The sequence below is a fragment of the Serratia sp. N21D137 genome (genome assembly GCF_047530005.1).
Lineage (GTDB): Bacteria > Pseudomonadota > Gammaproteobacteria > Enterobacterales > Enterobacteriaceae > Chania > Chania fonticola_B.
Window position 1 is genome coordinate 1 of record NZ_JBLJAJ010000004.1, and the last position, 57,671, is coordinate 57,671.

The following is a 57,671-nucleotide window of genomic DNA, read 5'->3' on the forward strand; positions in this document are numbered from 1 at the left end:
GAAGGACAAGTTAAAAAGTGGTCAGTTGAAGAAGCCGGCAACCGCCGACATTTCTGGCTAACCGCTAACAGGGGTGGGTCAGATTTACTTTGGCAGCCTGGGTCACTATTCGATTGGCATTGACAGGAAGGACTTGGTTCGAAGCTGATATTGGCCTAAATAATCACATGTCTAGAGCAAAACAACCAGGGACGAGGTTATTATATTCTAGTGATGGATTAACTTATCTAACATCAAATCATTATGATACAGCAGAGCAATTGGGTAGTTGGAAATGTAATGGGAGGTAATTAATTATGAGAAAAATAATATTAGATGGTAATAAGCAGACAACCCCAATGGACGTGTATCGTTTTTTTTCTAATGAATTTGATTTTGGACCATATTTTGGAAATAACCCTGATGCACTATATGACTTTATGGTTCCTATTGATGCGGAGGATAGGCCTTTAATTATATCGTGGTCTAATAGTGATGTATTTAAGGAAAAGTATGCTAAAGAGTTCGAGCAAATCGTATCTGTTTTTAATAGAATAGATGCGTTTGGAAAATTTAATGAAAATATTTTTCAATTTAAAATACTCTGAAAAATAAAGCGAATGTGTTGTATGGAATAAATGTGCTTTAATAATAGATGATTAAATATGGAAAGATCCTCCTTGGATCTTTCCGGCTATTTTAATTGGTTGCTATGCTAACATAGCACCCTGCTGAACCTGAATCATCACCTTGCCGAGCATCACGCTCATCGCCAAGGGGGGCCCGGTAGGCCATACTGTGTCAACCAGTCTCCCGCCAGATACAGCTCACCGTTATCCCGTACCCAGTCCGCATCAATATGGGGATGAGTGCCTACATCCAATAATAACCGCTCAATCTCAACCTCATCAGAAATCAATGTTATTACCAGCCCGTCCTGGTACGGTTCTATCTTAAATACCGCACCCGCCACAAATCCCGCCTTGGTGATGCCCTAAAGCAGATAGGAAGAGAAGACATCATTCAAGTTCTGCTGAGTATGATAAACATACGAAAGCCAAAACACAGGCTGAAGAAATTAAATTATCTAGTAATAAAGGGCCTGCTCAATACTGGAATGAAAAGGTTCAAGGTAGTATGAACTCAAAAGAGGCCACTAGTTTTAGAAATCAACTAGAAAAAGAAGCTCTCCGACATGGAAATTATGCTCCGCAGAGTGGCGGGTCTGACTGTTATATATAAGATACTGGAAGAACTATTGGCTCTAACAATGGGAAGCCGACACAGTATATGAGGGTTGAGGTTACAAAGAGCACAAACGAATTCCATGGACATCCAATTGCTTCTGAGAAATATTTCGATTACTTGAGTAAGGTATGAGATGTGATGAATAAAATAAATGTATTCAATGAATATCCTCCACTGGCTGGATTTTATGTGCCATCTTCTTGGTTTGTGCAAAAAAACAATATGTTTGATGTGGATCCGTCAGACTTTAAGAATATAGAGTCCACAGATGAGTTGTTTCTGGTTAAAGATCATTTCTTTGGCGAAGACTTGTTTATTTCACGAGCAGAGTATCCATTATCAACTAGCGAAAATATTATTGCGGTTGTATCAATAGGGTGTCGGATTTTTGATGAAGACGCTTTAGATGAAATTCCTGTATGCTTTTATGATGTAGACTTCTATTTTAAGAAAAGTGGGAAAGGACAGCCTGTTTTGTATCGCAATGAAAGTATAGTTACCAACAGGTTCGATGCAATAAAAAAAGCATCTTTCTATATGAAGATTTTCTCTCATTACATTGCTCCAGCATTATCCAATAAGGAAGTGAATTTAACTAGCAATCTTGAAGAGTTTATAAATAGTATAAAGTATAATAAAATATAATTTTGAAATTAATTTCAGAATGGTCTGGTATGTATCAGACCATTTTTGATTAATGTTTTTAGTTAAGAATCTTATAGGGATATTAATATTCGTGCTTCTAGGTTGGAAATAACAAAAGCAGCTTGTACATTTTGCAATTTTCTAAGCGTATTCAAATCACCACCCTGCCGGACACCACGTTGATCATCAGTAGTTGCCCAGTCAGATAGGGCTATCCCATATCTAGTCTATGCCCTATTGGAGGAGCACGCTTCAATCAGTCAGTGTTTACTTTACTATTTGATATAAAATACTTTTGTACAGATAAAAACTATCAAGGTAGGGCGGTAGCGTGATTAAGATCCTTGAGTATGATGCATTTCTGGCGGAGGTGTACCACCTGAACCGGTAGTATGACTCGCGCGAGGGGGATTACCTGTGTCCAGACCCGATAGGGCTGGCGGGGGGGCTGAATTTATACAGTTACGTTCCGAATCCTCTTACATGGATCGATCCTCTCGGATTGTCAGCTTGTTCGCTATCTGGTAATACGATTAAGAAATCAGATGGTACAGATCTTATTACAATTCCTGAAACTGCTACAGTTCGTAAGTTAACGCCACCTGAAGGCTATATTGGTGACTATGGTTATGAGTACAAATGGGTTAACTCAACAGGAAGCAAAACTACTGTTCGTATTCATGGCATAGACAATACCGCTCCAGTTGGCTCAAATGCTAGTAAAGGATGGGTTGTTAGAATAATGGATGGGAAGAAAAGTATGGACGTTAATGGTAATTATCATCCGCCAGGAATATTTAAAGAAAATAGCCCTAGCTATAGTCAAACTATCATAAATGATGTCCATATACCTATAAATCAACCATCAACTTTCCCTTGGGTGAAATAAATGAATAGTAAAAATATTTTTATAAAAAATAAGATAACTGAAATTTATAGTGCCTTGAATAATAATAGCTCGAACATGAGCGAGCTAATTGGTGAGATTGATGATTTATTTTCATCTTCTTATAAGAGAGAAATTGTTGCTGATAGAGATATTATTGAAAATTTGTGGGGTGCTTTATTTGATGTGTTTATTCAAAGTGAGGACAATGACGCAAAATTTGATGCAATCAGCACAATGTGCGATATGTATATATATCAATCAAATATAGGGGTTGAGATAAATTTAAATAAAATAAGGCAGTGGAGGGAAAGTTCGCAGGTAGATGAGTCCACTCCTGAGATACTTGATTGTATTGACGATATTTTATCGATGTAATTATTGCTTTGTATAATATTTAGTGTAGGGAAAGCCAGAAAAATATTTCTGGCTACCTCAATTAGTTGTTATGCAAATATATTACTTTGTTGTACTCGAATCACCACCTGACCAGGCATTACGCTGATCGCCAGCGGTTGCCCGGTCAGGCCGCACTCCGCCAGCCAGTCTCCCGCCAGATACAACTCGCCATTATCCCGTATCCAGTCCGCACCAATATGGGGATGAGCGTTCTCCTCCAATAATAACCGCTCAATCTCTCCCTCATTAGAAACTAGCGTTATTACCAGCCCGTCCTGGTACGGTTCTATCTTAAATACAGTCCCCGCCACAAATCCCGCCTTGATAATATCCTCGCCATCGATAATCAGCTCAGGAATAAACCCACCTGTGGTTGCCTGCATAATATGAGTCCCGTTCATACGCTTCCCTCTGCTTGAATAATCAATCTTCCCTGTTCAATATTTACCGTGACCTGCTGGCCGGTTAAGAAGCCCAGTTCTTCCAGCCAATAGCCCTTGATAAGCAGCTGGGGCGCGGGCTTCTTGATACCTCGGTTGGGCGAATAGCCCACGGTGTAGCGGCGTGTTGTCTTGGGTGCTTTATTTACGGGGGTGCCTGACTTAGAATCGCTCTTAGCCATAATCAACTCCTGCTTAGTTGCTTGTGGTGAGCGGCGATAGTGGGCTGCAACCCGTTATCGCCGCGTTACTTATCAGTTAGTTACGCGCCTGTGCAATCATGGCGCTTAACATCTCTGAAATTATCTGCTGTTTTTCCTGCGGCAAATTAGCAATCGCTTCTATCTGCTGCTGCCACTTCGGGGTCGGGGCACTCTCGCGGAGGGAAGACTCCGTCGTTGCTCCAAACAATTCCTCTAGTGAAACCGAAAAAATGTTTGCTACGGCAGGGAGTGAAGACACCTTGATACGACGGCGGCCAGCCTCCCATGCTTGCACTGTCTGTTGAGAAACGCCCAACTGCTCAGCCAATTCGGTCTGAGTAATGGTACGTTCTTTGCGCAGGCTGGTAATGCGTTTGCCCAACGCAATGAAAAAATCACGTTCTTCGCTACTGATCGCCATAGTTACCTTGGTTCCTGAATGTCACAAGACAACCATAACATACCGAACATTTTACTACGATGTGATGTAAATACTACAATATGTAGTTTTATTGGGTCCAGTTGTTTTCATATGTAAATTGAGGTTTTTTGGAGCAAAAATAATGCGATGCATTTCGCAGATTGAGATAAGGGCGCTAATACGCCTTAAAAAGAGATATTGATAGCAGAACACAAGCAGACTACTGGAACGTCCTAGGGCTAGCCAGCTAAACGCGCCAGCCCGGCACACAATTAATCTCCCCCCTCAATGAGAAGACAGCTCATACTTCTTTATCTTGCGATACAGCGTCGCGATACCAATCCCCAGTTTCTCTGCCACCACCTTCTTGTTCGCATGCTGGCTCAGTGCCTCCTCAATCATCAGCTTCTCCATACTCTCCAAGCCCGCCATATCGTGGTTTTCGCAACTCTTTGTGGCTTTATAGGTAGATACGCTGGCGCGAGCCTCCAGATGTTGCCCACGGGTCAGATTGGGCGGCAGCAGATAGGTATCAATGATCTCACCGCTCGGCACTACGTTAACCAGATATTCCATCAAATTACTCAGTTCGCGCACGTTGCCTGGCCAGCGGTGTCGGCGTAGCAGCTCGAGTACCTCTGCCGAGATGCCGGGGTAGATAATGCCGATCCGCTTGGTGTGCAAACTGAGGAAATAGTGCACCAGCAGTTCGATATCGCCTTCGCGCTCACGCAGCGGTGGCAGGGTGATGGGGATAACGTTCAGGCGGTAATAAAGGTCTTCACGGAACTTGCCTTCGGCAATGTACTGTTCCAGATTCTGGTTGGTGGCGGAGATAATGCGGATATCGACCGGGATCGGCTTGCTGGAGCCGATCGGTAACACTTCACGGGATTCCACCGTGCGCAGCAGCTTGGCCTGTAACATTAACGGCATATCACCGATCTCATCCAGGAATAACGTCCCCTGATTGGCCGCCTGGATCAGCCCCACCTTGCCATTGGCCGAAGCGCCGGTAAATGCGCCCTTCAGGTAACCAAACAGTTCACTCTCCAACAGCTGATCCGGAATGGCAGCGCAGTTAATGGCGATAAAAGGTTTATCGCTGCGGTTACTCAGCCGGTGGATCGCCCGCGCCACCACTTCTTTGCCGGTGCCGCTTTCGCCAACCACCAATACGCTGGAGGGGCTGGGGGCAATACGGGTGATTAAGCTCTTCAGCAGACGCATCGGTTTGCTTTCCCCCGCCAGTTGCTCAATACGCGGGTCTTGCAGGCTCAGCGTTTCGTCAAATGAGGAGTGTGACTGATGGAAAGCCATTAAAAATAATTGATGATCCTGAACCTGATGCAGCTGGCCAATCATAATCTCCTGGTTATCGTCGAAGGAGAGAATATGTTGCAGATGTCCGCTGGTGTAATTTTGCTGGAAGGTGAGGGCGCGAATAGTAAAGGTTTTGCCGATAATATTTTCCTGCGGCATATTGAGCTGTTTTAAGGCCATCATATTGGCGAACTTCACCTGGCTCTTTTCATTGAGTATTAACACCCCCTGATCCATATTTTCAATCAGGCTGAAAAGCACTTTATTTAAACCACTGCTGCCGCCTTGCGTCTCCAATAAGTTGGAAACGAAAACGTTGGAAATATTGCGCACGTAGCCCGAGAACTCTTGCAGGTTATCCCGTAACCTTTGCTGCTGCTCCAGAGTGAAGGCCACCAGGCTGATCACGCCGATGCAGGCATCCTGGAACAGGATAGGAATGCCGAGGAAGGCCTTTTCCTGGCACGCATCTTTGCTGGTGCAGCCTTCGCATACCGGGTCGTAACGGGAGTGGGTGACTATTTTTTCATTTTTAGTATCAAGCACATATTTCAACAACCAGGAGTTGCTGCCGAGCTTGATGCCAAATTGTTTGCCATACGGGCCAGTGCCTGCCACGCGTACCAGGTTGGCATCGACAATCTCTACCTCCAGCAGCAACACGCTGGAGAGCATCTTGGTAAAGCGCAAAATTGTCGGTTGGATCTGCATAAGAGCCGACTGGGCAGTGGCCGGTGCTATCATCACGCGTCTCCCGTTATCGTCATTGAAAAAGAAACGATAATACACTACGGCCAGCTATAATTTGATAGTCATCAAGCTAATCCCATAGAGAATAGAGATTCTGCTGTTAGCATCACATTTTATTATCAAAATGATACTGCGCGCTAATTGCTATCATTTTGGGTTGCGAGAAAGGCTGATAATTATAAATGGCAGATTCACGCTGCAGGGAATTATCCCTTGCCAGCAACACCCTGACTGTAAATTTCACATTAACCGCCCCGAAAGTCCCGTTTTATGTGATCGCCATCATAATACTCCGCAGTTTTATGTTACGCAGCTTAACTTTCCCCTTGTTGGCACGCTTATTGATTGTCCTGTAGCCAGACGCTGAAAAAGCGTATTGGTTATTCCGAGGTTAGGCACTTGTTTTAACGGATCACCACCACACTCTCTATTTAGGGGCAAAGATGAGAACAGTTAACCAGTTAATTAAGGAAATAAGCGCGTTAAAGTCCAATTTACATCAAAAGGACTTTTTACTGACGTGGGAACAGAGCCGTGACGAGCTGGAACTGGTGCTCAAGCTGGCGGAATCGCTGAAAATCATGCGCTCAGAAAACATTGCCACCAAGATTTTCAACAGTGGCTTAGGCATCTCCATCTTCCGTGATAACTCCACGCGTACCCGTTTTTCTTATGCCTCGGCGCTCAACCTGCTGGGGTTGGCGCAGCAAGATCTGGATGAAGGTAAATCGCAGATCGCCCACGGGGAAACGGTGCGTGAAACGGCCAATATGATCTCCTTCTGCGCGGATGCCATCGGTATCCGTGACGACATGTATCTGGGGGCAGGCAACGCCTACATGCGTGAGGTGGGGGCCGCGCTGGATGAAGGATTTGAGAAGGGCGTGCTGCCACAGCGCCCGGCACTGGTCAACTTGCAGTGCGATATCGATCACCCAACCCAGGCCATGGCGGATCTGGCCTGGTTGCAGGAGCACTTCGGCAGCCTGGAAAACCTGAAAGGCAAGAAGATCGCCATGACCTGGGCCTATTCACCCAGCTATGGCAAACCGCTGTCGGTGCCGCAGGGCATCATTGGGCTGATGACCCGCTTTGGCATGAAGGTGACGCTGGCCCATCCGGAAGGTTACGACTTGATCCCGGACGTGATCGAAGTGGCGAAGAACAACGCTGCTGCTTCCGGTGGTAGCTTCCAACAGGTGACCTCGATGGCCGAAGCCTTCCAGGGCGCGGACATCGTTTATCCGAAATCCTGGGCGCCATACAAGGTCATGGAGCAGCGTACCGATCTGTTGCGTGCCAACGATCACGCGGGCCTCAAGGCGCTGGAGCAACAGTGCCTGGCGCAAAACGCCTACTACAAAAACTGGCACTGCACCGAAGAGATGATGAAGCTGACCAAAGGCGGCGAAGCGCTCTATATGCACTGTCTGCCAGCGGACATCACCGACGTCTCCTGCAGTGAAGGGGAAGTCTGTGCCAGCGTATTCGAGAAGTACCGTATTGCCACCTATAAGGAAGCCAGCTGGAAGCCTTATATCATCGCGGCGATGATCATGGCGCGCAAATTCTCCAACCCGGGTCTGGTGTTGGATCAATTACTGAAAGAAGCAGAAAAACGCATTAAATAAATTTACCTGGTCAGGGATACCGGGCGGTGTCCCTGCACGGTGAAAGTTAATGCGACCAGAAGAGGTAGCGGTTATGTCGGTTTTTTCATTGAAAGTGGCGATAGAGGATAACCGTTATTTTAACGGCGAAACCTCCTCTCTGTTCTCTAAGGCGCAAGCGCAGAAAGCGCGCGAGTTTCATAAGAAGATCGCGGGTTATCAGCCAACGCCGTTATGCGCGTTGGACGATCTCGCGCAGCTGTTTGGCGTGCGGAAAATCCTGGTCAAAGACGAGTCCAAACGCTTTGGTTTAAACGCCTTCAAGATGCTCGGCGGTGCGTACGCCATTGCCCAGCTTTTGTGTGAAAAGTACCAGATTGATATCAATGCGTTTTCTTTCGAAAAGTTTAAAGCCACGGCGACCGAGAAGATGACCTTCGCCACCACCACCGACGGCAACCATGGCAGGGGGGTTGCCTGGGCGGCGCAACAGCTAGGCCAGCATGCGGTGGTGTATATGCCTAAAGGCTCGGCGCAGGAGAGGGTGGATCACATTCTCAACCTGGGTGCCGAGTGCATCGTCACCGATATGAACTACGACGATACCGTGCGCCTGACCATGAAAACGGCCCAGGAACGCGGCTGGCAGGTGGTACAGGACACCGCCTGGGAAGGCTACACCAAGATCCCAACCTGGATCATGCAGGGTTACGCCACGCTGGCAGACGAAGCGGCCGAACAGATGCGGCAGATGCAGATCGAGCGGCCAACCCATGTGCTGTTACAGGCCGGTGTCGGCGCGATGGCCGCGGGCGTGCTGGGCTATCTGGTAGACGTGTTTGGCGCGGATAAGCTGCATTCGGTGATTGTCGAACCCGAGCTGGCCGACTGCGTTTATCGCTCCGGGGTAAAAGGGGAAATCGTCAACGTGGGCGGCGATATGGCCACCATCATGGCCGGTCTGGCCTGTGGTGAACCTAACCCCTTGGGCTGGCCGTTGCTGCGTAACTGCGCCACGCAATTTATTTCCTGCCAGGACAGCGTGGCGGCGTTAGGAATGCGAGTCTTGGGTAATCCGCTGGGTAACGACCCGCGCATTATCTCCGGCGAGTCCGGTGCCGTGGGGTTGGGCGTGCTGGCTGCGGTACATCACAGCCCGCAACGTGCGCAGCTGATGCAAAAACTCGGTCTGGATAGCCAGTCGGTAGTGCTGTTAATCAGCTCCGAAGGCGATACCGACGTGAAGCACTATCGCGAAGTGGTGTGGGAAGGGAAGCTTCCGGTTTAACCACCGCCGTCAGATTACTCAACCTCTCGCAGCAGAGAGGGGTAATAAAAAATTGGAGAAAGAACACAATGGCAAAGCAAATTCCTTTCGAATTGGTATTAGAGAAAGCCTACCAATACAAAGATGAGATGACGCGCTTCCTGCGGGACATGATCGCCATCCCGAGTGAAAGCTGTGACGAAAAACGGGTGGTGCTGTGTATCAAGAAAGAGATGGAGAAGGTCGGGTTCGACAAGGTCGAGATTGACCCGATGGGCAACATCCTGGGCTATATCGGCCACGGCCCACACCTGATTGCGATGGACGCGCATATTGATACCGTCGGCATCGGCAACATCAAGAACTGGACCTTTGACCCGTATCAGGGCATGGAAAACGACGAGATCATCGGTGGCCGTGGCGCATCGGATCAGGAAGGTGGCATGGCTTCCATGGTCTACGCGGGCAAAATCATCAAGGATCTGGGGCTGGAAGATCAGTATACGCTGCTGGTGACCGGCACCGTGCAGGAAGAAGACTGCGATGGCCTGTGCTGGCAGTACATTATTGAGCAATCCAACATCCGCCCAGAGTTTGTGATCAGCACCGAACCGACCGACTGCCAGATCTACCGCGGCCAGCGTGGCCGTATGGAAATCCGCGTGGATGTGCAAGGCATCAGCTGCCACGGCTCGGCACCGGAGCGTGGTGACAACGCCATTTTCAAAATGGGCCCAATCCTCAACGAGTTGCAACAGCTGTCCGGCAACTTGGGCAACGACGATTTCCTGGGTAAAGGCACGCTCACCGTTTCAGAGATTTTCTTCACCTCACCTAGCCGCTGTGCGGTAGCAGACAGCTGTGCGGTATCCATCGACCGCCGCCTGACCTGGGGCGAAACCTGGGAAGGGGCGTTGGACGAGATCCGTGCGTTACCAGCGGTACAGGCGGCCAAGGCAGTTGTGTCGATGTATGACTATAGCCGTCCGTCCTACACCGGTCTGGTGTACCCAACCGAATGCTACTTCCCAACCTGGAAGGTCGAAGAAGATCACATCACGGTGAAAACCCTGAGCAAGGCCTATCAGGGCCTGTTCAAGAAGCAGCCAGTGGTGGATAAGTGGACCTTCTCAACCAACGGGGTTTCCATCATGGGGCGTCACGGTATTCCGGTGATCGGTTTCGGTCCGGGCAAGGAGCCTGAAGCCCACGCGCCGAACGAGAAAACCTGGAAAGACCATCTGGTGACCTGCGCGGCTATGTATGCCGCCGTGCCTTTGGCTTACCTGGACGAGTTGGAGAAATAAGCACCTTCTCACCCTCTCCCAGCGGGAGAGGGTGAGAAGCCCAAATAGCACCTCATCCAGCGAGCATCACACGGTTAAATACCCGGCACCCTCCGCCGGATTTTTTTATGGAGTGCCAGCAATGAAGCAGTTGATTAAGAACGGCATTCTGGTTGATAGCGACGGGCAGTATCCTCAGGATTTGTTGATTGAAAACGGGGTGATCTGCCAGCGCGACACGGCGATCGAAGTTGATAGCCATTGTGAGGTGATTGATGCTTCCGGCTGTTATGTCATGCCCGGCGGCATCGATGTCCATACCCATTTCAATATTGATGTCGGCATCGCCCGCAGCTGCGACGATTTTTTCAGCGGCACCCGCGCGGCGGCCTGTGGCGGCACTACCACCATTATCGATCATATGGGATTTGGCCCGGCGGGCTGCAATCTCCATCATCAGCTCAACGTCTACCACCAGTATGCGGCCGGCAATGCGGCGATCGATTACGGCTTTCACGGCGTGATCCAACATATTGACGACGGCATTCTCGAAGAGATGGCCAGCATGGTGCATGACGAAGGGATCAGCAGCTTTAAGCTGTATCTGACCTACCTCTACAAGATCAATGATACCGACGTGCTGCGAGCCTTGGGGCAGTTGCGGCAGGCTGGGGCATTGACTACCGTCCACCCAGAAAACGATGCCGCGATTGCTCTGCGCCGAGCTGCGCTGGTGGCCGCCGGTAAAACAGCGCCGATCCATCACGCATTAAGCCGCCCGTTGGAATGTGAGGCTGAAGCAATTGGCCGGATGATCAATCTGGCCCATCTGGCAGACAACGCGCCGCTGTACATCGTCCATTTATCCAATGGGCTGGGGCTGGATTATTTACGTCTGGCACACCAACAGCGCCAACCGGTGTGGGTAGAAACCTGCCCGCAGTATCTGCTGCTCAACGAACAATGTTACCTGCGTGAAGATGGGGCGAAATACATCCTCAGCCCGCCGCTGCGTGACCAACGGGAATTGGATCGCCTATGGGTAGGCATTGCCGACGGTTCGATCGATACCGTCGCTACCGATCACTGTACTTTCCCTTACCACCAAAGGCAGGCAATGGCGGCAGGGGACTTTACCCGCTGCCCGAACGGCCTGCCTGGGGTCGAGAATCGCATGATGCTGCTGTTCTCTCACGGGGTAATGAGCGGACGGATTTCCCCTTCACGCTTTGTGGCGCTCACCAGCAGCAACCCGGCGCGGTTGTTCGGCCTGTGGCCGCGTAAAGGCAATCTAAACCCCGGTGCAGATGCCGACGTGGTGATCTTTGATCCGCGCCAATCCACGGCTATCAGCCATGCTCGGCTTCATGACAAGGCGGATTATTCCCCTTATGAAGGTTTTCAGTGCCAGGGCGTGCCGGTGCTGACGATGTGCCGGGGCGAGGTCGTAGCGCGTAATGGCGAATTTACCGGGCGGCAAGGGTACGGGCAGTTCTTGCGTCGTCGGCCTTTCAATGCCCAGATCGCGGCAAAAATGGGGTAACACCTCACTAAACAACAAGGATCAACATGAACAAGAAAATAGTGCTGGCATTGGGCGGTAACGCATTGGGTGAAGGCCTGGCGGAACAGATGCAGGCGGTCAAAACCACCGCGCGGGCGATTGTCGATTTAATCGAGCACGGTCACCAGGTAGTGGTCACCCACGGCAATGGCCCGCAGGTGGGCATGATCAACCTGGCGTTTGAGGCGGCGGCAAAAAGTGAAGCCCATACCCCGATGCTGCCGATGTCAGTATGCGTCGCGTTGAGCCAGGGGTATATAGGTTACGATCTGCAAAACGCCCTGCGTGAAGAGTTGCTCGATCGCAATATCGTTAAACCGGTTGCTACTTTGATCACCCAGGTGATCGTTAACGGCAGCGATCCGGCGTTTCTCAATCCCACCAAGCCGATTGGTTCGTTCTTTACCAAGGCCGAAGCCAACCAGCTGACCAAGAACGGTTACAACATGGTAGAAGATGCGGGCCGTGGCTACCGCCGGGTCGTTGCCTCGCCCAAGCCGATCGACATCGTCGAGAAAGAAACGGTACGCGCCATGATGGAGGCCGGGCAGGTGGTGATCACCGTGGGTGGCGGGGGTATTCCGGTGATCCGCGAAGGTAACCATCTGCGGGGAGCCAGCGCGGTGATCGACAAAGACTGGGCCAGTGCCAAACTGGCAGAGATGATCGATGCCGATATGCTGATCATCCTCACCGCAGTGGAAAAGGTAGCGATCAACTTTGGCAAACCGAATGAGCAATGGCTGGAGCAGTTGAGCATTGCCGATGCCCAGCGCTTTATCGAAGAAGGGCACTTTGCCAAAGGCTCAATGCTGCCGAAGGTAGAAGCGGCGGTGGCATTTGCCGAATCCAAGCCAGGGCGTCAGGCGTTGATCACGGTATTGAGCAAGGCTCAGCAGGGCATTGAAGGCAAAACCGGTACGGTGATTAGCCATTAATCACAGACACCAGGCTCACTTGTAGGGGCGCTGGATGCTGCGCTCATTCGCGCCCCTTGTGAGTCAGCAGTCTCTATCTGCGCCCAAGTTTCATCATGGCTTCAAGCACCGCCCCGGCGACGGCCCGCGCCTTATCTGACACCGTGGTGTAATCTGCCAGCGTACCGCGCGGATCGATATCACCGATTTTAGTGCCGGTTTTGACCTCCAGCCCATCATGCAGCAAACCGCGCACCATACCGGAAAGCGGCGAAATCACCGGCACCTCGCCGCAGTGGGCCACCACATCCCCCTCCTGCACCAAATCCCCCAAAGCGACGCGACATTGCATAATGCCATCGGCGGGTGCACGGATCACCCGGCGGGTGGTGTGGCCAGCGATATTGCCGGGAATACCGGTATTGGGATGGGTGTAACCTTGATAAATCACCCGCCCCAGCGCGTGGCCGCGATTGGTTTCGATCACCGCATCGCAATCCTGTCCGGCGTTGAAGCCAGGGCCAAGAGCCACGGTAATCGGGGCCATATTGCGGTGGGTTCCCAGGTTTTGCTTGGCTAGGATGGCATCCACCAGAAAACGGGGTTTGAGCTGCTCCAGGCTGCGGGTCTCTGGGTCAACCAGCAGCGGGATCTCGCCACGGTTGATGATGTTGAAAGCTTCGTTGACGTCGTTGGCCAGGCAGGCGGTGACGCCCTCTACGCAGGTTTTGCCGTCAAACATCGCCTGAGCAAATGCCACCGTCCGGCGAATGGCGGTCGGTTGGGCAATGTCCAGCATGATGACCTGAAAACCGGCATGATACAGCCGCAGCGCCACGCCGGTGGCGATATCGCCTGCGCCACGGATCACCACCAGTTTGTCGCGCGTTAAGCGGATGTCATTTTTCATCAGCCCGCCAGCAGATTGGTTGCGCACTTGCAGCAGTTCAGCCAGCACGCTAATGGCGATTTCTTCCGGCGTTTCTGCGCCGATGTTGTAGCCGACCGGGGCATGGAGTTTGGCAAGCTTCTCATCATCTACGCCGCGCTGGCGCAATTGTTGGGTAAAGGTCTGCACCTTGCGGCGGCTGGCCCGCAATCCCAGATAGCGCAGTGGCTGCTCGATCAGCACGTTGAGTGCCTCGCAATCCTGATTGTTGGTGGCGATAATCACAAAGTTGGCCGGATCAATATTCATCTTGTCGATGGCTTCTGGGAAGGTCTCGCCATGAACCAGAGTGGTGTCCACCGGAAATAGCGCCGGGTCGAGGCTGGCCGGGTAGATATCGGCAACGTGAATATCAAAGCCCAACGGCTTGGCGGCGCTGGCGATGGCGCGGTTGACGTGCCCGGCCCCGATCAATATCAGGCGCGGGCGTAGACCATGCACGTCGATATACACCGACATCGCGCCCCCACAGTCCGAGCCTACCGCGTCCTGCCCGGTGCGTGCCATGCGGCCATGAAATACCCTGGCCTTGCGCTCCGAAATGGCGGCAATTGCCTGTTCAATCACCAGGCGTTCGATCATGCCGCCACCGATGGTGCCAATACAGCCACCGTCGGCCATCACCAGCATCTGCCCTGAATGGCGCGGTGTAGATCCACGGCTTTCGATAATCTGGGCGAGCGCAAAGGGCTGGTTTTGCTCTTCTAAACGTGCAGCTTCGGCGAAGATATTCATGATGACCTCGTCAATAACCTCAGAAATATTATCGTGTTAAGCGCCGTATCAGGTGGTGGATCGCCGGGGTCTCCTGCACTGCGCCAAACCAGATGGCGCTGAGCGTCAGCTCTGGCCGCAGCAGGGTTTGCCACCTGGCTGCCAGTTGATTATCACAATGAGAAACCTGATTGATCAGCCAGACCCGCCGCGCCTGAGAGGGTGTACCTTTGAACATCCCTTCAGGGTGCGAGATCAGGGTGTCGAATACCCGGTGATCCAGTATTTCACCGGCCGTGACCCCCGTCAGCGCGGAGAAAATCGCCCAACGGTGAATTTGCTGTGGGTCTGCGGGACGATCGATCACCTGGCCTCCGGTTAGCGCGATAACACAATCACTGCGGGAGGGGATGCAAGGTTCATGCCTTGCCGGGGCTTTCAGGGGTAACCCTCGGGAGCCGTCCGCCTCGGCCAGGATCACATCGAAGGCACCATGCTGTCTGATTACGTCGATTTGCTCGGGGGTTAACCCGATAACCTTGTTATCCTGCGGCTGATAATGACTGAAGCAGGCGGTAATGGCCGGGGCGCTGCTGGCGTTGGGCGGTTGGCCTATCAACAGGTGGTGGTAGTCGGCAGCGGTGGGCAAGTACATCTTGGTGGTGGTAGTGAACAGCACGCGTTTGCCCTGGTGATAAAAGGCCTGCGCCAGCCAGTGCAGGGTACTGGTTTTCCCCCCGGCGCCAATCAGGGCGATCAGCAGCGGCTGGCCCCGATCGAGGCGGTGATATTCCTCACTGAATAATTCTCTGAAGCTGGGCGTCATAAATAGCCTGTTTTGTGAGTCAGAAAACGGGGTAAATAACGGTGATTTAACCGATAACCAATATGCAGTTTTTTCAGGATAGAGTGCCGATTTAATCGCAAACAACCTTGATGTAATCGATATTTGGCAAACATTCATACTTTATCGATTGCGGTCTCGTTTTTAACCGAAGTGCTATTTGGCCGTATCAAAGTGATAGCTGGCGATGTTTTTTTGATAATTGATTCTATTAGCGTAGCCGTGATGATTAAGCGACTACCTGCACTGATTGTTATTCTCAGTTGCGATAGTGAGCCCGTTCACAAATAAAATTAACAATTAGAACTACCTCACGAATTTAACCGCTGGCCAACCACGTTGGGAGATTTGGCCTGATTGTTGCTGCGTTATGCCTATCCGCTGTGGAAAACCGCCCTCAGGTTTTTACAGACTCATCATTCAGGCATTTCGCCGCAAGGAGATAAAGCTATGGGAGATTTAATGCGTCCCGTTCCGTTCAAGGCGCTGTTAACCCGGATTTTTGATGAATATCATGAGAGCCGGTCTATTTTTGGTATTCCAGAAAAGCAGTTTTATCGCAAACATGACGATCGGCGGATTAACGTCTTCAATGAAAGTTGTGAAACGCCACTTGGCCCGGCCGCAGGCCCGCATACTCAGTTGGCGCAGAATATCATCGTTTCCTGGTTGACCGGCGGACGCTTTATCGAATTGAAAACCGTGCAGATCCTCGATAGGTTGGAGTTGGAAAAGCCCTGTATCGATGCCGAAGACGAATGCTTCAACACCGAATGGTCAACCGAGTTCACGCTGCTCAAAGCCTATGATGAATATTTAAAAGCCTGGTTTGCCCTGCACCTGCTGGAAGAAATGTTTGATCCACGGGCCAAGGGGGAAAGTAAATCCTTCATTTTCAATATGAGCGTGGGTTATAACCTCGACGGGATTAAACAGCCGCCGATGCAGGACTTTATCCATAACATGATGGACTCTGCACAGCACCCGAAATATGCCGAGTATCAACATATTCTTGCCGCATGGGTTAAGGCCGAGGGCTTTATTAGCCAGTTCGCCTTATCCGCCCAACGCGGGGCATTGGCACAGTTGCCAGAGCATATTCCAGCGCAACTGGTCAGCGGTATTACCCTTTCGACCATGCACGGTTGCCCGCCAGATGAAATTGAAGCCATCTGCCGCTATATGCTGGCAGAGAAACGGCTCAATACCTTTGTCAAATTAAACCCGACGCTGCTGGGTTATCCGCGCGTGCGTGCCATTCTGGATAGCTGCGGGTTTGATTATGTCGGGCTGAAAGAGGAATCTTTCGAGCACGATCTCAAACTGGAGCAGGCGATCGCGATGTTGCACCGCCTGACCGCCCTGGGGAAACAGCAGAAGTTGGGTTTCGGGGTCAAACTGACCAATACCCTGGGGGCGATCAACCATAAAGGCGCCTTGCCGGGCGAAGAGATGTATATGTCCGGGCGCGCTCTGTTCCCGCTTTCCATCAACGTGGCGGCGGTTCTCTCCCGCGAGTTCAACGGGGAGCTGCCGATTTCCTATTCCGGTGGAGCAAGCAAGTTTAATGTACGCGAGATTTTTGACACTGGCATCCGGCCAATCACCATGGCCACCGATCTGCTCAAGCCCGGTGGCTATTTACGCCTGACGGAGTGCATGCAAGAGCTGGACGCTTCCGATAGCTGGCAGATGACGCGCATCGATGTCGATAAGCTGCAAGCGCTGGCAGACAAGGCCGTCAGCATGGAATACACCCAGAAACACTGGAAATCAACGGATCGCATCGACGCGGGTGGCCCATTACCGATGATTGACTGCTATGTGGCTCCTTGCGTCACCGCCTGCGCCATTAAACAGGATATCCCGGAATATATCCGGCTGCTGGGCGAACAGCGCTATGCCGATGCGTTGGAGCTGATTTATCAGCGTAACGCCTTGCCAGCCATTACCGGGCATATCTGCGATCACCAGTGTCAGTACAACTGCACCCGTCTTGATTACGACAGCGCGCTGAACATCCGCGAACTGAAAAAAGTGGCGTTGGAGAAGGGCTGGGATGAGTATCAGCGCCGCTGGCATAAACCGGCAGGCTCTGGCAGCAAACGCCCAGTTGCCATTTTGGGAGCTGGCCCGGCGGGTCTGTCAGCCGGGTACTTCCTGGCGCGGGCCGGGTATCAGGTTACGCTGTTTGAGCGTGAGGCGAATGCGGGTGGGGTGGTGAAAAACATCATTCCACAGTTCCGCATCCCGGCGGAGCTTATCGAGCACGATATCGACTTTGTGGCCGCCCACGGCGTGAAGATGGTTTATGGCTGCGATCCCGATCTGACCGTCGACAAACTGCAACAGCAGGGCTTTGACTACGTGTTTATCGGTATCGGCACCGATAAAAACAGCGGCGTGAAGCTGGCGGGCAATAACCGCAACGTCCACAAATCTTTGCCGTTCCTGCGCGATTTCAACCTCGGTAAGCCGATGAACCTGGGCAAACACGTGGCCGTGGTCGGTGCCGGTAACACGGCAATGGACTGTGCCAGGGCCGCGTTGAAGGTGCCTGGCGTGCAGGACGTCACCGTGCTGTACCGCCGCACGCTCAATGAGATGCCAGCCTACCGTGAAGAGTATCAGGAGGCGGTAGAGGACAACGTGCAGTTTATGTTCCTCACCAACCCGGAACACTTTGATGCCAACGGTACGTTGACGGCCAGAGTGATGGCGCTGGGAGAGCCGGACGAGAAGGGGCGCCGCCGCCCGGTCGCCACCGAACAGACCCTGACGCTGCAGATGGATTCCTTGATCACCGCCATTGGCGAGCAGGCTGACGAGGAAGTGCTGCATAAGCTCGGCGTACCGCTGGATGACGCAGGCTATCCACAGGTCAACACCGCCACCGGCGAAACTACCCGGCCTAATGTCTTCCTGATCGGCGACGTGCAGCGTGGCCCGTCATCCATTGTTGCTGCCATCGGTAGCGCCCGCAACGCCGCTGAAACGGTGCTGGCACGGGAGAACGTCAAAACCCATCACGCCGACAAATACTGGTCGAACGTCGATCCGGCGGAAATCTATCGCCGCAAAGGCGCTATTTCGGTAGCGCTGGTGGATAAAACCGAGCGCGAGGCCTTCGTGGCCCAAGAGGCCCAGCGCTGCCTGGAATGTAACTACGTGTGCAGCAAATGCGTCGACGTTTGCCCGAACCGCGCCAACGTGTCGATTGCCATACCGGGCTTCCAGGATCGTTTCCAGACCCTGCATCTGGATGCCTACTGCAATGAATGCGGCAACTGCGCCCAGTTCTGCCCGTGGCAGGGTAAGCCTTACCAAGACAAAGTGACGATCTACAGCCTGCCGCAGGACTTTGCCAACAGCACCAATCCAGGGTTCCTGGTGGATGGGGCACAGGTGAGCGTACGGCAGGACGGCAAGCTTTACCAACTGCAGATCGATAACGACGGCCAGCTTGAGCAAGTGCCGCCGGAACTGGAGGAGATGTGCCGCATTATCAGCCATGTGCACACTCATCATCATTATCTCCTTGGCCAGGTGGAGGTGTAGTCATGCTGATATTAACCAATGCAACCGGCGTGCAGCTCGACCCCGCCAGCGTACAGCACGGTATCGATATCGCCATTGAAGGGGCGTTGATCAAAGAGGTGGGGCAAGGGTTGGCGGCCAAATATCCCCAGGCGGAAGTGCGCAATATGCACGGCAAATGGGTGATGCCAGGGATTGTGTGCGCCCACAACCATTTCTACTCCGGGTTATCACGCGGGATTATGGCCAACATCGCGCCCAGCCCGGACTTTATCTCCACGCTGAAGAACCTGTGGTGGCGGTTGGATCGGGCGCTGGATGAGGAATCGCTGTATTACAGCGGTCTGATCTGCTCGTTGGAAGCCATCAAGAGCGGCTGTACGGCGGTGATCGATCACCACGCCTCGCCCAACTTTATCGCCGGTTCGCTGAAAACCCTGCGCGCAGGCTTTATCGAGACCGGGCTGCGTGGCATGACCTGTTTTGAAACCACCGATCGCAACGGCGGGGAGCGCGAACTACGGGCTGGCGTGGAGGAGAATATTGCCTTTGCCCAGTTGATCGACGTCGCCAAAAAAGCCGGTAAGGAGCCTTACCTGGTGGAGGCGCATATTGGCGCTCACGCACCGTTCACGGTTTCTGATGCCGGGTTGGAGATGCTGCAAGCGGCGGTTAAAAGTACCGGCCGTGGTCTGCATATCCACGCCGCCGAGGACAGCTATGACGTATCCCATAGCCACGACAAATATGGCAAGGATCTGATCGAGCGCCTGGCGCAATACGATCTGATCGGGTCAAAAACGTTGGTCGCCCACGGTCTGTATCTGTCTGCAGCGGACATCGAACTGATCAACCAGCAGGATGCCTTCCTGGTGCACAACGCCCGCTCCAATATGAACAACCACGTGGGCTATAACCATCAGCTGGCGCAGTACCGCAACCTGGCGCTCGGCACCGACGGCATCGGCTCAGACATGTTTGAAGAGCTGAAGTTTGCCTTCTTTAAACACCGTGATGCGGGCGGGCCGTTGTGGCCGGATAGCTTTGCCCGCTTCCTGGCCAAGGGGAATCAACTGCTGGCGCGCAACTTTGGCGCCAACTTCGGCAGCCTGGCCGCCGGTTACAAAGCGGATCTGACCATCTGCGACTACTCGTCACCCACGCCGCTGGCGGCGCAAAATATCGGCGGACATCTGGCCTTCGGCATGGGGGCTGGCAGCGTCAACAGCGTAATGGTGGAAGGCCGTATGGTCTATCAGGATCGCCAGTTCCCGTTCGATGTAGAACCGATCTACGCCCAGGCGCGCAAGGTAGCGGCCAAGCTGTGGCAGCGTATGGATACCTTGAAGTAAACCGGTCGCCGCCCTGCGAACACCGGGGCGGCTGACATTGATGAGGGTGCAACATGATTGAGCAATTCTATCGGCCAGGATCGGTACAGCAGGCGCTAGAGCTAAAACGCCAGTTCCAGCAGGATGCCGTCTATTTCGCTGGCGGCAGCAAACTAAACGCCACACCCACTAAAACACGGCAAAAGATTGCCATCGGGCTGTCGCAGCTGGGGCTGGATCAGGTGAGCTGGCAGCAGGGGGCATTGCATATCGGTGCCACCATTACCTTACAGCGTTTAATGGATACCCAGCTTATCCCACAGGCCCTGCGTGAGGCGCTGGGTTTTGTCTATTCCCGCCATATTCGCAATCAGGCCACGCTGGGTGGTGAAGTCGTTTCGGCAACGAAAGATTCGGTGCTGCTGCCGGTGTTGCTGGCATTGAGTGCCCAGGTGGTGGTGGGCAGCGGCAAGACGATGGCGCTGGAAGACTATCCGCTGTGCGGCGGCAGTGAATTACTGCTGGCGGTGATACTGCCGGAGCCTTACCGTACCTGCGCTACCCGTAAAATTGCCCGTTCAGCGGCGGGGTTGCCGGTGGTGACTGCGGCCGTATCCCGCGATGCGCAGGCGAAAATTCGTATCGCCCTGAGCGGTGTGATGGCTCCTGGCCGCCTGCGTGATGCAGAGAACAGTGGTCTGAGTGGCCCGGCATTGGAGCAGGCAGTGGCGCAGATGATATCTCCGCCAGACGACATCTGTGGCAGCCGCGCCTATAAGCGCTATATCACCGGTGTGGTGGTGGCAGACCTGTTGGCGGCTTGCCAGGCATCAGGGGAGAAAGCATGATGAATATTCGCTTTACGCTTAACGACATCCCGCAGGAGATGCAGTGCCAACCCGGCGAAAACGTCCAGCAACTGCTGTTTACGTTGGGAATGCATTCGGTCCGCAATAGCGATGACGGCTTCGGCTTTGCAGGTTCGGACGCGATCCTGCTCAACGGTGTGGTGGTCAACGCCTCGTTGCTGATCGCCGCCCAGTTGGATAATGGCGCGGTGACCACGGCCGAAGCGCTGGGGAGCTGGAACCAGCTCAGCCTGGTGCAACAGGCAATGGTGGACGTGGGGATCGTCCAGTCCGGCTATAACGATGCGGCGGCGGCGCTGATCCTGACGGATCTGTTGGCCCGCATTGAGGAACCAACGCGCGCGCAAATAGACGATGCGCTGTCAGGCTTGTTCAGCCGTGATGCCGGTTATCAGCAGTTCTATCAGGTCGTAGCGCTGGCGGTGGCTCGCCGTAACGATCCTGAATTCCAGTCGCTCGCGGCTCCCGAATTCCGCAGCGATCTGAACGTGGTCGGTAAGCTGTGTCCTAAGGTGGACGCGGCGAAAATGGTACAGGCCAAGCCTTGTTATGTGGAAGACCGCGTGGCCCGCAATGCCTGCATCATCAAGATGCTGCGCAGCCCGCATCCTCATGCCTTGATCACACATCTGGACGTCAGCAAAGCCGAAGCGTTGCCTGGGGTGGTGCATGTGATCACCTATCGCAATTGCCCGGATATCTATTACACCCCCGGTGGGCAGAGCGCGCCAGAACCTTCACCTCTAGATCGTCGGATGTTTGGCCAAAAGCTGCGCCACGTGGGTGACCGGGTGGCGGCGGTTGTGGCCGAGAGCGAAGAGATTGCGTTGGCCGCGCTGGCGTTGATCGATGTCGAATATCAAGTGCTTAAACCGGTGATGTCGATCGATGAGGCGATGGCGGAAGGGGCACCGCTGGTACACGACGAACCGATTGTTTACGTCCACGGCGCACCGGAGGACCTGGCCGAGCAGAACCAGGGTAGCGCAGAGCGTGGCACCGAGCATGTGACGATCAATTTCCCGATTGGTGCCAAACCCCACAGCAATATTGCCGCCGCGGTACATGGACGCATTGGCAACGTGGATCAAGGCTTTGCCGAGGCGGACGTGGTGCTGGAGCGCACCTACGAATCCAAACAGGTGCAGCAGTGCCCGGCGGAAATGCACGTCTGTTACACCTACATGGACGGCGATCGGCTGGTGATCCACGCGTCAACCCAGGTGCCTTGGCACCTGCGCCGCCAGGTCGCCAGGATCGTCGGGCTCAAGCAGCATAAAGTGCACGTGATCAAAGAGCGGGTCGGCGGCGGTTTTGGCTCCAAGCAGGATATCCTGTTGGAAGAAGTGTGTGCCTGGGCAACCTGCGTGACCGGCCGTGCGGTTTATTTCCACTATACCCGCGAAGAAGAGTTCATCAGCAACACCTCACGCCACGTGGCCAAGGTGCGGGTGAAGATTGGCGCGAAAAAAGATGGCCGCCTGACGGCAATCGATATGAACTTCCTGGCCAATACCGGCCCTTATGGCAACCATGCGCTGACGGTGCCCAGCAACGGCCCGGCGCTGTCGCTGCCGCTTTATCCCTGCGATAACGTCAATTTCCAGGTGACCACCTATTACAGCAACATCTGCCCAAACGGGGCTTATCAGGGGTACGGTGCGCCAAAAGGCAACTTCGCCCTGACCATGATCCTTGCGGAAATGGCGGAAAAACTGCAGATGGATCCGCTGGAAATCATCGAGCGTAATCGGGTAGTTGAAGGGCAAGAGTTGAAAATCCTCGGGGCGATTGGCGAAGGCAAAATGCCGACTTCGGTGCCAAGTGCCGCCAGCTGTGCGCTGGAGCCGATCTTGCGCAAAGGGCGTGAGCTGATCCAGTGGAACTCACCGAAAGTCAGTCAGGGAGACTGGCAGATTGGCCGTGGCGTGGCCATTATCATGCAAAAATCCGGTATTCCGGATATCGATCAGGCCAACTGCATGATCAAGCTGGAATCGGACGGTACCTTTATCGTGCATTCCGGCGGGGCGGATATTGGCACTGGGCTGGATACGGTCGTGGGCAAACTGGCAGCGGAAGTGCTGTGCTGCCCGTTCTCCGAGGTACATGTGATCTCCGGCGATACCGACCATGCCCTGTTTGATAAAGGGGCCTACGCTTCTTCCGGAACCTGCTTCTCCGGCAATGCGGCGAAGAATGCGGCGGAAAATCTCAGGAAAAAAATCCTGTTCCACGGCGCGCAGATGCTGGGTGAGCCAGAAAGCGACGTCACGCTGGTGGTTCCAGGCGTGGTGCGCGGTAAACAGGGCGAAGTGACGTTCGCCCAGATTGCCCATAAGGCAGAAACGGGCACCGGCTTTGGCACCCTGGTGGCCACCGCCAGCTATATCTCTTCTAACTTTGCCTTCCCGTTTGGCGCCAACTTTGCCGAGGTGGCAGTCAACGTGCGCAGCGGGGAGATCCGGTTGGATAAGTTTTATGCCTTGCTCGATTGCGGCACCCCGGTTAACCCGGAGCTGGCGCTGGGGCAAATCTACGGGGCTTCAATGCGCGCCATCGGCCACAGCATGACGGAAGAGATTATCTATGACAGCCAAGGCTCGCCGATCACTCGTGATTTGCAAAGCTATGGCGCACCGAAGATTGGTGATATCCCGTTGGATTTCCAGGCGTTCCTGGTGCCCAGCGACGATCGGGTGGGGCCATATGGGGCCAAGTCGATCTCCGAGATTGGCGTCAACGGAGCGGCCCCGGCCATCGCTATGGCAATCCACGATGCCTGTGGCGTTTGGCTGCGCGAATGGCATTTCACCCCTGAGAAGATTTTGAGGGGGTTAAATAAGCTGTCAGCGTAGACTCTGTAATAAGTCGTACCGGGATAGTGGCCAATTACGGTCATTATCCCGCTATACCTGCCGAGTTAAACCGGCGGCGGGTATAAACGATTCAATATATTAGCCAAAGGCTAATCTGTTATTGCCGCCATATATGAGCTCATCGCTCAGGCTAGCCCGTGGGATCAACATGGCGAAAGTGCAGGGCGTGGAGCTTATTGAATCAGATGATCAAATTTACTGGAATGGAGTAAAGAGATGTCTGATATGCCTACTTCAAATAACGACCTTATTTATCGGGTGGAAGATAAACCACCTTTCGACCAATGCATCGTGGGGGCAATCACCCATTTACTGGCTATTTTTGTGCCGATGGTGGCACCTGCACTGATCGTCGGCACCGCGCTGGGGTTGCCGCCGGACGTCACGGCCTATCTGGTATCGATGGCAATGATAGCCTCAGGGATTGGCACCTGGTTGCAGGTGAATCGCTATGGCCGCGTAGGCTCCGGCTTATTGTCCATTCAATCGGTCAACTTTTCCTTTGTGACGGTGATGATCGCCTTGGGCAGCACGATGAAAGCCGATGGCCTGCATGTGGAAGCGATCATGTCCACGCTGCTGGGCATCTCTTTTGTTGGTGCATTCCTGGTGGTGGGCTCCTCGTTTATTTTGCCCTATCTGAAACGGGTGATCACGCCCACCGTGAGCGGCATTGTGGTGCTGATGATTGGCTTGAGCCTGATCAAGGTGGGCATTATCGATTTTGGCGGCGGTTATTCAGCGAAAAGCAGCGGCACCTTTGGCAACTACGAAAATATCGGTATCGGCCTGTTGGTGTTGCTGGTGGTGATCGGGTTTAACTGTTGCCAGAACGCATTATTGCGCATGGGGGGCATCGCCATCGGCTTGATTGTCGGTTATGTCGTGGCGTTGTGCCTGGGCATGGTGGATTTTTCGGTGATGCAAAACCTGCCGGTAATGACCGTTCCCGTTCCCTTTAAATACGGTTTCTCTTTCGATCTGCATGCCTTCCTGGTGGCTGGCATCATCTATCTGCTCAGCGTGTTGGAGGCGGTCGGCAGTATCACCGCTACCGCAATAGTGTCCGAGCAGCCCATCAAGGGGGATGAATATACCGCACGCCTGAGCGGTGGAGTGCTGGCCGATGGGCTGGTCTCGGTGATTGCCGCCATGCTGGGCTCGTTGCCGCTGACGACATTTTCCCAGAATAACGGCGTGATCCAGATGACCGGCGTCGCCTCGCGCCATATCGGCAAATATATCGCCGTGATCCTGGTGGTGCTGGGGCTGTTTCCCGTCATTGGCCGCTTCTTTACCACTATCCCCGCACCAGTGCTGGGCGGCGCCATGACACTGATGTTCTCGATGATCGCCATCGCCGGGATACGCATCATTATCTCCGACGGTTTAAACCGTCGCGAAACCATCATCGTCGCCACCTCGCTGGGGCTGGGCCTTGGCGTCTCTTACGATCCGGAAGTGTTTCGTATTTTGCCCGAGTCGATTTATGTGCTGGTGGAAAACCCGATCTGCGCCGGTGGGCTCACGGCCATTTTCCTCAATTTGCTGATACCGCAAAACCCGCGTGAGAAACCTGACGCCGAGGAGGCCGAATTCGAGGTGGTTACAGCGGAAAAAAACACCGATTGAGATTGCTGACAAAGGTTACTTAGGGGGGCTGTATGCGGCGCCCGCCTGGCAACATCCGTTTTATGGCGACAAGGAATTTCAGTATGGAGCGTGAACAATCAATCAAGGCCGTGCGGGGCAGTTTTCTCGATATCACCCGCACCGTACAGCATCCGGAAGAAATCGAGGGCCATCTGCGCTTTATTAAAGACGGGCTACTGATCATTCGTGATGGGCGGGTGGAGTGGTTTGGCGACTGGGAGGTGGGTCACCACCAGATCCCCGACAGCATCCGGGTGCGTGACTACAGCGGTAAAATGATCGTGCCAGGGTTTGTCGACACCCATATTCACTATCCGCAGTGTGAAATGGTAGGAGCCTATGGTGAACAATTGCTGGACTGGCTGAACAAGCACACCTTCCCGGCGGAGAAGCGCTATAACGATCTGGAATACGCCCGCGAGATGTCGGCGTTTTTCATCAAGCAGCTGCTGCGTAATGGCACCACCACCGCGCTGGTGTTCGGCACCGTGCATCCCGAATCGGTAGAGGCGCTGTTTGAGTCGGCGCGCCATATCAATATGCGGATGATCGCCGGTAAGGTGATGATGGATCGCAACGCGCCCGATTACCTGCTGGATACCCCAGAAAGCAGCTATAGCCAAACCAAGGCGCTGATTGAGCGCTGGCATAACAATGGCCGCCTGTTATACGCCATCACCCCGCGTTTTGCGCCAACCTCCTCACCGGCACAACTGGAGATGGTGCAACGCCTGCGCCAGGAATACCCGGATGTTTACCTGCATACCCACCTGTCGGAAAACAAGGATGAAGTGGCTTGGGTGAAAGCCTTGTTCCCAGAGCGCAAAAGTTATCTCGATGTTTACCATCACTACGGCATGACCGGCAGAAAAAGCGTATTTGCCCACTGTGTGCATCTGGAAGACGCCGAGTGGGATTGTCTGCACCAAACCCAATCATCCATCGCCTTTTGCCCGACCTCCAACCTGTATCTCGGCAGCGGCCTGTTTAATTTGCCCAACGCCTGGCGGAAAAAGGTGCGGGTGGGGATGGGCACCGACATCGGCGCGGGCACCACCTTCAACATGCTGCAAACGTTGAACGAGGCATACAAAATCATGCAGCTGCAGGGCTACCGGCTCTCAGCGTATGAGGCGTTTTATCTGGCGACGTTGGGCGGGGCCGATGCCCTGGGGCTGGCGGACACCATTGGTAACTTCAACCTGGGGAAAGAGGCAGACTTTGTGGTGCTGGAGCCGACGGCCACGCCGCTGCAACAGTTGCGCTACGACAACTCAAAAACCTTGATGGATAAGCTGTTTGTCATGATGACGCTAGGGGATGACCGGTCGATCTATCGCACCTATGTCGATGGCCGGCTGGTGTATGAACGTACTTAAAACCACCGCACTGCAATTTGCCAGGATTGGCGTTACCCCCAGCGAGTGCCGTAACGGCAAGCCCGTGGGGTAGGTGAGTGTAAACTTTCAGAGGGCATTGATATGTCTAATAATTTATCGCAGGCGACGTCAGGAAAAGCGGCCAGCTCGCTAGACAGCTATTTCAAGATTAGCGAGCGGGGTAGCAGCGTTCGGCAGGAAGTATTGGCAGGGTTGACCACCTTTTTGGCAATGGTCTATTCGGTGATCGTGGTGCCCGGCATGCTGGGCAAGGCCGGTTTCCCTCCTGCTGCGGTATTTGTCGCCACTTGCCTGGTTGCCGGTGTGGGGTCACTGGTAATGGGCCTGTGGGCTAACTTGCCGATGGCTATTGGCTGCGCCATCTCATTGACGGCGTTTACCGCGTTCAGCCTGGTGCTTGGCCAGCATATCAGCATCCCCGTTGCCCTGGGGGCGATCTTCCTGATGGGGCTGATATTCACCGCCATTTCGGTAACCGGGGTGCGCTCATGGATCCTGCGTAACCTGCCGATGGGCATAGCGCATGGCACCGGGATTGGTATCGGCCTGTTCCTGCTGCTGATTGCTGCCAACGGTGTCGGTATGGTGATCAAAAACCCGCTGGACGGTTTGCCGGTGGCGCTGGGGTCGTTTGTGTCTTTCCCGGTGATGATGTCGCTGCTCGGCCTGGCGATGATCCTCGGGCTGGAGAAATTACGTGTGCCGGGCGGGATCTTATTGGTGATCATCGGTATTTCCGTTATCGGTCTAATTTTTGACCCTAATGTGAAATATCAGGGGTTGTTTGCGTTGCCCAGCCTCTCCGGGCCGGATGGTAGCTCGCTGATTTTTAGTCTGGATATCAAAGGGGCGTTGAATCCGGCGATACTGCCGAGCGTATTGGCGTTAGTCATGACGGCGGTATTTGATGCCACGGGCACCATCCGGGCGGTCGCCGGGCAAGCTAACCTGTTGGACGAGGATGGGCAGATTATCAACGGTGGCCGGGCATTAACCGCCGACTCCATGAGCAGCATGTTCTCTGCGTTGGTTGGGGCCTCACCGGCTGCGGTGTATATCGAGTCTGCTGCGGGAACGGCTGCTGGCGGTAAAACTGGCATGACGGCGGCGGTGGTGGGTGTACTGTTCTTGCTGATCCTGTTCTTGTCACCGCTGTCTTATCTGGTCCCCGGCTATGCGACGGCACCGGCGCTGATGTATGTGGGCCTGCTGATGCTGAGCAACGTGGCCAAGCTGGATTTTGACGACTTTGTCGATGCCATGTCTGGCCTGGTGTGCGCGGTATTTATCGTGCTGACCTGTAACATTGTCACCGGCATTATGCTGGGCTTCAGCACGCTGGTGATTGGCCGCGTGTTCTCTAACGAGTGGCGCAAGCTGAATATTGGTACGGTGATAATCGCAGTGGCGCTAGTGGCATTCTATGCTGGCGGCTGGGCGATTTGATGGCAAGAAAAAGGTTAGCCGCTTACTGACCAATCTGCACTCAATTCTTCATGTAGGAGCGCTGCATGCCACGCTCCTACACAGTTCAATACATCAATTCAGTTCGAATATGTCTATGAATGCCCGATGCATTACAGATAAGAACAAGGCTGGCAGGTAATAATCTAAGTTTTTATTTAAATCAATGAATTGAGATGTTTTTATTTGAATGGCTTACTGTTTCCTCTGATGATCTTGAATAATATCGTTGATAAATTATCTGCTGCGGGGAGTACGACCAAACCGGAGAGACTGCTCCGTGAATTGGCCAGACGCGCGCCGCAGCATGAGGAGGAATTGATGACTATTGCAGAATATCTCGAGCAGAAAGGTTTCGATAAAGGTATAGAGAAAGGTATTGAGGAAGGGCGAAAGGAAGGGCGAGAAGCCATCTTGAAGATAGCGCTCTCCATGCTGGCTAAGGGCTTCGATCACGCTATGGTCATACAGCTGACCGGTCTTTCAGAAGAAGAGCTGGCGCAAATCCGCCACTAGCGTTTCTCAACGCGGTATCTCCTCATCCAGCTGCTGCGCCTGCTCCACTGCCTTGACGATCGAGGTATAGCCGGTGCAGCGGCATAAATTCCCAGCCAGGCCGCGGCGGATCTCCTGCTCGGTAAGGCGGTGGCCGCGAAAACGTTCCACCATCGAGGTACTGGTCATCACCAGTCCCGGCGTACAAAAGCCACACTGCACCGCTCCCACATTCACATAAGCCTGCTGTACGGCAGACAGTTTGCCCTGTTTCACCTCGCCCTCGGTAGTGCGGATGGTTTTGCCATCGGCCCAGAGCGCCAGATAAATACAGGTGTCCGTAGCAACATCGTCGATCAGTACGGTACAGGCACCACACTCGCCCACGCTGCACCCTTGTTTGACGCTGTTAAGCCCTTGCTGGCGCAGTAACTCCATCAGCGACAGGCGGGGATCGACCTCGAACTGATAGGGGCGGCCATTGATGGTGCAATTGATCAACATGATAACTCTCCTCCAGCACGTTGGGCCGCCTGGGCCAGCACGCGCTCTGCCAGCGTACGGATGATTTGCATACGAAACTCTTTGCTGGCGCGCCAGGATGAACGTGGCAGCACGTCACCTATGACCGTCTCACGCACGGCGGCGAGCGTTTGTGCATTGAATGGCTGACCCAGAGCTGCGGCCTCGGCATTTGGGGCACGGATCGGTGTTGGGGCCGCTACGCCAAAGGCGATTTTCACCGCGCTAAAGTGGCCATTTTCAATTTTGCAGGCCGCCGCGCAGCCGATGGTGGCAATATCCATCGCACCACGCATGGCGTATTTGTAATAGCTGGCACCAAAGTGCTGATAGTGCTGTGGCCTGAACAGCAACGCTACGGTGACCTCATTTTGCCCTAACGCGACTTTGCCTGGACCGGTGTGGAAACCTTGGAGCGGCGTGCGGCGCAGCCCTGTGGGGGTAGCGATTTCCAGCTCGGCTTCCATCACCACACAGGGTGAGGCGGAATCGGCACTGGTGGCACCGTTGCAGATATTCCCACCCAGCGTGGCGATATTCCGCACCTGTGGCCCGGCGATTGTCGTGGCTGCCTCTGCCAGGATCGGGATATGGCGTTGCACCAACGGTGAATCGATAATCTGGCTAAAGGTGGTGCCACTGCCGATGTGCAGCGTGCCATCCGGCAGCAGCTCGATACCGTTCAGCTCGTTCAGGCCGTGAATATCCACCAGATGGCGATATTTGCCGTTCATATGATGGAGCTGGATCAGCACGTCGGTACCTCCAGCAATCAACCGGGCCTGCGGATCGGCGGCTAATTGCCGCACGGCATCGTCTATGCTGGTCGCCCGATAATAATGCGCAATATCGTACATAATTTTCTCCAGTTACTCGATCAGGCCCGCTTGCGAAAAATAGCGATACAGCGTTTTGGGCGTTAGTGGTAACTCATCTATCTTCACGCCGGTTGCCATCCAGATGGCGTTGCGGATCGCCGGGGCGGGAGAGATCAGCGGCGGCTCACCCAGCGCCTTGTGCCCATAAGCAGATTGCGGCTCATAGGTTTCGACAAACGCACAGCCCAACTCTGGCAGATCGAGAATGGTAGGGAACTTGTAATCCAGTAGATTGTTATTGCGTACGATGCCGCTTTGCTCGTCGATGATCATCTCTTCGAACAGCGTCCAGCCGATGCCCATCCCCATTCCGCCATGCACCTGGCCCTCGGCCAGCAGTGGGTTAAGGATCTGGCCGGAATCGTGCAGGTTAATGATCTTGTTGATGGTGACCTTACACAGCTCAATATCGACGGTGAGGTCAACAAAGGTGCAGCCAAAGGCGGGCGGATTGCTGCGGGTTTTGCAGGACACCTCGGCCATAATCTGCCCGCCGACCTCCTGATCGTAATGGGCGCTCATGGAGACCTCTTGCACCGAGCACAACACTTTTTCCGGCATCTCCTTCAGCACCACCTCGCCGCTGATCACATCCAACGCCCATTCGGGCTGGCTATACATATAGGCTGCATGGGTCAGGATCTTGGCGCGCAACTCTGTAGCGGCCTGGCGGATGGCAGGGGCTGCGACATAGCTTTGCCGCGAGGCGAAGGCACCGGGATCGTAGGCGGTAATATCGGTGTCTTGGGTGGAGATAACGCGGATGGAAGAAAAAGGAACGCCGATGGTTTGCGCCGCCATTTGTGCAAACACGGTATCCGATCCCTGGCCAATTTCCGTCGCGCCGACTTGCAGATGGACGGTGCCATCCTGGTTCAGTAACAGCCGGGCGCTGGCAATCTCGACGCCAACTGGATAGGTATTGGACGCATAGCTAAGGCAGGCCACGCCAACGCCGCGGCGGATGGGGCCACTTTGGTTCAGGCAGGCGGCACGACGGGCATCCCACTCAAACAGTTCCCGGCCTTTTTGCAGGCACTCGATAATCCCGGCGCTTTTGATCTCCTTGTGATTGAGCGGATTGATATCCCCTTGGCGGGCGACGTTTTTGAGCCGCAGTTCCAGCGGATCCATCCCCAGTTGGGCGGCGGCTTCGTCAATCATGCATTCCAGGGCAAAGGTCACCTGAGGTGCACCGTAGCCGCGCATGGCGCCGGCGTTCGGCAGGTTGGAATAAAAGGTGGTGGCTTGGTAGCCGAAGGCGATACGCGGATACAAATAGGCGATTTTATTGGCTCCGGCGGAGGCAATGGAGTGGCCGTGAGAAGCATACCCTCCGGTATTGGAGAGCACATCCAGGCTATAGGTTTGCAGGATGCCGTCGCGGTTAATGCCCATCTTACCGCTGATGGCGAACGAGTGACGGGTACGAGATGCCAAAAAACACTCTTCGCGGCTCAGTTCAACCTTGACCGGCACGCCGCTGAGTTTCCAGGTCAGGAATGCGGCCATCGGCTCTTCCAAGACGTCCTGCTTATTGCCGAATCCGCCGCCGATATAGGGCTTGATCACCCGGATGGACGACCATGGCCGATCTAGCGCCTGGCCTACCACACGGCGAACCAGATGGGGAATTTGGGTGCTGGAGACGATCACTATGCGATCCATCTCGTCCATGTAAGCGTAGGAAATCACCCCTTCCAGATGACAATGTTGCACTACCTGCGTGCTGTAATTGCCTTCGATCACGATCTCTGATGCAGCCAATGCCGCCACGGGATCGCCGCTGCTGAGCTGGTGTTGTTTCAGTAGATTACTTTTACCGCCGTGTAACAGCGGCGCATCGGCAGCCAGCGCGGTTTTTGCTGTGGTCATCACTGGCAGTGCCTGATATTCCACTTCAACCAGCATGGAGGCTTTCTCTGCCGTTAACGCGTCGCAGGCGACAACGATCGCCACGCCATCGCCGTGATGGCGTACATGCTGGGTCAGCAACTGTTTATCCGCTACGTCACGCTTATTGGCATCCAATGACCAGGCATGGCCTGCCGTCGGAAAACCGTGCTGCGGCACATCCTGATAAGTGAATATGGCTTCAACCCCCGGCAATTGCAGGGCTTTGCTGGTGTCGATATGCGTAACCAGACCATGGGCAATCGGGCTACGAACATATTTGGCATGACGCATACCCGGCATGGTCATATCGTCGGTATAACGTGCCCGACCGGTGACTTTGGCTTGCGCATCGACGCGTTCGGGCGAGGTTCCTACAGGCATCCTGCTCTCCTCGGTGAGAGAAAAAGTCGCGATAGCCAACAGCAGCAACTTACAGGCCATAATGGCTTGAGAAATCAGCCGGATGTGGGATTTGTGAAGTGAATCTGGTTTATGGCGTAAGGGGGGAGTATTTGGTGGTCTAAGAGGGGGAGGCCGCACCAAGGTCGGTATGGCAAAGACGGTGTGCGACGATAATTTATCATATTGATAAGCAGAAGATTATCAAGTTGATACAAGCTATATCAGTTTGGGGCCAATCTTGTCGTGGTTTTGATGGTTAAATCGCAGTCATACCGCACCTTGCGTTGTATGCCAGTACGGTAGCGAGTCGCTACCGTCGCTCACCTCCACCGTCAGCATTAATTCTCCGCGCCGCAGTTGAATACGCAGACCACCGTTATCCCGGCAGACATGCATATCGGTTATTGGTTACCGATCGTCAAAATCCCCTACGTCAATAAGCGCCGCCTGTGCCTGATGGCTGCGCAAAGTCAGATAACTTAGATGGGGCGCTGCCGGGTTGACCGATGCATAGCCTTGCCACAGCATCGCCATGTAGTCACAACGGTATTGAAGGGGGTGGCCTAGTTCAGCCAGCCCCAAACCACCTACAGCTTCACAATCTGCACCAGATTGGTGTGTTGCGGATTGCCCTTGGCCAGCGGGGAAGGGCGATGGTGGGTCAGAATATTCACGCTGCCGCCGTGATCGACCTTATCACCAAACATATCCGCCGCCAGCCAGGCACCTTGGCCCATTGCCGTGACGCCGGGCATAATGCGTGGCGTTACCTTCGCCTGGATCTGCGTCTCGCCCCGGCCGTTAAAGACCTTCACCCGATCGCCGTTGTTGATGCCGCGCGCCTGCGCATCCAGCGTGTTGATCCACACCTCCTGCGGGCAAGCCTGCTGCAACACGTCAATGTTACCGTAGCTGGAATGGGTTCTGGCCTTGTAGTGGTAACCAAACAGCTGCAACGGGTATTGGCTGCTCAGCGGATCTTCCCAACCTTCGAACCCGGCGGCATAGACAGGTAACGGGTGGATCACATCTTCTGGTGCTAGCTCCCAGGTAGCAGCGATCTCCGCCAGCCGTTCGGAATAAATTTCAATCTTGCCCGATGGCGTTTTCAGTGGGTTGGCCTGCGGATCTTCTCTGAACGCCTTGAAGGCTACCACGTGCTCTTCCGGGCATTTGCGTTTATAAATGCCTGCGCTCTTCATCTATTGATAACTTGGCATTTCCGGGTTGCGTTCGCGGGTTTTCTCACACAGGTATTCGATCCACTGCTGCTGGTTGCGCCCCTCGGTGAAGGTCGCTTCGGCCTGTGGCCCAACCCGTTTGGCCACCTCGGAAAGGATCTCGTAAATCGGGCGGCGTTCAAACTTGCGCGTGGTGGCGGGCTGGCCCAGTATCACGTAGCCCATATTGCCCGCGGACTCATGAGAGATCAGGTCTTCCTGCTCGGTTGGCATCAGGTCGGGCAGCAGAATGTCGCAATATTTGGCCGATGAGGTCATAAAGTGCTCGATGCCAACGATCATTTCACACTTGCTGTCGTCTTGCAGGATCTGGTGGGTACGGCTGATATCACCATGCTGATTGATCAGCGTATTACTGGCATAGCACCAGATAAATTTGATCGGTACGTCCAGCTTATCTTTGCCACGGATGCCGTCACGCTTGGCGGTCATTTCCGGGCCGCGCATGATGGCATCGGTCCAGGTAAACACCGAAATCTTGGTCTGTACCGGGTTGGTCAGCATATCGAACCATTCTACGCCCAGATCGAAGCTGCCTTCGCGGCAGCCGGTATTTCCGCCGTTGATACCGACGTTACCGGTCAGGATCGGTAACATGGCAATGGCCCTGGCGGTTTGTTCACCGTTGGCGTGACGCTGTGGCCCCCAGCCCTGGCAGATATAGGCCGGTTTGGTCATGCCGATTTCGCGGGCCAGTTGGATAATGGTGTTGGCCGGTATCCCGGTGATACGAGCCGCCCACTCTGGCGTTTTGGCGATGCCATCGTCACCCTGGCCGAGAATATAGGCTTTGTAATGGCCGTTTTTTGGCGCGCTGCTGGGCAGGGTGGTTTCATCATAGCCTACGCAGTATTTATCCAGGAACGGCTGGTCCACCAGGTTTTCGCTGATCAACACATGGGCTATGCCTGCAACCAACGCCGCATCGGTGCCCGGGCGAATCGGCACCCACTGATCTTCACGGCCACCGGCGGTATCGGTATAGCGCGGATCGATGACAATCATCTTGGCGTTAGAGATTGCCCTGGCTTGCTCCAGATAATAGGTTACCCCGCCACCGCTCATGCGGGTTTCCGCCGGGTTATTGCCAAACAGCACCACCAGCTTGCTGTTGGCGATATCATCCGGGCTGTTGCCCTGCTGTGCGCCGTACAGATAGGGCATGGCGGCGGTGATCTGCGCTGTGCTGTAGCTGCCATAGCGGCTGAGGAAGCCACCGCAGGAGTTCATCAGGCGATAAGGCACGTTGGAGTTGGTGATATTGCCGCCGTCGACCCCGGTACCGTACAGCACGTGCACCGCCTCATTACCGTATTCCGCCAGCGTGTGCTTCAACTGGCCGCTGATGGTATCCAGCGCTTCTTCCCAACTGATGCGTTTGAATTTGCCTTCGCCGCGTTTGCCGACGCGTTTCATCGGGTACTTCAGCCGGTCCGGGTGGTTCATGCGGCGGCGGATAGAGCGCCCGCGCAGGCAGGCCCGCACCTGATGGTTGCCATAGTGATCGTTGCCGGTGTTGTCGGTTTCCACCCAGTATACTTCGTCATCCCGCACGTGCAGGCGCAGCGCACAGCGGCTGCCGCAGTTTACGGTGCAAGAACTCCAGACCACTTTGTCTTCCGGCTGTTGGGCATTTGGCAATGGTTCGGCGGCGGCGGTTTTACGGAAGGGCAGCACCAGCCCCGAAGTGGCGGCCAGTAAACAGCCGGTAGCCGAGCCGGTTTTGATTAGCTTACGGCGGCTGAACGGGTGATGAAGCAGGTCCGGGTTGTGGTTATCGTTCATGATAGTGCTCCCTGTGCTGGCCTATTTCGCTGCCGATAACGCCTGATGTCTGGTTTGCTATTAACCCATGATGTCTCTTGGCAAGACGTTTTAAGCCAGGCAACCGTGGTGTGATATATTAAAAGTGCTAACCTGTAGCGAATAAAGCCGTCTACATTAATGAAGTTGCATTGGTAATATTAGCCATGCAAAGTTATCTCTCAGCTTGATAATTAGATCACCTCTTAATAAGTATACTCGTGCGCGGGGTAGATGAAGTTTGCTTGAGGTCAAGTTTTAGCTTTTCGCAAGAGAATAAAGCGGGTTGGTTGCTTTTTTTTTCAAAACAGCAAGCGCTATGTTCAGTCCAAGGACTCAATCTATAGCATATTTGGTTGGTATGATTAGGGGAGGTTGGTGATTTAAATCCAGCGTCGATACAATATTGTTATGGCCTCGTGCAACATAAGCCCCCCGGCACGCGCGAGTCAGAGGGATTAGCAAAGTCATTCATTGACTAATTCACGATGGATTGCATGATGACCAATCCCCGCCAGCCGTCGCAGTAGTAGGAAAAACCCGGTAAAAGGTCGACATCCTGCAACACCGTTAGCAAGCAAGGCCCCGCTGATGACTCTGCAATAAAATTATAAACTAAAACGGCATATTACGTGTTTTCCTGCCCCGGGCTTTCCTATACTCATCACGCTTGATTGTGTCGTAAAGCTTATGCTGAAGCAGGGGGGATATTAATTGTTACAAAACGACGCATGTGAATACATTATTATTCTTGTTGTTTGCTTGGCGACTTATTTAACGGGCTTAGGATTTTTAATTTAAAAGGTAATGAGAGTTATTGTTATTTAAATACGTGCGCGAATAAATCCAGCCAGATAAATATGCAAGAAAAATATTTTTTGCTGAAGCGATTTTTCTCATGTTACGCAAATATTAACTGTTACCTCAGCAAAGGTTGATAAAGATCAACTCAGGGTAGCCAGAAAATAACAATATATTAACCACCCGCATACTGTGTTTACGGGCTTGCATGTCGGTCATCAACAGGGGATAGATAATAATGATAAGGGAAAATCAAACATTTTTCCGGGATGGCGTGAATCGCCGCGATTTTATGAAGTTATGTGCGGCACTGGCCGCCACCATGGGGCTCAGCACCAAAGCCGCCGCCGAAATAGCCGACTCGGTAGGTTCGCCACAGCGGCCACCGGTTATCTGGATCGGGGCTCAGGAATGTACCGGCTGTACGGAGTCCTTGTTACGGGCCACTCACCCAACGATCGAGAACCTGTTGCTTGACGTGATTTCCATGGAATACCACGAAGTCCTCTCTGCTGCATTCGGTGAACAGGCGGAAGAAAACAAGCACCGCGCGATTGAGCAATACAAAGGGAAATACGTGCTGGTGGTCGATGGCTCCATTCCGATGAAGGATGGCGGCGTCTACTGCATGGTGGCCGGTAAGCCGATCGTTGAGCATATCCGTAATGCGGCGGAGCACGCCGCTGCGGTGATCGCCATCGGTTCCTGTGCCGCCTGGGGCGGCGTCGCGGCCAGCGGACCTAACCCGACCGGCGCGGTCAGCCTGCAGGATATTTTACCCGGCAAAACCGTCATCAATATCCCCGGCTGCCCGCCCAACCCGCACAACTTCCTGGCGACGGTGGCCCATATCATCACCTACCAACGGCCACCGGCGCTGGATGCGAAAAATCGCCCCGAATTCGCCTATGCCCGTCTGATCCATGAAAACTGCGAGCGTCGTCCGCACTTTGACGCCGGGCGTTTTGCCAAACAGTTTGGTGATGAAGGTCATCGGCAGGGCTGGTGCCTGTATCACCTTGGCTGCAAGGGGCCAGAAACCTACGGTAACTGCTCAACGCTGGAGTTCTGCGACGTGGGCGGTGGCATCTGGCCGGTCGGGATCGGCCATCCATGCTACGGCTGTAACGAGGAGGGCATCGGTTTTACTAAAGGGATCGCCCAGTTGGCCAGCGTCGAAAATCCTACCCCACGAAACGCCAAACCCGGGGTGCTCAGTCCGGAAGGGGGCCACGTCAGCCCAACGGCGATGGGATTGCTTGGCGGCGTGGTCGGCCTGGTTGCCGGTGTCAGCCTGATGGCGGTGAAAGAGCTGGGGCGGCAGCAGAAAACGCAGCGTAAAGACGACGAGCAGCCGCCAAGCAAGGAGTAAGCCGTGAATCGACGTAACTTTCTAAAACTGACCTGCGGTGGCGCGATGCTGGCAGGGGTTGCCCCTGCGGCGCAGGCCGGGCCGGAGAACAAGCTGCCCATCCCCAACTCGCTGGGCATGCTGTATGACTCAACCCTGTGCGTGGGTTGCCAGGCCTGTGTCAGCAAATGCCAACGTATCAACCATACCGATGAACCGCATGGCGAAACCTATGCCTACGCGGGTACCGAAGCGACCTGGTCGAACAACGATAAGCTCAGCCCTTACACCAACAACATTATTCAGGTGTGGACCAGCGGAGACGGCAAGCACAAAGATCAGGTGGACAACGGCTACGCCTATATCAAAAAGCAGTGCATGCACTGTGTCGATCCCAACTGCGTTTCTGTCTGCCCGGTTCAGGCGCTGCATAAAGATGCCAAAACCGGCATCGTGCATTACAACCCGGATGTCTGTACCGGCTGCCGCTACTGCATGGTGGGCTGCCCGTTCAACGTGCCGAAATACGACTACGACAACCCGTTCGGCAAGATCCACAAATGCGAACTCTGTAACCAGAAAGGCGTGGCCCGGCTGGATCAGGGCGGGTTGCCAGGCTGTGTCGAGGTTTGCCCAACCGGGGCGGTGATCTTTGGCACCCGCGAGCAGTTAATGGCCGAAGCCAAGCAGCGTCTGGCCAGCAAGCCCGGTGAGAATTACCGTTACCCGCGCCAAACCCTACAGGGTAACGACCATTACGAACATCCGCTGCCGCATTACCAACCGCATCTGTATGGCGAGCATGAGGGCGGCGGAACGCAGGTGCTAGTGCTGACCGGTGTGCCTTTCGAGGATCTCGGTTTGCCAGCGCTGGAGGCGTTGTCAACCGGTGCGCGTTCCGAGCATATCCAGCACACGCTGTACAAAGGTATGGTGTTGCCGTTTGCCGCTCTGGCCGGGATCACCTTCCTGGTGCAGCGCAACCAGCGAAACGAGCGTCAGGACAAGAAGGACGATAAACATGACGACGCATAAAACGCAGCCACTCGGCGGGCGGCTGGTGAGCTGGCCGGTGATGATGCTGGCACCCTTTGTGGTGCTGTGCCTGTTGCTGATCCTCAAACGTCTGGTGTTGGGGTTGGGCGATGTCTCCGATCTGAACGGCGGCTACCCCTGGGGTATCTGGATTGCATTCGATCTGCTGGTGGGCACCGGTTTGGCCTGCGGCGGCTGGGCGTTAGCCTGGGCGGTGTATGTGTTCAACCGGGGGGAATATCACCCGCTGGTGAGGCCTGCGCTGTTAGCCAGCCTGTTCGGCTATTCGCTGGGCGGGCTGTCGATCACCATCGATGTCGGCCGTTACTGGAACCTGCCTTACTTTTATATTCCCGGCCATTTCAACACCTCGTCGGTGCTGTTTGAAACCGCGGTCTGTATGACGATCTACGTGGGCATCGTGGCGCTGGAATTTGCCCCGGCGCTGCTGGAGCGGCTGGGCTGGAAGGTGTCGCTCAAACGGCTCAACAAGGTGATGTTCCTGGTGATCGCCCTTGGCGCATTGCTGCCAACCATGCACCAGTCCTCCATGGGGTCGCTGATGATTGCTGCGGGGATCAAAATCCACCCGCTGTGGCAAAGCTACGAAATGCTGCCGCTGTTCTCGCTGTTGACGGCGGGGATACTGGGCTTCTCGATAGTGATATTTGAAGGCTCGCTGGTGCAGGCCGGGCTGCGGGGCAAAGGGCCGGAGGAAACGCCGCTGTTTGCCCGCATGACCTACATCATCGATGGGTTCTTACTGCTGTTTATTGTGCTGCGCTTTGGGGAACTGATCTGGCGCGGCAAAACGGACTATCTGTGGCATCTCGATCGCTTTGCCATCTCGTTCTGGGTGGAAACGCTGTTGATGCTGGTGCCGCTGGTGATGTTCCGCTGGAAGCGTAACCGCCGCAACTCACGCCTGCTGTTTCTCGGCGCGCTGAGCATGGTCTGCGGGGCGTCGTTCTGGCGGCTGAATTACGCGTTGCTGGCCTACGACCCTGGCAATGGCTACCACTATTTCCCGACGGCCAGCGAACTGCTGATCTCCATCGGCTTTGTGGCAATTGAAGTTTGTGCGTACATCCTGTTGATCCGGTTGTTACCGGTGCTGCCTGCGCATCAACACAAGAATGAAAACAACCAGTTAGAGGTAGAGCATGAGCCAACGCATCACCATTGATCCCGTCACCCGTATTGAGGGCCACCTGCGCATCGACTGTGAAATCGAAGACGGCAAGGTGGTTAAAGCCTGGTCCTCCGGCACCATGTGGCGCGGAATGGAAGAGATCCTGCAAGGTAACGACCCGCGTGACGCGTGGATGATCGTCCAACGGATCTGCGGCGTGTGCACCACCATTCACGCGTTAGCCTCCGTGCGGACGGTGGAAAATGCGCTGGGGATGGAGATCCCGGTCAATGCCCAATACATCCGCAATATCATTGCGGCCGCCCACAGCATTCACGACCATATCGTGCATTTCTACCAGCTCTCGGCGCTGGACTGGGTGGACGTGACCTCTGCGCTGAAGGCCGATCCGCAGAAGGCTGCCGATTTGCTCAGTGGCCTGTCCAGCTGGCCGTTGAACAGCGCTGCAGAGTTCACCCGGGTGCAGCAGAAGATCAAGGATCTGGTCGCCAGCGGCCAGCTTGGCATCTTTGCCAATGGCTACTGGGGGCACCCGGCCATGGCGTTACCGCCGGAGATTAACCTGATCGCCGTTGCCCACTATTTGCAGGCGCTGGAATGCCAGCGTGATGCCAACCGCGTGGTAGCAATACTGGGCGGTAAAACGCCGCACATTCAGAACCTGGCGGTGGGCGGGGTGGCTAACCCGATCAACCTCGATGCCCCTAGCGTGTTGAACCTCGAGCGGCTGATGTACCTGAAAACCTTTATCGATCGCCTGGGCGACTTTATCGAGCAGGTTTATCTGGTGGACAGCGCGGTGATCGCGGCGCATTACCCTGAGTGGCTAACCCTCGGCAAAGGCTCAGACTGCTATCTCTGCGTGCCGGAGCTGCCGATCGATCGTAAAGGCGACCAGTTCCTGATGCCGGGTGGCTATCTGGAGAACGGCAAGTTCCGTCCGATCGCCAACCAGCGCGATGAGTATCTGATCAAGGGCATTCAGGAGAGCGGTAAACACGCCTGGTATCAGGACGATGAACCGCTGGCACCGTGGGAAGGGCTGACCCGGCCTAACTACACCGGCTGGCAGGAAGATGGCAAATACTCCTGGGTAAAAGCGCCAACCTTCTACGGCAAAGCGGTAGAGATGGGGCCGTTGGCCTGGCTGCTGTGTACCCTGCAAGCCGAGCATCCACCAACCCAGAAATATTTTGCCAAGGTCAACAGTCACTACCAGGCCCTGACTGGCAAAGCGCTAACCGCCGATCAACTGCCGTCGACCCTGGGCCGCATTGTAGGGCGTACGGTGCATGCCTGCGTGCTGCATGAAACCCTGGGTCAGCAGTGGCAGGCATTGGTGAGCAATATCGGCAGTGGCGACCATGAAACCTTTATCCCACCGAATATTCCATTGACCGGTGAGATCCGGGGCGTGGGCTTTATCGAAGCTCCGCGCGGTGCATTGTCGCACTGGGTGGTGATCAAGGACGGCAAGATCGCCAACTATCAGGCGGTAGTGCCCTCAACCTGGAACGCCGGACCCCGCAACTTTAACGATGAGCCCGGTCCTTATGAACGTTCGCTGGTTGGCACGCCGGTGGCCGATCCGAGCAAACCGCTGGAGGTGGTGCGAACTATCCACTCGTTCGACCCGTGCATGTCCTGTGCGGTACATATTGTAGACACCACCGGCAATGAAGTGACCAGGGTCAAGGTGTTGTAATGAGAATCTTGGTATTAGGCATAGGTAATTTGTTGTTGGGCGATGAAGCGGTGGGCGTGCGTATCGTCGAAGCGCTTGAGCAACGCTATCGCTTACCTGCCCATGTTGAGGTGCTGGACGGCGGCACCTCGGGGATGGAACTGATGGAAATGATGGCCGATCGCGATCATTTGATTGTGGCGGATGCGGTGTTGACCGGTGCCAAACCGGGCAGCGTCGCGGTGCTGTATGACGAAGAGATCCCGGCGCTGTTTACCCGTAAGGTTTCGCCCCATCAACTGGGGCTTTCCGACGTGCTGATGGCGCTGCGGCTGACGGATGAGTTTCCCCGTCGGCTCACCTTGGTGGGCGTGGTGCCAGAATCGCTGGAGCCCGGAATTGGTCTGAGCGCCGTCGTCAGCCAGGCGATTGAGCCAGCGTTGGCCCAGGTGTTGCTGGCGTTGCAAGAGAGCGGCGTGGTGGCGGAGCCAAAAGAGGTGGCGAATGCAGACTGTGACTAACGGTTTTCAGCTCAACCCCAGCGCGCTGTTGGAAACCGCCTTTCAGGCGATCGCCGACGGTGAGATGCAGGATTTGCCGTTTTTCCAACCGCAAATCCCGGTGTGTGCCTGTGGTTTTCAACTGTTTGAACAGCAGTGGGTTGGCACCATTCTCACGCCGTGGATGCTTAGCCTGCTAGTGTTGCCCGGACCAGAACAGGTTTGGCAACCCTATGCGGTAGGGGACAAGCTGGCGCTGAATCTGCCTTGCGGCAGCGTGAGGTTTATCGTCGGTGAGATTGCGGGCTGCGGGCAATACCTGGCCTGTTCACTGATGTCTCCGTTGGATCGCCATCTGGGGGCCGAGCAGGCGCTGGCGTTAGCACAACAGAGTGCGCGGATGGCGCTTTCGCTACCGGTGGTGGATGGCAACATCCCCAGTAATCCTGGGCGCAGGGCGCTATTTGGTCTGTCACAGAGAACGGCGTAGATGCATGAAATCAGCCTGTGCCTGAGCACGATGGAATTGATAGAGCAGCAGGCTCGGCAGCACGGAGCTAAACGGGTGACGGCGGTGTGGCTGGAAATTGGGGCGCTCTCCTGTATTGAAGAGCACGCGCTGCGTTTCAGTTTCGCCTCGGCATCCCGCCATACGCTGGCAGAGGGGTGCCAGCTATTGCTGGACTACCAACCGGCCCGCGCCTGGTGCTGGAGTTGCAGCATGAGCGTGCAGATTGAACAACATGATGAAGGTTGCCCTCAGTGCGGCGGCCACCAACTGCGCGTTGAGAGCGGTGACAGCCTGCGGTTAAAGCAGCTGGAAGTGGAATAATTTTGAGGAGTGAATAACGATGTGTACGACTTGCGGTTGCGCCAGTGGCGAAAAAACCATCGAAGGTGATGAACATCATCACCATGACGACCACCATCATCACGACCATCATGATGCTCACCACCATCATCCTGATCATCATCACCACCACGACGGGGAACATCAAGCACCGGCAGGCGTGGTGATCCATCATCACCATCACTATTACCACCAGGGCGATGTGCATCACCATTACGCAGGTGTCGCTGCGGCGGAATGCTTTACGCCAGAGGTGCAACCACATTCGCAAGACCTGCACTATGGACACGGCGAGGCGGGCAGCCATGCACCGGGTATCGGGCAGCGCCGTCTGGTGCAGATTGAACAGGACGTACTGAGCAAGAACAACCATCTGGCGGCCCACAACCGCGAACACTTTTCCGCGCAGCATATTCTGGTGCTGAACCTGGTTTCCAGCCCCGGGTCGGGCAAAACGACCTTGCTGACGGCCACGCTGGAACGTTTGGCGGGCAAATTGCCCTGCGCGGTGATTGAGGGCGACCAGCAAACCAGTAACGATGCCGAGCGTATTCGCGCCACGGGCGTACCGGCCATTCAGGTTAATACCGGCAAGGGCTGTCATCTGGACGCGCAGATGGTACACGACGCGGCACACCGCCTGGATTTGCAGGATCACAGCCTGCTGTTTATCGAGAACGTCGGCAACCTGGTCTGCCCGGCCAGCTTCGATCTGGGCGAACGGCATAAGGTCGCAGTGCTGTCGGTGACGGAAGGGGAAGACAAGCCGCTGAAGTATCCTCATATGTTTGCTGCCGCAACGCTGATGATTATCAACAAGATCGATTTGCTGCCTTACGTTAATTTCTCTGTAGAGAAATGCATCGAGTTTGCCCGCCAGGTTAATCCGTCCATCCAGGTGATCGCACTGTCGGCGACTAGCGGCGAGGGGATGGATCTCTGGCTGAACTGGCTGGGGGAACAATAATGTGCCTCGGTGTGCCCGGCAAGGTGACCGCAGTGGGGGAGGATATCCACCAACTGGCCTGGGCCGACGTGTGCGGCGTGGCGGTCAGGATCAATATCGCGCTGGTCTGTGAAGGCTCACCGCAGGATCTGATCGGCCAGTGGGTGCTGGTGCACGTCGGCTTTGCCATGAGCCTGCTCGATGAACAGGAAGCGCTGGAAACGCTGGCAGCATTGCAGCATATGCGCGCCGTCGGGCTGGCACGGGATGACGAGGATGCCAATGCGCTACGTTGATGAATTCCGCGATCCGGCGTTATGCCAGGCGCTGTTACGGCGCATCGAAACGCTGATGTTAGCCATTCCCCAGTCGCAGCGCTTGCCGCTACAGGTGATGGAAGTCTGCGGTGGCCACACTCATGCGATCTTCAAGTTCGGTCTTGACCAACTGTTGCCGGACAGCCTGGAGTTTGTCCACGGCCCCGGTTGCCCGGTTTGCGTATTGCCGATGGGGCGCATTGATAGCTGCCTGGAGATTGCCGCCCATCCGGAGGTGATTTTTTGCACCTACGGTGATGCGATGCGGGTTCCTGGCCGCAATGGGTCGTTGCTGGATGCCCGCCGCCGTGGTGCCGATATCCGGGTGGTGTACTCGCCGCTGGATGCGCTACAGCTGGCGGCGGATAACCCACAGCGCGAAGTGGTGTTTTTTGGCCTGGGCTTTGAAACCACCATGCCCGCCAGCGCCTTGACCTTGCAGCAAGCCCGCCAGCGTCAGCTGCGCAATTTCACCCTGTTTTGCCAACATATCACTCTGATCCCCACCTTACGCAGCCTGTTGCAGCAGCCCGATGTGCGCATCGATGGCTTCCTGGCACCGGGCCACGTCAGCATGGTAATCGGCAACGCGCCCTATCAGTTCATTGCTGCGGATTATCATAAGCCGCTGGTGGTGACCGGCTTTGAGCCGTTAGACATTCTGCAGGGTTTGGTGATGCTGCTGGAACAGCTGCGTGATGGCCGCCGTGCGGTAGAAAATCAATACCGGCGCATCGTACCGGAACAGGGCAATCTTCTGGCCCAGCGGGCGATGGCAGAGGTGTTTGGCCTGAAAGACAGTAGCGAATGGCGCGGGCTGGGTGAGATTGCCCATTCTGGCGTGCAGATCAAACCGGAGTATGCGGATTTTGATGCAGAGCTGCGGTTTAAACCGCAGGCGCAGCGGGTAGCGGACGATCCGCGTTCTCGCTGTGGTGAAGTGTTGACCGGGCGCTGCAAACCGGATGCCTGCCCGCTGTTTGGCAAGCAATGTACGCCAGAGAACGCCTTTGGTGCCTTGATGGTGTCCTCGGAAGGGGCCTGCTCGGCTTACTATCAGTATCGCAGGGAGACCGCATAATGCGTGAAGAGAACAACGGGCGAGAAATTACTCTGGCCCATGGTAGCGGTGGCCGCGCCATGCAATCCCTGATTGAAGAACTCATGCTGCCCGCCTTTGCCAATCCGGCATTAAATACCCGGGAAGATCAGGCACGAATTTCACTGGATGAGCTTGCCACCTCGGGCGATCGTCTGGCCGTATCGACCGACAGTTATGTTATCGACCCCATTTTCTTCCCCGGTGGTGATATCGGCAAACTGGCGGTCTGCGGCACCGCTAACGACGTGGCCGTCAGTGGTGCCCAGCCGCGTTATCTGAGCTGCGCCATGATCCTGGAGGAAGGGTTGCCGTATGCCACGCTGGAACGCATCGTCCAGTCGATGGCCAGCACGGCGCAGCAGGCCGGGATCCAGATTGTGACCGGCGATACCAAAGTGGTGCCCCGTGGCGCGGCAGACAAAATCTTTATTAATACTACCGGTTTGGGAACCATCCCGGCTGGCGTCAATTGGGGGGCTGCGAACATCCGCCTTGGGGACAGCATTATTGTCAGCGGCACCTTGGGCGATCATGGCGCAACCATCCTGAACCTGCGTGAAGGGCTGGGCCTGGAGAGTGAATTAAGCAGCGATTGCGCGCTGCTGGCTCCGCTGATTGCTCCTTTGTTACCGATTGCCGGGGTGCGTGCTTTACGTGACGCGACTCGTGGCGGCGTAACGGCGGTGCTGCATGAGTTTGCCGCCGCTAGCGGTTGTGGCATGGCGATTTCCGAGGCGGCACTGCCGTTGAAACCGGCGGTGCGGGGAATTTGCGAACTGCTGGGGCTGGATGCGCTCAACTTTGCCAACGAAGGCAAGCTGGTGTTGGTGGTGGCGCCCGAGGCTGAGGCGGAAGTATTGGCTGCTCTGCATCGGCATCCGCTGGGGCGCGATGCGGCGGTGATTGGTCATACCACCGAGCGCCAGCAGGTGAGCCTCACCGGGCTGTTCGGGGTTTCCCGCCGGCTGGATCTGCCGCTGGATGAGCCTTTGCCACGGATCTGTTAGGTGTTTGGCCGTGGGGACTGACCCCTCACCCTCACCCTAACCCTCTCCCACAGGGAGAGGGGACCGACCGAGTTTGCTTCAGTTGCAGAGAGTCACCTGATCATGGCTGAGGACAACAGGTCGGTCGCGGTACTCAACCACGGCACCGAATCAGCTCTCTCTCGCAGGGAGAGGGGACCGACCGAGTTTGCTTCAGTTACAGAGAGTCACCTGATCGTGGCTGAGGACAACAGGTCGGTCGCGGTACTCAACCACGGCACCGAATCAGCTCCCTCTCCTTGGGGAGAGGGTTGGGGTGAGGGAGATACAGATTGATCGCTGGACTAACAGGAGAGTCGAGACAACATGGCAGATTTTGAGCCGGAGAATATCGCCAGCAGCAACGGCCTTCGCCTGCGGATCAAGGGCAAGGTGCAAGGGGTCGGATTTCGGCCCTACGTTTGGCTGCTGGCGCGGCGCTTTAACCTGTGCGGCGAGGTCAGCAATGATGGCGCCGGGGTGATCGTACAGCTATGGCAATCTCCCGCCATAACGGAATTTTTGCGGATACTGCCGCAAGAGTGCCCGCCCCTGGCGCGGATCGATAGCGTCATTTCTTCACCATTTAACTGGCCGCAACGGCCAGCGAGTTTCACCATTGCCACTAGCGGTGCAGGGCAAGTGGATACCCATATCGTGGCGGATGCGGCCACCTGCGATGCCTGCCTGGCAGAGCTGAACTCACCGCATAACCGGCGCTATCACTATCCGTTTATCAACTGCACCCACTGTGGCCCACGTTTCACCATCATCCGCCGGATGCCCTACGATCGGCCCAATACCTCGATGCAGCCTTTCCCGCTGTGCCCGCAGTGCCTGGCGGAGTATCAGGATCCTGCCGACCGTCGTTTTCATGCACAGCCTACCGCCTGCCCAGAGTGTGGCCCACAACTGTGGCTCAGCGATGCAGCAGGCAAAGCCACCGCCAGCGCCGACGATGCGCTGCAACTGGCCGCTGAGGCGCTGATTGCCGGGCAGATCGTCGCGGTGAAGGGGATCGGCGGTTTTCATCTTGCCTGTGATGCTACCAATTCTGCTGCGGTACAGCGCCTGCGCGCGCGCAAACATCGCCCTGCCAAGCCCCTGGCGGTGATGATGCCGGATACTCACTGGCTGCAACAATGTGCTCAGGTCGTGGAACCGACGGCACTGCTAAAACTGTTGCGTAGCCCACCCGCACCGATAGTGCTGGTGGCGGCTCACCCACAAAGCCCGTTGTGCGACGAGATTGCGCCGGGGCTCAATGAGATAGGGGTGATGTTACCGGCAAATCCGCTGCAACATCTGTTATTGCAACAGACCGCGCGGCCACTGGTGATGACCTCCGGCAACCCGGCAGGTAAACCACCAGCTCTGAGCAATCAACAGGCACTGGAAGAACTCGCTGGTGTGGCCGACGTCTGGCTGCTGCATAACCGTGAGATCGTCCAGCGAGCCGATGACTCTCTAGTTCGCTTGACCGGGCAGGGTAGCGAGATGTTGCGCCGGGCACGTGGCTATGTCCCGGATGCGATGCCATTACCCCCTGGCTTTACCACCCAACCGACTATTCTGGCGCTGGGAGCCGACAGCAAGAATACCTTCTGCCTGCTGTGGGATGACCGGGCGGTGGTCAGCCAGCATCTAGGCTCGCTAGGGGATGAAACCACCCGGCAACAGCAGCAGCAATTGCTGGCGCTGTTTGGCGAAATATACGGTGTGGTGCCACAGGCGATCGCCATCGATGCTCACCCCGGCTATCTCAGCCACCAGCAGGGCCAGGCGTTGGCCAATGAGCGGGCGATCCCTTGTGTCACCACGCTGCATCATCATGCCCATCTGGTTGCCTGCCTGGCGGAACATGGCTGGCCGCGCGACGGCGGTAAGGTGATTGGTCTGGCGTTGGATGGGCTGGGATATGGTCTTGGCGGGCAACTGTGGGGCGGTGAATGCCTGCTGGTGGATTATCAGCATTGTGAGTATTTAGGCGGGTTGCCCGCAGTGGCATTGCCGGGGGGCGATGTGGCCGCTCGCCAGCCGTGGCGCAACCTGTTGGCCCAGTTACAGCGTTTTGTCCCCGATTGGCAGACGTTGCCAGAGGCCGCCGCAATTCCTCAACCGCAGGCGACAATCTTACTGCGGGCGGTAGAACGGCAAATCAACTCGCCGTTGGCCTCTTCCGCCGGGCGCTTGTTTGATGCGGTGGCCGCAGCATTGCAGATCGTGCCGCCACAAATTTCCTGGGAGGGGGAGGCTGCCTGCCAGTTGGAAGCTTTGGCGTGGCAAAGTTCACCTCATCAGCCGCCGGTTTCGCTGCCGCTGCTTGGTAATCAGCTGGATCTGGCCGCCTTCTGGCGGCAATGGCTGGCCTATCAGGCCCCCCCGGCACAGCGAGCTTATGCGTTCCATGTTGCCTTGGCCCAGGGGTTTGCCGCACTGGCTCGCTACGCGACAAAGCAATACGGCATCAACACCGTCGTGCTGTCCGGTGGAGTGATGCACAACGCGCTGCTGCGGCAACTATTGATCCAGCAGTTAGACGGATTACAAGTCTTGCTGCCATCTCGTTTACCGGCAGGCGATGGCGGTCTGGCTCTGGGGCAGGCGCTGATTGCCGCCAACCGACTTTCAAGGCAGGTTTAAGGATGAATTTATAACGTAATCAACTGTTTTTATGAGTAAAACCATCACCTTCATTCACTGGAAAATTTAGGTATTCATTATGCGTATTAATGTCAAAGCTGTGGCTGTATCCCTACTGGCGCTGTTCCCCATGCTGGCCTTTGCTCATGTGGGCCATGACGGCGGCGCGCATCACGTATTAAGCTTTACCGAAGGCTTTATCCATCCGCTGACCGGGATGGACCATCTGGTCGCCATGGTTCTAGTGGGTATCTGGAGCGCCATGAATACCAAGCAGTGGTGGCTGGCGCCGCTGGCATTTGCTGGTTTGCTGCTGACCGGCGCGTTGGTTGGCATGGCAGGCGTCACCGTACCTGGCACTGAGTTTATCGTTGCCGCCTCGCTGCTGGGCATAGGTGTGATGGTTGCCTTACAGCTGAAACTGTCGGCGATAACGGGCGCGTTGATTATTGGCGCTTTTGCCATTTTCCACGGTCTGGCCCACGGTGCGGAGCTTTCCCATTCGGTGGCGGCGCTTTCCGGCATGGTGATTGCAACGGTGCTGCTGCACGTGGCGGGGTTGGGTATCGGCTATCTGATGGCATCTTCGTCTACGCACAGTGGCTGGGCGCGGGTGATTGGCGGCGGCTCATCGCTGCTGGGGCTCGGCCTGCTCAGCGGTGTGATCTGAGTCTATCAATTTATTAACCCTAGTTTGCTGGCAGTGACTTTGCGATAGCTGCCAGCAGTCTCCCCTGTTGATCTCAAAAAATAACAAGCGGCTGGATTTGTGCCAATTTTATCGTTAGATTCCCTGCTAGCTATGTGCGCTTGATACTGTGCTGTCGCACAACTTTTAACCACATGAGTTAATTAAAAAATTACAGGGAATGTTGCTATGAACAGGGTGATAGGTGTGTTGGCGTTATGCCTGGTTTCTTTTTCTTCTCTGGCCGATTGCCAGCCCCTCCTGGCCGATCTGGCTAAACCCTTCGCCGCCAAAGTGAGCATGAATACCGAGCTGTCCACCTGTAAGGTGTGGCCCTATGCCCCGGATAAAACCATTGCGGTACTGATGCTGGAACCCAAGGAAGAGGCCCAACCCGATTTTACCGACTTTGACGTCGCCGTTTTGGTGGTTGATAGCCAGACCGGTAAGGTGCTGGCTAGCAAATATCATCCCAGGGCGATTATGGATGATGCCATCTACACCAGTAGCGTGACCATCGACACCGCGCGCTATCAATTATCTCCGGCGATACGCGCCTTCGGGGTGCGTTTTATCCACCGTGGATCCTCCTCGGTCAATCCCCTTAGCATCGAACGCCTTAACCTCTATACCCTGCAAGATCGGCAAGTCACTCTGGTGCTCAACAATCTCACCATGAATGAATATAGCGGTGAGTGGGATGGCCAGTGTGTCGGGGATTTTGCCACGACCCATCGCGCATTGGCGCTTGGCAAGAACGCACACAACGGCTTCCAGGATCTGCAGCTACAGACGATGGCGACGCACAAGGAAGCCAGCAAAAAAGGGGAGGACTGTGTGGAAAGCAACAGCATCGTTGCCAAGACTCGCGTCGAGCTCAAGTTCGATGGTAAAGCCTATCCCGTAGAGCAGGATAAGTTGCTCGAACATCGTTTTTAATCCGTGCCTGGTCGTTAGCAACCATGAAAAAAATCTGCTTCTATGAGCTGTCCTTTATCTGCCACAATCTCAACGCGCCCAGCGAAAGTAAGCTACGGCGCATTTTGGCCGGGGACAAGGTGTTCTATACCTACAGCAAACAGTTTGTTGATGCCAAAGTGTTATACCGTTTGGTATCGGGGGATCGTGTGTATATCGGTGCCCATCAGTTGGCTGATGGCAGCTACTGGCTGCATTGGCTGGTTTCGCCTGAAAAGGGGGAGCTACAACCGAAGCTGGCCGACCTTAGCAAACCGGCTGCGTTGATGAAGCTGGTGGGCGCGATCATAGTGATGACGCTCTCAGCAGTGGGTTATTTCCAGTTGCTGAATATCTGGGTGATGGTGCTACTGCTTTTTGTTTTCATCTTTGGTTGCTGGTGGTTCGTGGCTTCGTTTCATACGCTGATGGTGGGAACCAGCCGTCACACGCGTAGGTTGTTAAAAGGGCTGGAGAGCGTCAAACAAGGCGACACTTCCCTTTGCATTACCACCACCGAATCATTAACCGAGCCGGGAGGCGGTGCGCCTTCACTACAGGCCAGCAAAGAATTGGCTAACGATCTGGATGCGCTGCTGCCGAATGATTTGCTATTGGCCGATAAAGTCACCTTGACCAGCGTGAGCGGAGAGGCTGCCGATGTTAGCGCCCGCCGCGATTTTACCGGCGGAGGCAAAAGCCGCCGGGATTTTATCGAGTACCAATTTAGCTGCAATGGAGAGCGGTTCTCATTTCGTAGCGGAATTAACTCGCTGATGGAAGACCTTAATCCGCTGTTCTATCGGCAACATCCGTTCTTCCTGGCGGCCGAAGATCCGCTGATGTTGGTGGTCAATCAGCAAGATAATGCGGTGCTGGGCCTGTGTAATGAAAGGGATGGCAGCGCCTATCTCAAGCTCGGCGGGATTGCCGTTTCTTTTCAACAGCTCAAGCTGATGTATAAAGTGATGTTTGGCTGCTGCTCTTTTTTACTGGTGTTGCTGGTGTTTTTCACCCTGCATGATTGGTGGGAGCAGGGCAGTGTGCCGGATAAGTGGGACTGGCTGGACGCCGCAGTCATGTTTTATGACTTTGCTCTGATGAGCATCATGATTTTCTGCGTGTTCATGCTGTTGGTGGAGGTCTGCACTTGGATAACGCGCAGGAACTCGCTCAGTGCGGCGCGCTTTGTCTTTGCCCGCCAACTGTTGGTATTGTTTAAAAAACGCAACGGTGGCAAAGCCTATATTCAGGAAGTCCCCTGATGTTCAGCAATAGCCTAACGCGCATCATCCTGCTGGCACTGGGGCTTATCATTTCCTGGATGCTGTTTTATATCGACAGCTTTGCCGGGTTTGCCCCCGACTGGCAGTGGCAGCGAAATTATCAGGCAGAACGTCCTGCGGTAGTTATGAGTGGGGAACGCCTGAGCAGTTTTCAACAAGGGATGCTGTTGACGGGTATCAGCGATGTAATAAATACACGGATCACGAATATTGAGCGTGACCAGAATACGCTGATCTATCATTATGAAAATTCGGTGCAGATCGATGTGCTGGCAGACATTGGTCCCCCTTTGTTAAACCTGCAGATATCCCCTGATACCACCATGTTACGTTTGATGCTGGAGGCTAAGGTTGGCCGTGGAACAATCCGGCATCGGAGCTATGATGACAGCGCCACGATCCCGGTCAGCCAACTCATCATCGAAGAGAATGGCAAGCTGCGTGTCAGCGCCCGTTTTTTGGGCTACGTGGCTGAGCAACAGTGTGATGCTCAGGGGCATTGCCTGGTGGTGTTCGGCGCCCGTTCTTATAGTAAAGATGCCGTATTTTATTCTGCCGATGGTGGGCGTAACTGGTGTTGGTTACCCCAGTGGCAAGCCCCCGGTGGTAACCAGACTTATCAGCTTTTGGGGCTCTCTGGAGCGCAGAGCTTGCTGCTGGTTCAACAGGGTAAACTCTACCGGTCGGACGATCTCGGCCAGCATTGGCAACAGGTATTCGATCTGGTCAGGTTGTTAACGGAACGCGGGATCGACCCTGCTCTCTATGCGGCCAGTTGGTACTATAACGGCGGCGATCGGGTGATAGTCAGTAATCAGCCCCATAATACCGGGGAACAGGATCGGTTAACTGCTTCATTGCTGCTTGATTTCAATCTGAAATCAGCTCAAATCCAGTCCAGCCAGTGGGTGGGCGGAGATATCGTTGCGGCCGACATCAGCCCGCAAGGGGATTTTGATTTTGTCTTACGCCAGCGGCCACGGTGGCTTTATAGCCTGAACCGGTTGCGGGAGAATGGCGCGTTGCAACCGCTGCTGGAAACCGGTAAAAAAGCCTTAGGCACGCTTTATGCGGGTAATGATCTGCTGATGATGGAGAAAGCGTTCAACGACCCGCTGCATATGACAGTCTCTACCGATGGCGGCCAGCACTGGTTCAGAATGAAAAAACTGCCTGATAGCTATAACTATCGCGTGCAGTTTGATCGCTGGCGTAACCGCCTGTTCCGCTTTCCAGCCCATGATTTCGATTACCCTAAGTTGGGCAATAGCGACGGCCTGGTGTTTGAGACAACCACTCCGCCGTAATTGCCATACTGCATCCGTTCCGATAATCAAAGATTAACGTTTGATGCCTAAAAACTCCTGCACCTTAGCCTTCCTCCAGTATCTGTTGCAGCGCGGCTATCAGCTTGCGGTTGGCCGCTTCGCTCTTGATGGCCACCCGGTAATAGTCGGCGGACAGGCCAGGGTAGTTGGCACAGTGGCGGATCAGGATGCGGTGCTGCAACAACGCCTGCTGCAGATCGTAGCCGGGGCGCAGGCAGCGTAGGAATATATAGTTCGCTGCCCCTGGCCAGATACGCAAGTGCGGCAAGGCTGTCAGCGCGTCAAACAACCAAGCACGCTGCTCTGCCAGCCATTGGTGGGTTTGCTGGATGTAATCGAGATCGTCGAGGATCACTTCGCCGGCCAGTGCCGCATAGGCATTGATGGTCCAGGGTTCGCGTTGCTGTTTCATCTGTTGCAGGCCAGCGCGATCGCTGCTGACCAGATAGCCGAGCCGCAGCCCGGGAATGGCGAAGAATTTGGTTAATGAACGCAGAATGTAGAGGCGTGAATAGTCCGCCATTTGTGGGATCAGCCCCGGCGCATCTGGCAGAAAGTCGATAAAGGCTTCATCAACGATCAACGCAATATTGTGCTGGCGACAACAGGCGACAATGGCCTGCAATAGCGCGGGGTCTGGCATCAGCCCGGTCGGATTGTTGGGGGTAGCCAGAAACAGGCAGTCCGGTTGGCGCTCGGCCAGCACCTGTAGCAACCGCTCATCGGGCTGAAATCCACCGGCTTCGTCCAGCGGGTAGTCCTCAATCTGGCAGTCAATCCGCTGCAATGCCCGGCGGTATTCGGCAAACCCAGGCGTTAGGAGCAGCGCCGTGCGGGGGCGTAGCCGGTTCACGATGGCGTAAATCAGCTCGGTGGCCCCGTTGCCTGCCATGATATTTTCCGCCGGGCAGTGATGAACCCCTGCCAATGCTGCATGCAGACGCCGGTATTCAACGTCGGGATAGCATTCGGCGCTGGTCAGATGCTCGATAATCGCCGCCTTCAGGCTGGCGGGCATGCCCAATGGATTGATATTGGCGCTGAAATCAATAATCTCGGCCGGATCCAGGCCGCTTTTCAACGCCATTTCCAGTACGTTACCACCATGTTCACTCACGGTTTTGCTATTCCCCCTGTCAAGTTTGCGTGCAGGATAACACAGGGTAATCGCCGTTGATCCGGCGTAAAATAAACCTATCGCCCTGGTGAATGCCAGATCTTGGCGTGTATTCGCGATATCAACAGGTTATTATGGCATGGCCATTGTCGAGGCTATCGAGATGATAACTAAGCGATAAATTGAAGCGTTGCGTTTATTGAAGCGAAAACGTGGTAATTAACCGAATTATTGCCAACTGGATAACCCACACCCTGAACGATAACAGGTTGTGGTTGGGAAGGGGGTGTAACTCCCCCGCAGCCCCCGCTGCTGTGATGCCGACGAGTCCACTGCGCCACTGATCTGAGGATTGGGAAGGGAGTGGATAAGGATGACGCTAAGCCAGAAGACCGGCCAGTTGGTCACACATTCAACACCTTCGGTGGGAAGGGGGTTGTCATGAGATACGTGCAGCTATGTTGCACCGCTTGGTCGTATCCTGTTGACACCCAAATCCCGCCCGAGAGGTCGGGATTTTTTTATGCCATTAACCCACCATCAAGTTTTCTCGATCGCGGCTATAAGGTGCGTGCCATGACGCTGCTAGCCTGGTTCGTGGCCTTTCTGCTCGACAGCCTGTTAGGCGACCCGCCGCACTGGCCGCATCCGGTGCGCTGGATCGGCAGCCTGATCACGGTGCTGCAACGCGCGATCCGCCGGATTTGCCATAGCGAGAGGGCGCTAAAACTTGGTGGCGGGCTGTTGTGGCTGGGCGTCGTAGGGTTGGTCTGGCTGGTCAGTTGGGGCTTTTTAACGCTGATGCAGCATATTCACCCGTGGTTGGGCTGGTTGGCGGAAGTCTGGCTGATTTATACCCTGCTCGCCGGACACTGCCTGGAACAGGCGGCCATGGAGGTTCACCGGGCCCTGCAAAGTGCCGATCTTGAGGAGAGCCGCCGCAAGCTGTCGTGGATTGTCGGGCGGGATACCTCACAACTGGAAGAGCCGCAAATCACCCGGGCGGTGGTGGAAACGGTGGCGGAAAACAGCGTGGATGGCGTAATTGCGCCGCTGTTCTTTTTACTGATCGGTGGGGCACCGTTGGCAATGGCGTATAAAGCGGTTAACACTCTCGATTCAATGGTGGGCTATAAAACGCCGAAATACCGCGCCATCGGCTATGTGCCGGCGAGGATGGATGACTTCGCCAACTGGTTACCCGCCCGGCTTAGCTGGCTACTGCTGAGCTGCGCGGCCCGGCTGCACGGATTGAACTATCGCCAGGCGTTACGTATCGGCTGGCGCGATCGCTTTCAGCATACCAGCCCCAACTGCGCCTGGTCGGAAGCGACCGTGGCTGGAGCGCTGGGAGTGCGGCTTGGCGGTCCTAACAACTACTTTGGTCAGCGGGTCGAAAAGCCGTGGATCGGTGAGGCTCGGCGGGAGATCGAGCTGGCAGATATTCCTCGTAGCACGCGTCTGATGATGACGGCCTCGCTATTGGCTCTGTTGCTGTTTGCCGCGTTGCGCCTGCTATGGCTTGGCGCTTAAATAATAATGGTTTGCGTGGCTCAGCCAGCGTGACGTGGAGAATAAATGATGAAACGGTGTGTGATGGTGCAGGGAACCGCATCTGATGTGGGTAAAAGCGTGCTGGTGGCCGGATTGTGCCGGATCTTCATGCAGGATGGCTATCGCTGTGCGCCGTTCAAATCGCAGAATATGGCGCTCAACTCTGGCATTACCGCCCGTGGCGAAGAGATGGGCCGGGCGCAGATCTTTCAGGCCGAGGCCGCCGGTATTGCACCCGATGTGCGAATGAACCCGGTCCTGCTGAAACCGACCAGCGATTGTCAGGCGCAGGTGGTGCTGATGGGGAAAGTGGCTTGCAATATGGACGCGGTCAGCTATCACGAGTACAAGCCGCTGTTGCAGCAACAAATTAGCGAGGTGTATCACAGCCTGGCCAGCGGCTACGACATCATGGTGCTGGAGGGGGCGGGTAGCCCGGCGGAAATCAACCTGCGCGACCGCGACATCGTCAATATGGGCATGGCGGCGATCGCCGATGCGCCAGTACTGTTGGTGGCCGATATCGATCGCGGTGGGGTATTTGCCGCCATTTATGGCACGTTGGCACTGCTAGAACCGGAAGAAAAAGCTCGGGTGAAAGGGGTGATCATCAATAAATTCCGTGGCGATATTGCCTTGCTCTATTCGGGCTTGGAACAGATTGAGGCGCTGACCGGTGTGCCGGTGCTGGGCGTGATGCCCTGGTTGAATATCGATCTGGAAGATGAGGATGGTGTGGCGTTGCAAAATGGCAAATATGCCCCGACAGGCAGTAGCCATGAGCTGGACATTGCGGTGGTACAACTGCCCTATATGTCCAACTTTACCGATTTTAATGCCTTGGCGGCCCAGCCGGATGTAGGGCTGCGCTATGTTTCGCACCCGGCGGCGCTGGCCGGTGCCGATCTGATTATCCTGCCGGGTAGCAAAAACACTCTGGGGGATCTGCAGTGGCTACAGCAAAGCGGGTTGGCGGCGGCGTTACAGGAGCAGCACCGGGCCGGAGTGCATATCGTGGGTATTTGCGGCGGCTACCAGATGCTCGGCAAGCACATTGTTGATGGCGTGGAATCCGGTGTGGAACAGATGATGGGGTTGGGATTGCTGGATGTCACCACCCGCTTCGCACCGCAAAAAGTCACAACTCAGGTGAAAGCACAATGTGAGCCTGGGTTGCCCGGCCTCTGGTCTGGCTGTGGCGAGCAGGACGTCGTTGGTTATGAAATCCATATGGGCACCACCCAGCTTGGCTCAGAGGCTACGCCTTTCTCCCGCCTTTCCCTACGTAATGGGCAGCCGGACAGCGCCTTTGACGGTGCAGTGAACCCCACTGGCAACGTGCTGGGCAGCTATATTCATGGCCTATTCGACAGCGCACCTTTTTGCCGCGCGCTGCTAAACCAGTTACGACAGCGTAAAGGGCTGCCGGTTTACGACGGCCCGGATTTCGATTATGCCGATTACAAGCAGCAACAGTTTGATCTGTTGGCCGATAAGATGCGGGAACATATTGATATGG

At 55.1% G+C, this 57,671-nt stretch carries 46 protein-coding genes, 1 pseudogene and 1 riboswitch (1 of these 48 running past the window's edge); of the genes and pseudogenes, 35 read left to right on the forward strand and 12 right to left on the reverse strand.

Translation table 11 applies throughout. From position 1 onward, the window contains the following. Positions 1-296 precede the first annotated feature (296 nt). The 4 genes from ACMV5H_RS04430 to ACMV5H_RS04445 all read left to right on the forward strand — a co-directional run bounded on the left by ACMV5H_RS04430 (position 297) and on the right by ACMV5H_RS04445 (position 3,136). Complete coding sequence (locus ACMV5H_RS04430) at positions 297-587, forward strand: barstar family protein (RefSeq protein WP_209554640.1); 291 nt, start codon at positions 297-299, stop codon at positions 585-587. A gap of 775 nt (positions 588-1,362) precedes the next feature. Continuing rightward, positions 1,363-1,872, forward strand: a complete 510-nt coding sequence (locus ACMV5H_RS04435) for a hypothetical protein (RefSeq protein ID WP_414821500.1) — start codon at positions 1,363-1,365, stop codon at positions 1,870-1,872. A 502-nt stretch (positions 1,873-2,374) separates the two neighbouring features. Continuing rightward, on the forward strand, positions 2,375-2,761 hold the full coding sequence (locus ACMV5H_RS04440; protein ID WP_209554638.1) for a polymorphic toxin type 30 domain-containing protein: 387 nt from the start codon (positions 2,375-2,377) through the stop codon (positions 2,759-2,761). Next, positions 2,762-3,136, forward strand: coding sequence for a hypothetical protein (locus ACMV5H_RS04445; protein ID WP_209554637.1), 375 nt, complete (start codon positions 2,762-2,764; stop codon positions 3,134-3,136). 68 nt (positions 3,137-3,204) lie between these two features. On the opposite strand, the gene ACMV5H_RS04450 is transcribed toward ACMV5H_RS04445, so the two are convergent. The 4 genes from ACMV5H_RS04450 to ACMV5H_RS04465 form a co-directional block, all read right to left on the reverse strand. Next, positions 3,205-3,558, reverse strand: a complete 354-nt coding sequence (locus ACMV5H_RS04450; RefSeq protein ID WP_209554636.1) for a SymE family type I addiction module toxin — start codon at positions 3,556-3,558, stop codon at positions 3,205-3,207. After that, on the reverse strand, positions 3,555-3,779 hold the full coding sequence (locus ACMV5H_RS04455; RefSeq protein ID WP_209554635.1) for a SymE family type I addiction module toxin: 225 nt from the start codon (positions 3,777-3,779) through the stop codon (positions 3,555-3,557). Before ACMV5H_RS04455 ends, ACMV5H_RS04450 begins: the two co-directional genes overlap by 4 nt. 76 nt (positions 3,780-3,855) lie before the next feature. After that, positions 3,856-4,221 carry a helix-turn-helix domain-containing protein gene (locus ACMV5H_RS04460; RefSeq protein ID WP_209554634.1) on the reverse strand — a complete coding sequence of 122 codons (366 nt, stop codon included), beginning with the start codon at positions 4,219-4,221 and terminating at the stop codon, positions 3,856-3,858. A gap of 285 nt (positions 4,222-4,506) precedes the next feature. Then, a complete protein-coding gene (locus ACMV5H_RS04465) occupies positions 4,507-6,285 on the reverse strand; it encodes a sigma-54 interaction domain-containing protein (RefSeq protein WP_414821569.1) in 1,779 nt (592 codons plus the stop codon). 452 nt (positions 6,286-6,737) lie between these two features. On the opposite strand from ACMV5H_RS04465, the gene ygeW reads away from it, so the two are divergent. From ygeW to arcC, 5 genes are all read left to right on the forward strand, one after another. Beyond that, positions 6,738-7,925: a knotted carbamoyltransferase YgeW gene (ygeW, locus tag ACMV5H_RS04470; protein ID WP_414821501.1), complete on the forward strand. Its 1,188-nt coding sequence runs from the start codon at positions 6,738-6,740 to the stop codon at positions 7,923-7,925. A 73-nt stretch (positions 7,926-7,998) separates the two neighbouring features. Continuing rightward, positions 7,999-9,192, forward strand: coding sequence for a diaminopropionate ammonia-lyase (gene dpaL, locus ACMV5H_RS04475; protein ID WP_414821502.1), 1,194 nt, complete (start codon positions 7,999-8,001; stop codon positions 9,190-9,192). Between the two features lie 68 nt (positions 9,193-9,260). After that, complete coding sequence (locus tag ACMV5H_RS04480) at positions 9,261-10,478, forward strand: YgeY family selenium metabolism-linked hydrolase (RefSeq protein WP_115158323.1); 1,218 nt, start codon at positions 9,261-9,263, stop codon at positions 10,476-10,478. A 121-nt stretch (positions 10,479-10,599) separates the two neighbouring features. Next, positions 10,600-12,000, forward strand: a complete 1,401-nt coding sequence (gene hydA / locus ACMV5H_RS04485; RefSeq protein WP_414821503.1) for a dihydropyrimidinase — start codon at positions 10,600-10,602, stop codon at positions 11,998-12,000. Positions 12,001-12,026: 26 nt separating this feature from the next. Next, positions 12,027-12,959, forward strand: coding sequence for a carbamate kinase (gene arcC / locus ACMV5H_RS04490; RefSeq protein ID WP_115158325.1), 933 nt, complete (start codon positions 12,027-12,029; stop codon positions 12,957-12,959). A 73-nt stretch (positions 12,960-13,032) separates the two neighbouring features. On the opposite strand, the gene yqeB is transcribed toward arcC, so the two are convergent. Then, entirely contained in the window at positions 13,033-14,622 is a 1,590-nt protein-coding gene (gene yqeB, locus ACMV5H_RS04495) for a selenium-dependent molybdenum cofactor biosynthesis protein YqeB (protein ID WP_414821504.1), read from the reverse strand. Positions 14,623-14,650: 28 nt separating this feature from the next. Beyond that, positions 14,651-15,427 carry a selenium cofactor biosynthesis protein YqeC gene (gene yqeC, locus ACMV5H_RS04500; protein ID WP_414821505.1) on the reverse strand — a complete coding sequence of 259 codons (777 nt, stop codon included), beginning with the start codon at positions 15,425-15,427 and terminating at the stop codon, positions 14,651-14,653. Positions 15,428-15,895: 468 nt separating this feature from the next. Between yqeC and ygfK the strand changes: the two genes are divergently transcribed. The 8 genes from ygfK (at position 15,896) to ACMV5H_RS04540 (ending at position 29,094) form a co-directional block, all read left to right on the forward strand. After that, the gene (gene ygfK / locus ACMV5H_RS04505; protein ID WP_414821506.1) at positions 15,896-19,003 is read left to right on the forward strand and encodes a putative selenate reductase subunit YgfK; all 3,108 of its coding nucleotides are present in this window, start codon (positions 15,896-15,898) and stop codon (positions 19,001-19,003) included. A 2-nt stretch (positions 19,004-19,005) separates the two neighbouring features. Next, positions 19,006-20,334, forward strand: coding sequence for a putative aminohydrolase SsnA (gene ssnA, locus ACMV5H_RS04510; RefSeq protein ID WP_414821507.1), 1,329 nt, complete (start codon positions 19,006-19,008; stop codon positions 20,332-20,334). 53 nt (positions 20,335-20,387) lie between these two features. Continuing rightward, entirely contained in the window at positions 20,388-21,161 is a 774-nt protein-coding gene (ygfM, locus tag ACMV5H_RS04515; protein ID WP_414821508.1) for a molybdopterin-dependent oxidoreductase FAD-binding subunit, read from the forward strand. Then, positions 21,161-24,040: a molybdopterin-dependent oxidoreductase Mo/Fe-S-binding subunit gene (locus ACMV5H_RS04520; RefSeq protein ID WP_414821570.1), complete on the forward strand. Its 2,880-nt coding sequence runs from the start codon at positions 21,161-21,163 to the stop codon at positions 24,038-24,040. Before ygfM ends, ACMV5H_RS04520 begins: the two co-directional genes overlap by 1 nt. A 237-nt stretch (positions 24,041-24,277) precedes the next feature. After that, positions 24,278-25,693: a nucleobase:cation symporter-2 family protein gene (locus ACMV5H_RS04525; RefSeq protein WP_021804795.1), complete on the forward strand. Its 1,416-nt coding sequence runs from the start codon at positions 24,278-24,280 to the stop codon at positions 25,691-25,693. 83 nt (positions 25,694-25,776) lie between these two features. Beyond that, entirely contained in the window at positions 25,777-27,093 is a 1,317-nt protein-coding gene (gene guaD / locus ACMV5H_RS04530) for a guanine deaminase (protein ID WP_414821509.1), read from the forward strand. Between the two features lie 102 nt (positions 27,094-27,195). Continuing rightward, a complete protein-coding gene (locus ACMV5H_RS04535) occupies positions 27,196-28,560 on the forward strand; it encodes an NCS2 family permease (protein ID WP_094982319.1) in 1,365 nt (454 codons plus the stop codon). A gap of 228 nt (positions 28,561-28,788) precedes the next feature. After that, positions 28,789-29,094: an Rpn family recombination-promoting nuclease/putative transposase gene (locus tag ACMV5H_RS04540; protein WP_051363674.1), complete on the forward strand. Its 306-nt coding sequence runs from the start codon at positions 28,789-28,791 to the stop codon at positions 29,092-29,094. Between the two features lie 6 nt (positions 29,095-29,100). Here ACMV5H_RS04540 and xdhC read toward each other — a convergent pair whose 3' ends face one another. From xdhC to ynfF, 5 genes and pseudogenes are all read right to left on the reverse strand, one after another. After that, positions 29,101-29,577: a xanthine dehydrogenase iron sulfur-binding subunit XdhC gene (gene xdhC, locus ACMV5H_RS04545; protein WP_021804789.1), complete on the reverse strand. Its 477-nt coding sequence runs from the start codon at positions 29,575-29,577 to the stop codon at positions 29,101-29,103. Next, on the reverse strand, positions 29,571-30,452 hold the full coding sequence (gene xdhB, locus ACMV5H_RS04550; protein ID WP_414821510.1) for a xanthine dehydrogenase FAD-binding subunit XdhB: 882 nt from the start codon (positions 30,450-30,452) through the stop codon (positions 29,571-29,573). Before xdhB ends, xdhC begins: the two co-directional genes overlap by 7 nt. A gap of 12 nt (positions 30,453-30,464) precedes the next feature. Then, positions 30,465-32,750 carry a xanthine dehydrogenase molybdenum-binding subunit XdhA gene (xdhA, locus tag ACMV5H_RS04555; protein ID WP_414821511.1) on the reverse strand — a complete coding sequence of 762 codons (2,286 nt, stop codon included), beginning with the start codon at positions 32,748-32,750 and terminating at the stop codon, positions 30,465-30,467. A gap of 429 nt (positions 32,751-33,179) precedes the next feature. Further along, on the reverse strand, positions 33,180-33,305 hold the full coding sequence (locus ACMV5H_RS04560; RefSeq protein ID WP_256461419.1) for a hypothetical protein: 126 nt from the start codon (positions 33,303-33,305) through the stop codon (positions 33,180-33,182). A 53-nt stretch (positions 33,306-33,358) separates the two neighbouring features. Beyond that, positions 33,359-35,797, reverse strand: a pseudogene (gene ynfF / locus ACMV5H_RS04565) (selenate/tellurate reductase subunit YnfF). Positions 35,798-36,854: 1,057 nt separating this feature from the next. On the opposite strand from ynfF, the gene hybO reads away from it, so the two are divergent. From hybO to ACMV5H_RS04645, 16 genes are all read left to right on the forward strand, one after another. Beyond that, positions 36,855-37,988, forward strand: a complete 1,134-nt coding sequence (gene hybO / locus ACMV5H_RS04570) for a hydrogenase 2 small subunit (RefSeq protein WP_115158334.1) — start codon at positions 36,855-36,857, stop codon at positions 37,986-37,988. A gap of 3 nt (positions 37,989-37,991) precedes the next feature. Next, positions 37,992-39,002 carry a hydrogenase 2 operon protein HybA gene (gene hybA / locus ACMV5H_RS04575; RefSeq protein ID WP_115158335.1) on the forward strand — a complete coding sequence of 337 codons (1,011 nt, stop codon included), beginning with the start codon at positions 37,992-37,994 and terminating at the stop codon, positions 39,000-39,002. After that, positions 38,989-40,188: a Ni/Fe-hydrogenase cytochrome b subunit gene (gene hybB / locus ACMV5H_RS04580; protein ID WP_021804782.1), complete on the forward strand. Its 1,200-nt coding sequence runs from the start codon at positions 38,989-38,991 to the stop codon at positions 40,186-40,188. Before hybA ends, hybB begins: the two co-directional genes overlap by 14 nt. Beyond that, on the forward strand, positions 40,166-41,860 hold the full coding sequence (hybC, locus tag ACMV5H_RS04585; RefSeq protein ID WP_414821512.1) for a hydrogenase 2 large subunit: 1,695 nt from the start codon (positions 40,166-40,168) through the stop codon (positions 41,858-41,860). Before hybB ends, hybC begins: the two co-directional genes overlap by 23 nt. Further along, positions 41,860-42,360, forward strand: a complete 501-nt coding sequence (locus tag ACMV5H_RS04590) for a HyaD/HybD family hydrogenase maturation endopeptidase (protein ID WP_039995170.1) — start codon at positions 41,860-41,862, stop codon at positions 42,358-42,360. Before hybC ends, ACMV5H_RS04590 begins: the two co-directional genes overlap by 1 nt. After that, positions 42,344-42,829: a hydrogenase-2 assembly chaperone gene (gene hybE, locus ACMV5H_RS04595; RefSeq protein ID WP_209554619.1), complete on the forward strand. Its 486-nt coding sequence runs from the start codon at positions 42,344-42,346 to the stop codon at positions 42,827-42,829. Before ACMV5H_RS04590 ends, hybE begins: the two co-directional genes overlap by 17 nt. Further along, positions 42,830-43,171 carry a hydrogenase maturation nickel metallochaperone HypA gene (hypA, locus tag ACMV5H_RS04600; protein ID WP_021804778.1) on the forward strand — a complete coding sequence of 114 codons (342 nt, stop codon included), beginning with the start codon at positions 42,830-42,832 and terminating at the stop codon, positions 43,169-43,171. Between the two features lie 19 nt (positions 43,172-43,190). After that, entirely contained in the window at positions 43,191-44,156 is a 966-nt protein-coding gene (hypB, locus tag ACMV5H_RS04605) for a hydrogenase nickel incorporation protein HypB (RefSeq protein WP_115158338.1), read from the forward strand. Then, positions 44,156-44,431 (forward strand): hydrogenase maturation factor HybG, encoded by a 276-nt coding sequence (gene hybG / locus ACMV5H_RS04610; RefSeq protein ID WP_021804776.1) that lies wholly within the window; start codon positions 44,156-44,158, stop codon positions 44,429-44,431. Before hypB ends, hybG begins: the two co-directional genes overlap by 1 nt. Then, positions 44,418-45,533 carry a hydrogenase formation protein HypD gene (hypD, locus tag ACMV5H_RS04615; RefSeq protein WP_223665453.1) on the forward strand — a complete coding sequence of 372 codons (1,116 nt, stop codon included), beginning with the start codon at positions 44,418-44,420 and terminating at the stop codon, positions 45,531-45,533. The genes hybG and hypD overlap by 14 nt, the downstream gene beginning before the upstream one ends. Then, the gene (gene hypE / locus ACMV5H_RS04620) at positions 45,533-46,561 is read left to right on the forward strand and encodes a hydrogenase expression/formation protein HypE (RefSeq protein WP_115158340.1); all 1,029 of its coding nucleotides are present in this window, start codon (positions 45,533-45,535) and stop codon (positions 46,559-46,561) included. The genes hypD and hypE overlap by 1 nt, the downstream gene beginning before the upstream one ends. A gap of 345 nt (positions 46,562-46,906) precedes the next feature. Further along, the gene (gene hypF / locus ACMV5H_RS04625) at positions 46,907-49,222 is read left to right on the forward strand and encodes a carbamoyltransferase HypF (RefSeq protein WP_414821513.1); all 2,316 of its coding nucleotides are present in this window, start codon (positions 46,907-46,909) and stop codon (positions 49,220-49,222) included. Positions 49,223-49,301: 79 nt separating this feature from the next. Beyond that, positions 49,302-49,892 carry a HupE/UreJ family protein gene (locus ACMV5H_RS04630; RefSeq protein WP_115158342.1) on the forward strand — a complete coding sequence of 197 codons (591 nt, stop codon included), beginning with the start codon at positions 49,302-49,304 and terminating at the stop codon, positions 49,890-49,892. Positions 49,893-50,099: 207 nt separating this feature from the next. Further along, a complete protein-coding gene (locus tag ACMV5H_RS04635) occupies positions 50,100-50,849 on the forward strand; it encodes a hypothetical protein (protein WP_051363673.1) in 750 nt (249 codons plus the stop codon). 23 nt (positions 50,850-50,872) lie between these two features. After that, a complete protein-coding gene (locus tag ACMV5H_RS04640) occupies positions 50,873-52,132 on the forward strand; it encodes a hypothetical protein (protein ID WP_414821514.1) in 1,260 nt (419 codons plus the stop codon). After that, entirely contained in the window at positions 52,132-53,460 is a 1,329-nt protein-coding gene (locus ACMV5H_RS04645; protein ID WP_414821515.1) for a hypothetical protein, read from the forward strand. Before ACMV5H_RS04640 ends, ACMV5H_RS04645 begins: the two co-directional genes overlap by 1 nt. 64 nt (positions 53,461-53,524) lie before the next feature. On the opposite strand, the gene cobD is transcribed toward ACMV5H_RS04645, so the two are convergent. Continuing rightward, on the reverse strand, positions 53,525-54,598 hold the full coding sequence (gene cobD, locus ACMV5H_RS04650) for a threonine-phosphate decarboxylase CobD (protein ID WP_414821516.1): 1,074 nt from the start codon (positions 54,596-54,598) through the stop codon (positions 53,525-53,527). 222 nt (positions 54,599-54,820) lie between these two features. Beyond that, positions 54,821-55,014, forward strand: a riboswitch (cobalamin riboswitch). Positions 55,015-55,174: 160 nt separating this feature from the next. On the opposite strand from cobD, the gene cbiB reads away from it, so the two are divergent. Together cbiB and ACMV5H_RS04660 are read left to right on the forward strand one after the other, a co-directional pair. Further along, complete coding sequence (cbiB, locus tag ACMV5H_RS04655; RefSeq protein WP_414821517.1) at positions 55,175-56,131, forward strand: adenosylcobinamide-phosphate synthase CbiB; 957 nt, start codon at positions 55,175-55,177, stop codon at positions 56,129-56,131. Positions 56,132-56,179: 48 nt separating this feature from the next. Next, positions 56,180-57,671: the 5' portion of a cobyric acid synthase gene (locus ACMV5H_RS04660; protein WP_414821571.1), read on the forward strand. The gene runs 50 nt beyond the window's last position; the window shows 1,492 of its 1,542 coding nt (coding positions 1-1,492); its start codon is at positions 56,180-56,182; the stop codon falls past the right edge of the window.

Excerpts from the sequence above, each read along its gene's own strand:
- ACMV5H_RS04430 (WP_209554640.1), top strand. The coding sequence starts at position 297 with ATGAGAAAAATAATATTAGATGGTAATAAGCAGACAACCCCAATGGAC.
- ACMV5H_RS04445 (WP_209554637.1), top strand. The coding sequence starts at position 2,762 with ATGAATAGTAAAAATATTTTTATAAAAAATAAGATAACTGAAATTTAT.
- ACMV5H_RS04450 (WP_209554636.1), bottom strand. The coding sequence starts at position 3,558 with ATGAACGGGACTCATATTATGCAGGCAACCACAGGTGGGTTTATTCCT.
- ACMV5H_RS04455 (WP_209554635.1), bottom strand. The coding sequence starts at position 3,779 with ATGGCTAAGAGCGATTCTAAGTCAGGCACCCCCGTAAATAAAGCACCC.
- ACMV5H_RS04460 (WP_209554634.1), bottom strand. The coding sequence starts at position 4,221 with ATGGCGATCAGTAGCGAAGAACGTGATTTTTTCATTGCGTTGGGCAAA.
- ygeW (WP_414821501.1), top strand. The coding sequence starts at position 6,738 with ATGAGAACAGTTAACCAGTTAATTAAGGAAATAAGCGCGTTAAAGTCC.
- dpaL (WP_414821502.1), top strand. The coding sequence starts at position 7,999 with ATGTCGGTTTTTTCATTGAAAGTGGCGATAGAGGATAACCGTTATTTT.
- ACMV5H_RS04480 (WP_115158323.1), top strand. The coding sequence starts at position 9,261 with ATGGCAAAGCAAATTCCTTTCGAATTGGTATTAGAGAAAGCCTACCAA.
- hydA (WP_414821503.1), top strand. The coding sequence starts at position 10,600 with ATGAAGCAGTTGATTAAGAACGGCATTCTGGTTGATAGCGACGGGCAG.
- arcC (WP_115158325.1), top strand. The coding sequence starts at position 12,027 with ATGAACAAGAAAATAGTGCTGGCATTGGGCGGTAACGCATTGGGTGAA.
- yqeB (WP_414821504.1), bottom strand. The coding sequence starts at position 14,622 with ATGAATATCTTCGCCGAAGCTGCACGTTTAGAAGAGCAAAACCAGCCC.
- yqeC (WP_414821505.1), bottom strand. The coding sequence starts at position 15,427 with ATGACGCCCAGCTTCAGAGAATTATTCAGTGAGGAATATCACCGCCTC.
- ygfK (WP_414821506.1), top strand. The coding sequence starts at position 15,896 with ATGGGAGATTTAATGCGTCCCGTTCCGTTCAAGGCGCTGTTAACCCGG.
- ssnA (WP_414821507.1), top strand. The coding sequence starts at position 19,006 with ATGCTGATATTAACCAATGCAACCGGCGTGCAGCTCGACCCCGCCAGC.
- ygfM (WP_414821508.1), top strand. The coding sequence starts at position 20,388 with ATGATTGAGCAATTCTATCGGCCAGGATCGGTACAGCAGGCGCTAGAG.
- ACMV5H_RS04520 (WP_414821570.1), top strand. The coding sequence starts at position 21,161 with ATGAATATTCGCTTTACGCTTAACGACATCCCGCAGGAGATGCAGTGC.
- ACMV5H_RS04525 (WP_021804795.1), top strand. The coding sequence starts at position 24,278 with ATGTCTGATATGCCTACTTCAAATAACGACCTTATTTATCGGGTGGAA.
- guaD (WP_414821509.1), top strand. The coding sequence starts at position 25,777 with ATGGAGCGTGAACAATCAATCAAGGCCGTGCGGGGCAGTTTTCTCGAT.
- ACMV5H_RS04535 (WP_094982319.1), top strand. The coding sequence starts at position 27,196 with ATGTCTAATAATTTATCGCAGGCGACGTCAGGAAAAGCGGCCAGCTCG.
- ACMV5H_RS04540 (WP_051363674.1), top strand. The coding sequence starts at position 28,789 with ATGATCTTGAATAATATCGTTGATAAATTATCTGCTGCGGGGAGTACG.
- xdhC (WP_021804789.1), bottom strand. The coding sequence starts at position 29,577 with ATGTTGATCAATTGCACCATCAATGGCCGCCCCTATCAGTTCGAGGTC.
- xdhB (WP_414821510.1), bottom strand. The coding sequence starts at position 30,452 with ATGTACGATATTGCGCATTATTATCGGGCGACCAGCATAGACGATGCC.
- xdhA (WP_414821511.1), bottom strand. The coding sequence starts at position 32,750 with ATGCCTGTAGGAACCTCGCCCGAACGCGTCGATGCGCAAGCCAAAGTC.
- ACMV5H_RS04560 (WP_256461419.1), bottom strand. The coding sequence starts at position 33,305 with ATGGCGATGCTGTGGCAAGGCTATGCATCGGTCAACCCGGCAGCGCCC.
- hybO (WP_115158334.1), top strand. The coding sequence starts at position 36,855 with ATGATAAGGGAAAATCAAACATTTTTCCGGGATGGCGTGAATCGCCGC.
- hybB (WP_021804782.1), top strand. The coding sequence starts at position 38,989 with ATGACGACGCATAAAACGCAGCCACTCGGCGGGCGGCTGGTGAGCTGG.
- hybC (WP_414821512.1), top strand. The coding sequence starts at position 40,166 with ATGAGCCAACGCATCACCATTGATCCCGTCACCCGTATTGAGGGCCAC.
- ACMV5H_RS04590 (WP_039995170.1), top strand. The coding sequence starts at position 41,860 with ATGAGAATCTTGGTATTAGGCATAGGTAATTTGTTGTTGGGCGATGAA.
- hybE (WP_209554619.1), top strand. The coding sequence starts at position 42,344 with ATGCAGACTGTGACTAACGGTTTTCAGCTCAACCCCAGCGCGCTGTTG.
- hypA (WP_021804778.1), top strand. The coding sequence starts at position 42,830 with ATGCATGAAATCAGCCTGTGCCTGAGCACGATGGAATTGATAGAGCAG.
- hypB (WP_115158338.1), top strand. The coding sequence starts at position 43,191 with ATGTGTACGACTTGCGGTTGCGCCAGTGGCGAAAAAACCATCGAAGGT.
- hybG (WP_021804776.1), top strand. The coding sequence starts at position 44,156 with ATGTGCCTCGGTGTGCCCGGCAAGGTGACCGCAGTGGGGGAGGATATC.
- hypD (WP_223665453.1), top strand. The coding sequence starts at position 44,418 with ATGCGCTACGTTGATGAATTCCGCGATCCGGCGTTATGCCAGGCGCTG.
- hypE (WP_115158340.1), top strand. The coding sequence starts at position 45,533 with ATGCGTGAAGAGAACAACGGGCGAGAAATTACTCTGGCCCATGGTAGC.
- hypF (WP_414821513.1), top strand. The coding sequence starts at position 46,907 with ATGGCAGATTTTGAGCCGGAGAATATCGCCAGCAGCAACGGCCTTCGC.
- ACMV5H_RS04630 (WP_115158342.1), top strand. The coding sequence starts at position 49,302 with ATGCGTATTAATGTCAAAGCTGTGGCTGTATCCCTACTGGCGCTGTTC.
- ACMV5H_RS04635 (WP_051363673.1), top strand. The coding sequence starts at position 50,100 with ATGAACAGGGTGATAGGTGTGTTGGCGTTATGCCTGGTTTCTTTTTCT.
- ACMV5H_RS04640 (WP_414821514.1), top strand. The coding sequence starts at position 50,873 with ATGAAAAAAATCTGCTTCTATGAGCTGTCCTTTATCTGCCACAATCTC.
- ACMV5H_RS04645 (WP_414821515.1), top strand. The coding sequence starts at position 52,132 with ATGTTCAGCAATAGCCTAACGCGCATCATCCTGCTGGCACTGGGGCTT.
- cbiB (WP_414821517.1), top strand. The coding sequence starts at position 55,175 with ATGACGCTGCTAGCCTGGTTCGTGGCCTTTCTGCTCGACAGCCTGTTA.